The 57,671-nt window shown below is 73.7% G+C and carries 40 protein-coding genes and 1 tRNA gene (2 of these 41 only partly in view); 11 read left to right on the top strand and 30 right to left on the bottom strand.

The features are described 5' to 3' along the window. Window positions 1–684, bottom strand: partial view of a GDSL-type esterase/lipase family protein gene (locus tag OO60_RS00465; protein WP_033260590.1) — the 5' portion only. 558 nt of this gene lie to the left of the window's left edge; the window shows 684 of its 1,242 coding nt (coding positions 1–684); the start codon lies at window positions 682–684; the stop codon falls past the left edge of the window. Between the two features lie 129 nt (window positions 685–813). On the opposite strand from OO60_RS00465, the gene OO60_RS00460 reads away from it, so the two are divergent. Next, window positions 814–1,053: a hypothetical protein gene (locus OO60_RS00460; protein WP_081655973.1), complete on the top strand. Its 240-nt coding sequence runs from the start codon at window positions 814–816 to the stop codon at window positions 1,051–1,053. Here the strand turns inward: OO60_RS00460 and OO60_RS00455 are convergent. The 3 genes from OO60_RS00455 to OO60_RS00445 form a co-directional block, all read right to left on the bottom strand. After that, window positions 1,050–1,853, bottom strand: a complete 804-nt coding sequence (locus tag OO60_RS00455) for a GH25 family lysozyme (RefSeq protein ID WP_003105175.1) — start codon at window positions 1,851–1,853, stop codon at window positions 1,050–1,052. The genes OO60_RS00460 and OO60_RS00455 overlap by 4 nt on opposite strands. A gap of 93 nt (window positions 1,854–1,946) precedes the next feature. Then, window positions 1,947–3,389: a radical SAM protein gene (locus tag OO60_RS00450; protein WP_003105172.1), complete on the bottom strand. Its 1,443-nt coding sequence runs from the start codon at window positions 3,387–3,389 to the stop codon at window positions 1,947–1,949. Continuing rightward, on the bottom strand, window positions 3,389–5,962 hold the full coding sequence (locus OO60_RS00445; protein ID WP_240490800.1) for a glycosyltransferase: 2,574 nt from the start codon (window positions 5,960–5,962) through the stop codon (window positions 3,389–3,391). Before OO60_RS00445 ends, OO60_RS00450 begins: the two co-directional genes overlap by 1 nt. A gap of 250 nt (window positions 5,963–6,212) precedes the next feature. Here OO60_RS00445 and OO60_RS00440 point away from each other — a divergent pair, with 250 nt between their 5' ends. Beyond that, a complete protein-coding gene (locus OO60_RS00440; RefSeq protein ID WP_033260589.1) occupies window positions 6,213–9,860 on the top strand; it encodes a family 78 glycoside hydrolase catalytic domain in 3,648 nt (1,215 codons plus the stop codon). A 40-nt stretch (window positions 9,861–9,900) separates the two neighbouring features. On the opposite strand, the gene OO60_RS00435 is transcribed toward OO60_RS00440, so the two are convergent. Continuing rightward, window positions 9,901–11,208 (bottom strand): cytochrome P450, encoded by a 1,308-nt coding sequence (locus OO60_RS00435; RefSeq protein WP_033260588.1) that lies wholly within the window; start codon window positions 11,206–11,208, stop codon window positions 9,901–9,903. A 195-nt stretch (window positions 11,209–11,403) separates the two neighbouring features. Next, on the bottom strand, window positions 11,404–11,748 hold the full coding sequence (locus tag OO60_RS00430) for a hypothetical protein (RefSeq protein ID WP_003105162.1): 345 nt from the start codon (window positions 11,746–11,748) through the stop codon (window positions 11,404–11,406). A gap of 137 nt (window positions 11,749–11,885) precedes the next feature. Here OO60_RS00430 and OO60_RS00425 point away from each other — a divergent pair, with 137 nt between their 5' ends. Both OO60_RS00425 and OO60_RS00420 read left to right on the top strand, forming a co-directional pair. Continuing rightward, window positions 11,886–13,151 carry a cation:proton antiporter domain-containing protein gene (locus OO60_RS00425; protein ID WP_003105159.1) on the top strand — a complete coding sequence of 422 codons (1,266 nt, stop codon included), beginning with the start codon at window positions 11,886–11,888 and terminating at the stop codon, window positions 13,149–13,151. An 86-nt stretch (window positions 13,152–13,237) separates the two neighbouring features. Continuing rightward, window positions 13,238–13,420 (top strand): CsbD family protein, encoded by a 183-nt coding sequence (locus tag OO60_RS00420; protein WP_003105158.1) that lies wholly within the window; start codon window positions 13,238–13,240, stop codon window positions 13,418–13,420. A gap of 63 nt (window positions 13,421–13,483) precedes the next feature. Here the strand turns inward: OO60_RS00420 and OO60_RS00415 are convergent, their stop codons facing one another. Next, window positions 13,484–14,251, bottom strand: a complete 768-nt coding sequence (locus OO60_RS00415) for an SDR family NAD(P)-dependent oxidoreductase (protein ID WP_003105155.1) — start codon at window positions 14,249–14,251, stop codon at window positions 13,484–13,486. A gap of 118 nt (window positions 14,252–14,369) precedes the next feature. Between OO60_RS00415 and OO60_RS00410 the strand changes: the two genes are divergently transcribed. Further along, window positions 14,370–15,215, top strand: a complete 846-nt coding sequence (locus OO60_RS00410; RefSeq protein ID WP_033260587.1) for a helix-turn-helix transcriptional regulator — start codon at window positions 14,370–14,372, stop codon at window positions 15,213–15,215. On the opposite strand, the gene selB is transcribed toward OO60_RS00410, so the two are convergent. From selB to OO60_RS00395, 3 genes are all read right to left on the bottom strand, one after another. Further along, window positions 15,212–16,936: a selenocysteine-specific translation elongation factor gene (selB, locus tag OO60_RS00405; RefSeq protein ID WP_033260586.1), complete on the bottom strand. Its 1,725-nt coding sequence runs from the start codon at window positions 16,934–16,936 to the stop codon at window positions 15,212–15,214. The two genes, OO60_RS00410 and selB, sit on opposite strands and share 4 nt — an antisense overlap. Then, window positions 16,927–18,210, bottom strand: coding sequence for an L-seryl-tRNA(Sec) selenium transferase (selA, locus tag OO60_RS00400; RefSeq protein WP_033260585.1), 1,284 nt, complete (start codon window positions 18,208–18,210; stop codon window positions 16,927–16,929). Before selA ends, selB begins: the two co-directional genes overlap by 10 nt. Next, a tRNA-Sec gene (locus tag OO60_RS00395) sits at window positions 18,210–18,304 on the bottom strand. Before OO60_RS00395 ends, selA begins: the two co-directional genes overlap by 1 nt. 54 nt (window positions 18,305–18,358) lie before the next feature. Here OO60_RS00395 and selD point away from each other — a divergent pair. Genes selD through OO60_RS00380 form a run of 3 tightly spaced genes read left to right on the top strand, consistent with a single transcriptional unit; the run spans window position 18,359 to window position 20,234 of the window. Next, complete coding sequence (gene selD / locus OO60_RS00390) at window positions 18,359–19,351, top strand: selenide, water dikinase SelD (protein WP_033260584.1); 993 nt, start codon at window positions 18,359–18,361, stop codon at window positions 19,349–19,351. Window positions 19,352–19,409: 58 nt separating this feature from the next. Continuing rightward, a complete protein-coding gene (locus OO60_RS00385; protein ID WP_003058788.1) occupies window positions 19,410–19,622 on the top strand; it encodes a DUF2795 domain-containing protein in 213 nt (70 codons plus the stop codon). A gap of 45 nt (window positions 19,623–19,667) precedes the next feature. Further along, window positions 19,668–20,234 carry a cysteine hydrolase family protein gene (locus tag OO60_RS00380; protein ID WP_003058786.1) on the top strand — a complete coding sequence of 189 codons (567 nt, stop codon included), beginning with the start codon at window positions 19,668–19,670 and terminating at the stop codon, window positions 20,232–20,234. Window positions 20,235–20,374: 140 nt separating this feature from the next. On the opposite strand, the gene OO60_RS00375 is transcribed toward OO60_RS00380, so the two are convergent. The 3 genes from OO60_RS00375 to OO60_RS00365 all read right to left on the bottom strand — a co-directional run bounded on the left by OO60_RS00375 (window position 20,375) and on the right by OO60_RS00365 (window position 22,754). Continuing rightward, on the bottom strand, window positions 20,375–20,704 hold the full coding sequence (locus tag OO60_RS00375) for an antibiotic biosynthesis monooxygenase family protein (protein ID WP_003058784.1): 330 nt from the start codon (window positions 20,702–20,704) through the stop codon (window positions 20,375–20,377). Between the two features lie 44 nt (window positions 20,705–20,748). Continuing rightward, window positions 20,749–21,651 carry a serine hydrolase gene (locus OO60_RS00370; RefSeq protein WP_003058781.1) on the bottom strand — a complete coding sequence of 301 codons (903 nt, stop codon included), beginning with the start codon at window positions 21,649–21,651 and terminating at the stop codon, window positions 20,749–20,751. Window positions 21,652–21,884: 233 nt separating this feature from the next. Continuing rightward, on the bottom strand, window positions 21,885–22,754 hold the full coding sequence (locus OO60_RS00365; protein ID WP_033260861.1) for a LysR family transcriptional regulator: 870 nt from the start codon (window positions 22,752–22,754) through the stop codon (window positions 21,885–21,887). A 105-nt stretch (window positions 22,755–22,859) separates the two neighbouring features. Here OO60_RS00365 and bla point away from each other — a divergent pair, with 105 nt between their 5' ends. Continuing rightward, on the top strand, window positions 22,860–23,762 hold the full coding sequence (bla, locus tag OO60_RS00360; protein WP_003058774.1) for a class A beta-lactamase: 903 nt from the start codon (window positions 22,860–22,862) through the stop codon (window positions 23,760–23,762). Here bla and OO60_RS00355 read toward each other — a convergent pair. The 14 genes from OO60_RS00355 to OO60_RS00290 form a co-directional block, all read right to left on the bottom strand. Beyond that, window positions 23,759–24,373 (bottom strand): NAD(P)H-dependent oxidoreductase, encoded by a 615-nt coding sequence (locus OO60_RS00355; protein ID WP_003058771.1) that lies wholly within the window; start codon window positions 24,371–24,373, stop codon window positions 23,759–23,761. The genes bla and OO60_RS00355 overlap by 4 nt on opposite strands. After that, window positions 24,370–25,308 (bottom strand): TauD/TfdA family dioxygenase, encoded by a 939-nt coding sequence (locus OO60_RS00350; protein WP_003058767.1) that lies wholly within the window; start codon window positions 25,306–25,308, stop codon window positions 24,370–24,372. Before OO60_RS00350 ends, OO60_RS00355 begins: the two co-directional genes overlap by 4 nt. Further along, on the bottom strand, window positions 25,305–26,567 hold the full coding sequence (locus tag OO60_RS00345) for an ATP-grasp domain-containing protein (RefSeq protein ID WP_003058764.1): 1,263 nt from the start codon (window positions 26,565–26,567) through the stop codon (window positions 25,305–25,307). Before OO60_RS00345 ends, OO60_RS00350 begins: the two co-directional genes overlap by 4 nt. Further along, complete coding sequence (locus tag OO60_RS00340; protein WP_003058760.1) at window positions 26,564–27,811, bottom strand: ATP-grasp domain-containing protein; 1,248 nt, start codon at window positions 27,809–27,811, stop codon at window positions 26,564–26,566. Before OO60_RS00340 ends, OO60_RS00345 begins: the two co-directional genes overlap by 4 nt. Further along, the gene (locus tag OO60_RS00335) at window positions 27,808–33,207 is read right to left on the bottom strand and encodes a non-ribosomal peptide synthetase/MFS transporter (RefSeq protein ID WP_003058757.1); all 5,400 of its coding nucleotides are present in this window, start codon (window positions 33,205–33,207) and stop codon (window positions 27,808–27,810) included. The genes OO60_RS00340 and OO60_RS00335 overlap by 4 nt, the downstream gene beginning before the upstream one ends. Further along, complete coding sequence (locus OO60_RS00330; protein ID WP_003058755.1) at window positions 33,204–36,191, bottom strand: non-ribosomal peptide synthetase; 2,988 nt, start codon at window positions 36,189–36,191, stop codon at window positions 33,204–33,206. Before OO60_RS00330 ends, OO60_RS00335 begins: the two co-directional genes overlap by 4 nt. Window positions 36,192–36,201: 10 nt before the next feature. Then, on the bottom strand, window positions 36,202–41,466 hold the full coding sequence (locus tag OO60_RS00325) for a type I polyketide synthase (protein WP_033260583.1): 5,265 nt from the start codon (window positions 41,464–41,466) through the stop codon (window positions 36,202–36,204). Beyond that, window positions 41,463–44,897: a non-ribosomal peptide synthetase gene (locus OO60_RS00320; RefSeq protein ID WP_033260582.1), complete on the bottom strand. Its 3,435-nt coding sequence runs from the start codon at window positions 44,895–44,897 to the stop codon at window positions 41,463–41,465. The genes OO60_RS00325 and OO60_RS00320 overlap by 4 nt, the downstream gene beginning before the upstream one ends. A 57-nt stretch (window positions 44,898–44,954) precedes the next feature. Beyond that, a complete protein-coding gene (locus OO60_RS00315; RefSeq protein ID WP_003101239.1) occupies window positions 44,955–48,386 on the bottom strand; it encodes a beta-ketoacyl synthase N-terminal-like domain-containing protein in 3,432 nt (1,143 codons plus the stop codon). Between the two features lie 400 nt (window positions 48,387–48,786). Next, the gene (locus OO60_RS00310) at window positions 48,787–49,017 is read right to left on the bottom strand and encodes a hypothetical protein (RefSeq protein ID WP_003101240.1); all 231 of its coding nucleotides are present in this window, start codon (window positions 49,015–49,017) and stop codon (window positions 48,787–48,789) included. A gap of 103 nt (window positions 49,018–49,120) precedes the next feature. Further along, entirely contained in the window at window positions 49,121–50,386 is a 1,266-nt protein-coding gene (locus tag OO60_RS00305) for a PucR family transcriptional regulator (protein ID WP_003101243.1), read from the bottom strand. Between the two features lie 29 nt (window positions 50,387–50,415). Beyond that, window positions 50,416–51,078 carry an alpha/beta fold hydrolase gene (locus OO60_RS00300; protein ID WP_033260581.1) on the bottom strand — a complete coding sequence of 221 codons (663 nt, stop codon included), beginning with the start codon at window positions 51,076–51,078 and terminating at the stop codon, window positions 50,416–50,418. A 13-nt stretch (window positions 51,079–51,091) separates the two neighbouring features. Continuing rightward, entirely contained in the window at window positions 51,092–52,189 is a 1,098-nt protein-coding gene (locus tag OO60_RS00295; protein WP_004562226.1) for an FAD-dependent oxidoreductase, read from the bottom strand. Beyond that, window positions 52,186–52,869: a TetR/AcrR family transcriptional regulator gene (locus OO60_RS00290; protein ID WP_004562227.1), complete on the bottom strand. Its 684-nt coding sequence runs from the start codon at window positions 52,867–52,869 to the stop codon at window positions 52,186–52,188. The genes OO60_RS00295 and OO60_RS00290 overlap by 4 nt, the downstream gene beginning before the upstream one ends. Window positions 52,870–53,293: 424 nt before the next feature. On the opposite strand from OO60_RS00290, the gene OO60_RS00285 reads away from it, so the two are divergent. Continuing rightward, window positions 53,294–53,722 carry a DoxX family protein gene (locus OO60_RS00285; protein ID WP_004562228.1) on the top strand — a complete coding sequence of 143 codons (429 nt, stop codon included), beginning with the start codon at window positions 53,294–53,296 and terminating at the stop codon, window positions 53,720–53,722. Here OO60_RS00285 and OO60_RS00280 read toward each other — a convergent pair. Together OO60_RS00280 and OO60_RS45315 are read right to left on the bottom strand one after the other, a co-directional pair. Further along, on the bottom strand, window positions 53,719–54,234 hold the full coding sequence (locus OO60_RS00280; protein ID WP_004562229.1) for a VOC family protein: 516 nt from the start codon (window positions 54,232–54,234) through the stop codon (window positions 53,719–53,721). The two genes, OO60_RS00285 and OO60_RS00280, sit on opposite strands and share 4 nt — an antisense overlap. Before the next feature lie 75 nt (window positions 54,235–54,309). Then, window positions 54,310–54,945 (bottom strand): TetR/AcrR family transcriptional regulator, encoded by a 636-nt coding sequence (locus OO60_RS45315; RefSeq protein ID WP_004562230.1) that lies wholly within the window; start codon window positions 54,943–54,945, stop codon window positions 54,310–54,312. Window positions 54,946–54,995: 50 nt separating this feature from the next. Here OO60_RS45315 and OO60_RS00270 point away from each other — a divergent pair, with 50 nt between their 5' ends. Then, the gene (locus tag OO60_RS00270; protein ID WP_004562231.1) at window positions 54,996–55,448 is read left to right on the top strand and encodes a YybH family protein; all 453 of its coding nucleotides are present in this window, start codon (window positions 54,996–54,998) and stop codon (window positions 55,446–55,448) included. A 239-nt stretch (window positions 55,449–55,687) separates the two neighbouring features. Here the strand turns inward: OO60_RS00270 and OO60_RS00265 are convergent, their stop codons facing one another. Next, on the bottom strand, window positions 55,688–57,671 hold the 3' portion of the coding sequence (locus OO60_RS00265; protein ID WP_240490939.1) for an ATP-binding protein. 191 nt of this gene lie beyond the right edge of the window; the window shows 1,984 of its 2,175 coding nt (coding positions 192–2,175); its start codon lies beyond the right edge, outside the window; it ends in the stop codon at window positions 55,688–55,690.

The following is a 57,671-nucleotide window of genomic DNA, read 5'->3' as shown; positions in this document are numbered from 1 at the left end:
CCGCGCCAGGTCGTCGGTCCAGCGCCGGTCCGGGGCCGGCTCGGTGCAGCCGGGCCCGCAGTTCGTGCTGCCGACGCCGTCGACGACCGAGCTGCCGAACGGGACGACGACGCCGGTCAACGCCTTGTTGTGGACGTCGACCGCGCTGACGACGTAGGTGGCGCCGACCGTCGACGTGAAGGCGCTCCCCGAGACCTCGCCGGTGTGGTCGCCCGAGCCCGGCGGCGTGAGGTAGTTGTCCCGCAGTGCCGCGCCGTGGCGGCCGGGTACCGCCGTACCCTCGACCGACAGGCTCACCGCGAGGTCGGAATCCGGCCGCGTCGCGAGCCTGGTCTCGTCGCTCCAGACCTCGCCGCCGGCGGGGATCGTGACCGCGGGACGGCCCGCGAAGGTCAGGTCACGCGTGAAGGAGACGGCGGCGCCGCCCGCGCCCGGCCCGGCGGTGGCGTGCCCGACGGTCAGCGGCCCGGTGCCGAAGGTGTTCTGGAACCGGACGCGGACGGCGTCGCCGCCCTGGCTGAGGTGGGTGATCATCCGCAGCGACTGGCCGGTGACGGGCGTGTCGGCCCGGCCGTCCTGCGACTGCGCCCACGCCGTGAACCAGGCGTGCCCGGCCCCGGCGGCGCCGGGCGCGGAGGCGACGACGGCCACGAAAACCGCGGCGAGAAGGGCGATCCTGCGCACGGCGCCTCCCGGGTCCACAAAGGACGGATGTCGAAGACCTCGACACCGCATCGTAAGCAGCCGGTCACGGAGGCGACAAGGTTTTGTCCGATCTTGTCAGCGGCGGCGGATTCCAGTTCGATGGCGGACATGACCGAACCACGCCTCTTCGGCGATCCGTACGAAACCCCGGACGGCACCACGGTGATCCCGGTCCACCGGCCGGTCGGGGTGTTCGCGGTCCGGGACGGCCAGGCCCAGTGGGCGCCGGCGGTGGACGCCACGCGCGTCGCGCTGCTGGGCGTGGGCGTCGGGCTGGTCGCCGCCACGCTCGCCGGGATCGCCATGGTGCACCGGCCGCCGTGGCCCGACCTGCGCCGGCGGCGCTAGCCCCTCGCCAGCGCCTGGACCCGGCCGATCGGGCCGTTGTAGTAGTTCTGGTCGCCCGGCAGCCCGCCGCCGCGCGCGAACTGCCAGATGCTCTGCTTGTCCCAGCCCGCGGGCAGTTCGCCGATCACCGGGGCGTACCGCGCCAGCCACAGCGGGTTCGTGCCGCCGAACCGGCCGGTGTTGCCGGTGCACTGCTTCCACCACGCCGTGCTCGTGTAGATCAGCGCGCTGCGCTTGACCTTCGCCAGGTACGTGCGCGTGAAGTCGGTGAGCCACGCCGTCATGTCGACCGGGTTCTTGCCGTAGCAGACGTCGCCGTAGGGGTTGTACTCGATGTCCAGCGCACCGGGCAGGGTGGTGCCGTCCGCCTGCCAGCCGCCGCCGTGGGCGATGAAGTACGCCGCCTGCTCGGCGCCGCCGGAGACGTCCGGGCGGGCGAAGTGGTAGGCGCCGCGGATGAGACCCGCCGCGTGCGCGCCGTCGTACTGCTGGCCGAACTGCGGGTTGACGAACCCGGTGCCCTCGGTCGCCTTGACGTAGCTGAACTTCGCCCCGGCGCCGGCCGCCGCGGGCCAGTCGACCGGGCCCTGGTGGCCGCTGACGTCGTGCCCGAGCGTCTGCCCGGGGACGTCGGCGCGAGGTGTCCCCTGGACGCCTTCGTGCCGCGCGATCTGGGTGCCCGCGGAGTTCGCGGCCGCCAGGGAGTAGTCGGCCCGCGCCGGTGCCGTGACCACCACCGCCGCGAGCACCGCCAGCGCGGCCGCGCCCGAGAGCCGCTGTCCCGCCACGATCAGGTTCATCCGCGCTCCGCTCTCGGAAGGAACAGGTCCGAGACCCATGCTGCCTGCCACGCTCGGCTCTCGCGAGGCTTGTGTCACCCGATGCAGTGATCTTCAGAGTTCGGTGGTGATGATCGCCTCGACGAGCACTTCTCCCGCGGGCGTGAGCTCGACGACGTCGGGCCCCAACCGGACGAGGCCGCGCGAAGCCAGCGAACGGAACTTGCCCAGCCACGGCTCCGCGAACAGCGAACGTCCGGGAAAGCGCTCGCGGTGCAGGGACTCCCGCAGCGGCTGCAACGTCGTCAGCGCCATCTTGACCGCCCGGGCTTCCTGCGCTTCGGGGGTGAACCGCGTCGCCGACCCCAGCGGGATCCGGCCGGCGAGCACGGTTTCGGTGTAGCGGCGGGAGTTCACGTCGGTGATCGCCTCGGACGCGCGGCAGCTCGAACTGCCGCCGAGCCCGATCGCGACCTCGGGCTCCTGCTTGTCCTGGTCGACCATGATGGCCTTCCACTTCTCCGGCCCGCGCCCGTCGCGCGCGAAGTACATCGTCGGGTGTTCGGTGTAGCCCGCGGCCCGCAGGCCCTCGGTGAGCAGCTCCCGCATCTGGTACTGCTCGCCCAGGGTCGGCCACCGGTGGCCGTCGCCCACCAGCTTGTCGCGGTAGGACGGCAGCTGCCACGCCGCCGGCTTCTCGCCGGTGACGCCGGTGCGCGTGTCGCTGTAGGACGCCAGGTGCAGTTTCGTGCAGACCACGGCCGTGACCTCGTTCTCCAGCACGACGTCGAGATCACGCCGGACGCTGTCGAGCGTCTGGTCGAGCAGGCCGTACATCAGGTCGATGCTGACCCACTCGAAGCCCAGCGCACGAGCGTTGCGGACGAAGTCGACGCACATCGACGCGGTGTGCTCCCGGCCGCAGAGCTGCAGGACGTGGTCGTCGAACGACTGGACGCCGCTGGAGAGCTTGGTGCAGCCCAGGTCCCGCAGCAGCTCGAGCTTGGCCGGGGTGAACGTGCTGGGGTCGCCCTCGAACCGGATCGTCGTCGCGGGCGTGAACCCGAAGTTCTCCCGGTAGAACTCCAGCAGGCGGCGGATTTCGGGCTCCGGCAGCAGCGACGGCGTGCCGCCGAAGACGTTGAACTCCCCCACTTCGGCGCCGCGCAGGTTCGGCACGGCGTCGAGCCACAGCTGCGCTTCGGCGATGTTGAGGTCGACCCAGGACTTCGCCTTTTCGTACGCCACCTCGGGGTTGCCCTTCACCAGCACCACCGGGTACTGGCAGAACCGGCAGCGGTAGGCGCAGGTCGGGATGTAGGACCACAGGTGGATCGGGCCGCTGGAAGCGAGCTGCTCGTCCAGGTCGGCCAGGAACTCCGACGGCGAGCCGGGCACGTTGCCGGGGAACACGTGCGCCCCGAACGGGTCCTCCTGCACGAAATCCAGCAGGTGCCGGTTCTCCGGCGCTTCGAGGACGTCGAGCACCGCGGGCCGCGGCCACGCGGGATCGGTCGTGTGCAGCGAGCCGATCGCGGCTTCGTAGCTCAGCGTCATCAGAACACCCCTCCGTTGCCGAAGTAGTTGTGGGCCTCGCCCGATTCGCGGTCCTCGCAGTAGTAGCGGACGAACTCCGCGAACCGCTCGGCCGGGACGTCCGCCAGGCACGGCGGCAGCGGCGGCGGGTGCCCGATGTCCGCGCCGACGTGCCGCCGCAGGCAGGCGAACAGCTCGTCGGCGAACTCGAAGTACAGCCGGTACGACGGCGTCTTGTAGGCGTGGATCGGCGTGAAGTCGACGACGCGCATCTCGTGCCGGATCTCGGTGATCCGCCGCGCCAGCCGGGCGGCCAGGTCCGCGCCGAAGAACGCGATGACGGCGTCGTCCTCCAGCAGGGCGGGGGTCAGCAGCACCGGCAGGATGGTGTTCTTCGGCGTGAAGTCCTTGATGGAGAACTCCCATGCCTGCTGCGCCTCTACTTCGGTGAGGTCGGCCGGGACCGCCGGTGCCGACGGCCGGATGTCGCGCATGACGATGATGCCGTCCGAGCCGTACGCCCGGCCGGCGATGACCTCGTCGATGGCGTGGTCGACGCGGCGCGGGTTGATCTCGACGCGCGAGCGCGGCGCGTACGTGATCGCGTCGCCGCCGCTGGCGACCTTGATGCCGAAGTCCCAGTCGTCGGAGAGGTGGTTGACGAACTTCCCGTCCTGCAGCTGGTAGAAGATCTCGATGCCGCCGGCGCGCTCGTAGGCGTCGCGTTCGACGGCGAAGCCCTTGCCGTCGGGGAAGCCGCCGAAGAGCGCGAAGGTGACCGCGCGGCACCGCAGCGTCCGCTGGATCGCGTCCCACAACCGCGGCCGCCCGGTGAAGTGGTTTTCGTTGTAGTAGTAGTCGCAGACGCCGATCGCGGCTTTGCTCGACTCCATCGCGGCGAACAGCTCGCTCAGCCAGTGCGGGTCGACGCGGCAGTCCGCGTCGGCGGACACGAGGTAGAACCGCTCCCCCGGGTCGCTTTCCGGCCGGTTCCGGCTGCGGGCCGCGGCGAAGTCCATCCCCGCCCGCCGCGCGCACGAAACGCCCTGCTCCGGCTCGTGGATCACCTGCAGGGCCAGGTCCGGGTGCGCGGCCGCGAAGGCACGGGCGACGGCCACGGTGTCGTCGGTGGAGTTGTTGTCGACGAGCACGACCTCGTACCGGCCCTTGTCCAGGGGCGCGTCGCCGTCGCGCTGGTCGTGCAGGCTCCGCAGCACCTCCGGCAGGTTCGCGGCTTCGTTGTACACCGGCAGCACCACGCTCAGCCGCGTCGCCGCGCCCATCGGCGGCGGGTACAGCCGGTCGACCAGGTCGTCGGCGACCCGCGCCCCGAACCGCGCCTGCCCCAGTTCCGCATTCGCCCGCACCACTTCGGCCCGTTTCCCTTCGTCGGTGATCAGCTCGGCGACCTCGCGGGCGAACGCCGCGTCCGGCAGGTCGCGGGCCCGGATGTCCAGCACCGGGGCCAGGAAACTGCCGTAGACGACGTCGTAGAGCTCGTACCCGCTGGTCACGTAGGGCGTGCCGGACGCGATCGCCTCGCTGACCGGGTTGCCGTAGCTCTCGTAGTCGTAGGAGGTCAGGAACGACACGACGGTCGCGTGCGCGAGCAGGTCGCGCACGGAGTACCGGCCGGGGACGACCGTGTCGTACGGGGTCAGCCAGCCGCCGAACACGACCCGCCCGCGCACGCCCAAGCGCGTCGCGAGGTCGACGAGCCGGGCGTGCTCGGTGGGCGTCTCGCGGGTGTCACCGGCGACGAACAGCCAGGCGTCCGGCAGCAGCGCGAGGAGGTGCAGGTCCCGGTCGATGCGCTTCTGCGGGATGATCCGGGTGATCCGCGCCAGCAGCGGGACGTCCTCGGGAATGCCGTGGTCCCGCCGGAAAGCCGCGTTGCGCTCGTCGATCCGTGCGGGCGCGATGGCGAAGGAGTTGGGCAGGACGTCGATGTTGGCCAGCTCCGGAACCCACTCCAGCGTCCGCGACTTCGCTTCCTCGTGCAGCGCGAAGTAGTGGAGGTGCGGGGAATTGCGGGGCGCGGGGACGCCGGGGTACGGGAACGTGCCGTACTTGGCGGGTTCGCTCTGCCACATCAGGTCGTGGTCGCGCCAGAACACGAACCGGCCGAGCCGGTGCCGGGCGCCGTAGCGGGCGATCGCCCGGTACAGCGCTTCGGCGTAGGCGATGTTCTCGGGCAGGGTGCCGTTCTCCACCATGACCATCGTGACGCCGAGGCGTTCCCAGGTGGCCACGATCCGGTCCGCCAGCTCGCCGGCGACCCGGTCGATCTCCGGGCGCAGGGCCGTGTCCCCGTCCTGGACGGCTTCGCGCAGGACGCGCTCGACGAACTCCCGGTCGTAACCGCGGATTTCGCCGACGCGTTCGACGCGGTCGAGCGTGACCCACTCCGGCAGCAGCCGGGCTTCGTCGCGGTAGGGCCGGAAGAAGGCGCCCTTGTCGGCCTTGATGTCGTACCCGAGGTCCAGGTGGACGCGGTGGCCGCGGGCGGCGAAGCGGCGGGCCGTCTTGAGGAACTCGACCACGACCCCGGACAGCGGCGTGGCGTCGAAGGAGACGCCCCAGAGCACTGACATCGATGTCAAACCCCCGAATCGGCTTGGCCGTCGATCCCAGCGTAAGCGCCGCGGTGTCGAACGGCCGTGTGAGCGCTTTCGTGGTCGACCGACGGCGCCGACGACCTGAAACGATTTAGGCACGGCGAGGCCGAGCCGTCTCGCTACCAAAGGAGTATTGCCCCTGAGTGACCCGCTCATTACAGTCTCCAGGCACGCCGGGGTTGAAACGTTCTAAGCCCGGCGCCCGTCCCGCCGCAAGGGAGCCTGCATGCTGCCCTCGAAGCTTTGGCGCGCCACCACCACGACCCTCGCCGCGATCCTGGCGCTTTCGGCCGCCGCGGTTCCCCCGGCCGGGGCCGCGCCGCCACCGGCCCTCACCGGGGCGCACTGGATCTGGTACCCGGAGGGCGATGCCCGGGTCTCCGCGCCGGCCGCCACCCGCTACTTCCGCACGACGTTCACCGTCCCCGCCGGCGCGGTCACCGACGCCCGGCTCGTCCTCACCGGCGACGACACCGCCGATGTCTGGCTCAACGGCACCCCGCTCGCCTCCTCGGCCCGGATCGCGGACTCGTGGCGGACGGCGCTGCCGGTGGAGCTGCGGCCCGCGCTGGTGCCCGGCGTCAACACCCTCGCCGTCGCCGTCCGCAACGCCGGCGGCCCGGCCGGCCTGATCGGGCGGCTGCAGGTGACGACCGCGGCGGGCACCACCGACGTGACCACCGGAAGCGCCTGGAAGAGCGCGACGAGCGCCCCGGACGGCTGGGCACAGCCCGGGTTCGCGGACGGGAGCTGGGCCGCCGCCGCGGACCTCGGCGCCTACGGCACCGCGCCGTGGGGCACCGGCGTCAGCACGCCGTCCCCCGCGGCCGCGTCACCGCTGGCGGTCGCGAGCGCCACGGTCGCGAACCGGGTGAACCCGCTCGGCGTCGACCCGGCGCAGCCGCGGTTCGGCTGGAAACTCACGTCACCGGCGGCCGGGCAACGGCAGTCGGCGTACCAGCTCGTCGTGTCCGCGGGCGGGAAGGACGTCTGGGACAGCGGCCGCGTCGCTTCGGCGCAGCAGGCCGACGTCCCCTACGGCGGCCCGGCGCTCGCCTCCCTCACCGCGTACACCTGGCGCGTCCGCGTCTGGGACAGCCAGGGCCGGGCGTCGGACTGGAGTCCGGTGCAGCGCTTCGAAACCGCCGTCCGGGCGGCCGAGTGGACCGGCGCCTTCCTCGGGCGCGCCGCCGCCGGGCCGGACCTCGCCGGGGCGAGCTGGATCTGGTACCCCGAAGGCGATCCCGCCGGTGGCGTGCCGCCGTCGACCCGCTTCTTCCGCCGGACCCTGGACCTGGCCGCGGTCCCGGCGAAGGCCACGCTGGTGGTGACCGGGGACGACACCGCGACCGTGTGGGTGAACGGCACCCGCGTCAGCGACTCGCCGCGGGTCACCGACTCCTGGAAGACGGCCGCGGTCGTCGAGGTCGGCAGCCTGCTGACGGCCGGGTCGAACACCATCGCGATCAGCACGGAGAACACGACCCAGAGCCCGGCGGGGACGATCGCGAAGCTGACCGTCCAAGGTGGACCGACAGTGGTCACCGACGGGACCTGGAAGGCGAGCCAGAGCGGCCCGGACGGCTGGCAGCAGCGCACCTTCGACGACAGCTCGTGGCCCGCGGCGCGGGCGTTGACCGCGTACGGCACCGGGCCGTGGGGCGCGAACGTCGCCGTCAGCGCCCCCGCTCCCCTGCTGCGCAAGAGCTTCACCATCACGAAGCCGGTCGCGAGTGCGCGGCTGCTGACGACCGCGCTCGGGCTGCAGGAGACGCACCTCAACGGCGTCAAGGTCGGCTCCGAAGTGCTCGCGCCCGGCTGGACCGACTACACGAAACGGCTGCAGTACCGGGTTTCCGACGTCACCGGGCAGCTCCGCACCGGCGAGAACGTCCTGGGCGCGCTGGTGGGCAACGGCTGGTACTCCGGCAGCATCGGCATCGCCGGCAGCCAGAAGTACGGCACCGAGCCGTGGTACTCGGCGCAGCTGCGGCTGACGTTCACCGACGGCACGAGCACCACGATCGCCTCCGACGGCACCTGGAAGGCCGGTGACGGCCCGATCCGCGCCGACGACCTCTACCAGGGCGAAACCTACGACGCCCGGCTCGCCACCGGCTGGGACCGGCCCGGCTTCGACGACCGCGGCTGGGCCGCGCCGCGCCTGCGCACCGGCGGCGTGCCGAACCTGGTGTCCCAAGTGGACAACGGCGTCACGGTGCAGCAGGAGTTCAAGCCGGTCGCCTGGACCCAGCCGAAGCCCGGGGTGTGGGTGGCCGATCTGGGCCAGAACTTCAGCGGCTGGAACCGGCTGTCCGTCACCGGTCCCGCCGGGACGACGGTGACCATGCGGCACGCGGAGGTGCTCAACCCCGACGGCACCATCTACACCACCAACCTCCGCGCGGCGCAGGCCACCGACCGGTTCACCCTGGCCGGCACCGGCGCCGCGGAGACCTACGAGCCGCGGTTCACCGTGCACGGCTACCGGTACGTCGAGCTGACCGGCCTGCCGTCCGCGCCGGCGGCCGGGACGCTGACCGGGCGGGCGATGTGGACCTCCGGGGCGCGGACCGGCACGTTCACGACGTCGAACGCGCTGGTGAACCAGCTGCAGCACAACATACTGTGGGGCGAACGGTCCAACATGCTGTCGGTGCCGAGCGACTGCCCGCAGCGCGACGAGCGGCTCGGCTGGACCGGCGACATCGGGATCTTCGCCGGGACGTCGGCGTTCAACCTCGACGTGGCGAACTTCCTCGGCAAGTTCAGCGACGACCTGACCGACGCGCAGCACGACGACGGGTCGTTCACCGACGTCGCACCGGGCGTGCTGGGCGGTTCGGGCACGGCGGGCTGGGGCGACGCGGGCGTCATCGTGCCGTACACGCTGTGGCAGCGCTACGGCGACACCGGCGTGATCCAGGAGCACTTCGCCGCGATGGTCCGGTGGGTCGAATACCTGCGCTCGACGGCGGGCGCGGACCTGATCCGCGACCACCAGACGTACGGGGACTGGCTCAACGTCAACGACAACACGGCGCAGGACCTGATCTCGACGGCGTTCTTCGCGTGGTCGTCGCGGCTGGTGTCCCGGATGGCGGCGGCCACCGGGCATCCGACGGAAGCGGCGACGTACGGGACGCTCGCCGACCAGGTCGCGGCCGCGTTCACCCGGCGGTTCGCGGCGGCCGACGGCACGATCGGGTCGGACTCGCAGACCGGGTACGTCCTGGCCCTGGCGTTCGGCCTGCTGCCGGCGTCCCTGGTCCAGCCGGCGGCGGACAAGCTGGCGGCCCGCGTCGCCGCGGCGGGCGGGCACCTGAGCGTCGGGTTCCTCGGCGTGGAGAACCTCCTGCCGGTGCTGGCGGCGCACGGCCACGCCGACGTGGCCTACCGGGTGCTGCTGCAGCCGGACTTCCCGGGCTGGGGTTACATGATCGGCCACGGCGCGACGACGGTCTGGGAGCGCTGGGACGGCATCAAGCCGGACGGCTCGTTCAACGACCCGGGGATGAACTCGTTCAACCACTACGGCCTCGGCTCGGTCGGCGACTTCCTGTACCGCTCGGTGGGCGGCCTCGGCCCGGCCGCTCCGGGCTACGCGGCGCTGCGGATCGCGCCGGTGCCGGGCGGGGGCTTGACATCGGCGAAGTCGGCGTACGAAACCCCGTACGGCGGCGCGGTCAGCGACTGGTCGACGGCGAACGGGGTGGTGACGCTGCGGGTGACGATCCCGGCGGGGGCGTCGGCGACGGTCGTGGTGCCGACGTCCCGGCCCGCGGGGGTCGTGGCGCCGCCCGAGGCCGTGCCGTCGGCGCCGGGGACGTACTTCCTGCCTGCGGGTTCGTACGTGTTCACGGCCCCGGTGTGACGGGGTGGGCCGGTGCCGCGGCGCGTCCCGCGGCACCGGCTCAGCCGACCAGGCCGAGCTTCAGGTGGAAGTTGTCCAGCGTCGCCGGCAGGGGCCGCTCCGGGGACAGGACCGGGCCCGCCACCGGCTCGAACCGGTGCCCGCGCAGCAGGTTCGCCAGCATCGTGCTCGCGCAGAACTGGACCAGGTCACGGCCCGGGCAGATCGCCGGGCCCGCGCTGAACGGGACCAGCGCCGGGTTCTCGGCCGCCCGGCCGTCGAGCCAGAGGTCCGGCTCGAACCGGTCCGCGTAGGGCAGCTCCGGGTCGCGGTGGAAGAACGGGGTGAAGATCAGCACCGTCGTGCCGGCCGGGCCCCACGACGTCTCTTCCGTCGTTTCCCGGAGGAGCATCGGCGTCGTCGGCCACAGCCGGACCGACTCGAGCACGCACGCGCGCAGGAAGCTCAGCTGCGCCGGTCCGGTGCCGTCGATTTCCTCGCGGGCGCGTTCCTGCTCCGCCGGGTGGCTCGCGAGCACGGCCAGCGTCCGGAACGTCGCCATGCCCGCCGCGTCGAACGCGAACAGCCAGTGCGCCACCTGGTCGGGGGCGCTGGCGGTGTTCTCGGTGTCTTCGGCGGCGATCACGGCGGCCAGGCTGCCGGGCTCGGCGCGGTCCAGGTGCTCGGTCAGGCGGCGCTTGAACTCCTCGCGCAGCCGCTTGCGTTTCGGGTGCAGGTACGCCCAGTTCGCGTCGAGCCGCAGCCGTCCGAGCTGGTCGGTGAGCGTGGCGTCGTCGCGGGCGGCCGAACCGAGCACGACCCGGCGGACCACGCGCCACCAGGTGACGGTGAACGTGTCCCAGTCGAGCGTCGTCTCGCGCCGCAGAGCGGCCGCTTCCTCGGCGATGGCCTGGGCAAAAGGCGCGGCGAGCTCGTGCAGCGGACGGCCGGGCTGCAGGACGGCCTCCGTGAAGGCCCGGCGGGCCGGGCGGTCGGCCGGGCCGGAGATCAGGACGCCGTGCGGCTGGAAGTGCCCCAGCGCGGCCCGTTTCTCCACTGTGGACGGACTGAACGGCGTCGGCGCCCCGGCCAGCACGCGCTTGACGTCCGCGCCGGACAGCGCCAGCTCCACCGACCGGCCGGGCACACGCAGCCGCAGCGGCCGCCCGTAGTGGCGCTCGCGCAACCGGCGCAGCAGCCGCACGGCCGGCCGGTCGAGCTGCAGCTTCCCGGCCACCCCCAGCACCGCCGGACGCCGTTTGATCACCCCACCGGCCAAGCTGGGCAGCGCCACCTCAACGGCAACACGCAGAGTCTCGGCCACCGAAGCGGTCTCCGGTCGCGCACGTCGCTCCTGAGTGGACGTCATACCGCCCGGCTACCCGCCCACCACCACCGGGAAACGCGTGTCGTCCCGCCAGGTACGCGTGTCGTCCGCCTGGGTACGCGTGTCGTCCCTCCAGGTACGCGAGATGCCCCTCCAATCACGCGAGTCCCGCGTACCGGAACGGACGACACGCGTACTCAGATGGACGACACGCGTGCCTGGACGGACGACACGGCGTCAGCGGCGGAGGGCGACGTTCAGGACGTCGCCCGCGTGGTCCAGGCAGTCCACGCAGATCACCGCGTCGCGGGCGGCGCAGTCCACGCGCAGCAGGGGACGGCGGAGGCCGAGGAACGTCCGGCGCTCGCGGCGGCCGCAGTAGTCGCAGACCGCGGCCAGGGGCGACGTCACCGCCGCCAGCACGTCACCCACCGGGGTTTCGCGGTCCGCGCCGTCGCGGACCACCCGCAGGCCGGCCCGGACGCAGTCCACGCAGATCGGCCCGTTGCGGCCGGGCACCCGGGGGTCGCGCCGCCTGCCGCAGAACCGGCACGGCCCGCTCGCCCCGTTCGTCGCCGTCACCGCGGCCTCCTCGCCGGTTTCGCCGCTCGCACGCCGGGAATCCGGGCCGCAGCGCGCCTCTCCCCGGCCACGCTACCCGGCTCCCGGGCAGCCGGCCGATCTCGGTGCGGCGGAGATGAGCGGGCAGGAGGAGCGATTTGTCGTCGTTGACGGTGTTGTTCGGGGTGGCGGGCCTGCTCGCGCTGGCCGCGGCGATCGTGCCGAAGCTGGTCGCCGACCGGCCGTTCTCGGTGCCGCTGGTGATGCTCGTCGCCGGGATCGTGCTCGGGTTGCTGCCGCTGCCCGCCCCCTACGGCAACGGCTGGAGCGATCCGGCCGCCCACCTGCACGGCGTGGAGTCGTTCGCGCAGCTGGGCATCCTGGTCGCGCTGGCCGGGGCGGGCCTGTCCGTCGACCGCCCGTTCGGCCTGCGGCGGTGGGGGTCGACGTGGCGGCTGCTGGCCCTGACCATGCCGCTGTCGATCCTGGCGATCGCCGTGCTCGGGTACTGGTGGCTCGCCCTCGCGCCCGGGGTGGCGCTGCTGCTGGCCGCCGCGCTCGCGCCGACGGATCCGGTGCTGGCCGGCGACATCGGCGTCCCGCACCCCGATGTCGAGCCGGAACTGGCCAGGGACAACGAGATCCGCTTCACCCTCACCACCGAGGCCGGCCTCAACGACGGCCTGACCATGCCGTTCGTGCTGCTCGGCCTGGCCCTGGTGGGCCACGAACCGCGCCTGGACGTTTCCTGGGTGCTGGTCGAGCTGCTGCTGCCGCTGGTCGTCGGCGTCGTGGCCGGTCTGGTCACCGGCCGGGTGCTGGGCTGGGCGATCTTCCGGACGCCGTCGGACCGGCTGCGGCTGGCCGAGTACGCCGACGGGCTGGTGCTGCTCGCGCTCGCCTTCGTTCCCTACGCGCTCGCGGAAGCGGGTCACGGCAACGGGTTCGTCGCCGTCTTCGTCGCGGCGGTCTCGGTGCGCACGCAGGAACGCGAGCACGACTACCACGGCGTCCTGCACGCGTTCGGCCACCAGCTGGAACGGCTGTTCGTCCCGCTCGCGCTGCTGGGGCTGGGCCTGGCGCTCGGCGACGGCCTGCTGCGCGGCCTGCGTCCGCTGGAGGTGGTGCTCGCGGTCGTCGCGGTGCTGGTGGTCCGGCCGGTGGCCGGCTGGCTGTCGCTGCTCGGCGCGCCGTCGCCGGGACGGCCGGCGACGGCGGCGATCGCGTTCTTCGGCGTCCGCGGCATCGGCACGCTGTTCTACCTGGCCTACGCCCTCGACCGGGCGCCGGTCCCGCAGCAGGACGTGCTGTGGCGGGTCGGGGCGCTGGCCATCGCGGTTTCGGTGATCGTGCACGGCGTCCTGGCGGAGCCGGCGATCCAGCGGATCGAGCGGACGGGCGGTCATCTGCCGGCCGATGTGTAGCTTCCGAACCAGTGGGTAACCCGGAGTCAAGGCCCTTTTGGCGACTGGCCGATCCGGAAATGTCGCCGCGACGGAAGGTGCACCCGATGAACGACAAGCTGGAAAACAAGGGCGAAGAGCTCAAGGGCCGGGCCAAGGAAGCCGTCGGCGACGCCACGGGCAACGAGCAGTGGCAGGCCGAGGGCAAGGCGGACCAGGCCAAGGGTTCGCTGAAGCAGGCCGGTGAGAAGATCAAGGACGCCGTGAAGGGCGTCACGGACAAGGACTGACACAGGTTCCCGCTGCCGCACCCCGGATCCCCGGGGTGCGGCAGTGTTTCGTGTCCGGGGCCCTCAGCGATAGCGCGAGGCGAGTTCCGGGCGCTGTCCCCCGAAAGCGGCGAGGTCGGCCCGGAAAACCGCGTCCAGCAGGCTCGTGTCCTCGACGCCGGGCGCCGTGACGACCTCGCCGAGGGCGAAGCCGCGCAGGCTCGCCGTGACCACGTCGGCGGCGGACATGCGGGGCACGGCGCTCAGGTCGAGCCCTTGCCGCTCGTGGAACTCGGTGGCGACGACACCCGGGCACAGCACCTGCACCCGGACGCCGGACCCTTCGAGTTCCGCGTTCAGCGTCTGCGACAGCGCGACGAGGTACGCCAGCGATCCGGCGTAGACCGCCCGGCGGGGCATGACGGACGCGTCCGCGGGGCCGCTGAACGCGATCATCCCGGCCACGTTGACGATCCGTCCCTCGCCGCGTTCCCGCATGCCCGCGACCGCCGCGCGGGTCAGCATCGTCGGCGCGGCGACCTTGACGTGGACGAGTTCGCGGGCCTTGTCCGCGGGCAGCTCGGCCAGCGGCATGTAGTGGGCGACACCGGCGTTGTTGACGAGCATCGTCAGCGGCTCGGTGGCGCAGAGTTCCGCGACGACGCCGGCGCCGTCGTCGGTGGACAGGTCGGCGGTCACCGTGCGGACACCCGGGTGGGCCGCGGCGAACTCGGCGAGGCGGTCCTCGCGGCGGCCGGTGACGATCAGGTCGTAACCGGCGGCGGCGAGCCGTCCGGCGAAGGCCCGGCCGATGCCGGAGGTGGCGCCGGTGACGAGGGCGAGCTGGTTCATGGGGTTCCTTTCGGTCCCTTCCCACGATCGGCGCGCCCGGCGCGGGCCGGGAGTGTCCGGTTTTCCTGGGAACGGCGGTACCAGGACAACCGGCCGTCCGGCTTGCACAATCGAAGGCATGGCGTCCACCGGACTCGGCATGGCCCTGCGGCACTGGCGTGAGCACGTCTCCCCGCAGTCGGTCGGCCTGCCCGCGGGCGGACGGCGGCGCGCGCCCGGGCTGCGGCGCGAGGAGCTGGCGCAGCTGGCCGGCATCTCCGCCGACTACGTCGTCCGGCTCGAACAGGGCCGCGCCACCTCGCCCTCGGCCCAGGTTGTCGAGGCACTGTCCCGCGCCCTGCGCCTCCCGCAGGAGGAACAGGCCCACCTGTTCCGGCTGGCCGGCCTCGCCCCACCGGGTCCCGGGACGGTGCCCCGGCACATCACGCCCAGCGTCCACCGCCTGCTGGACCGGCTGGCGGGCACCGCCGTCGCCGTCTTCGACGCTGCCTGGAACCAGCTGCTCGCCAACCCCCTCTACACAGCCCTGATGGGGGAACGCCACGGCGAGGACCTCAACGGCGTCCGGCGGAACTTCCTCGGCGCGGACGGCCGCGTGCGCTTCACGCCCGAGTCGCGCCGCGCCCTGGAGACGGCGCTGGTCGCCGACCTCCGCCGCACGGCCGGCCAGTACCCGGCCGACCTGGACCTGCGCTCGCTCATCGCCGACCTCCGGCGGCGCAGCGCCCGCTTCGCCGAGCTGTGGGAGTCGGGGGCCGTCGGGCGGCACGAAGCGGCCCGCAAGACCGTCGACCACCCGGACGTCGGCGCGCTGAGCCTGGACTGCGACGTCCTCAGCGTGGCCGGCAGCGACCTGCGCATCATGGTCTACACCGCCGAACCCGGCACCGAGGACGCCGACCGGCTGGCGCTGCTGGGTGTCATCGGGACGCAGTCGCTCGGGGTCGAGGAGCGCCGCGGCTAGCCGGGCGTGCGGCGGGTGCCGTCGCCGAGCGGCTCGGTGCGGCCCGCCGCGTCGAGGCGTTCCAGCAGGGGGATCATCACCCGCCGGGTGCTGTCGAGGGCCCGGCGCGCTTCCGAGACCGTGAACGGCTGCGGCAGCAGGCGCAGCTGCGCCACCGCCCGCTCGTCCGCGTCCGGGCCGAGCACGACCCCTTCGGCGACCGCGGTCAGCCGGCCCAGCCGGACGGCCGCGGCCAGTTCCCGCCTGCCGAGGCCCAGCGCCCGCAGCTCGTCGGCTTCCGGCGCGCGGAAGGGGTGCTCGGCGAGCCGTTCCACGACCACCTCGACGGCCTTCTCCACGGCCGGCGCGAGTCCGGCGCCGGGACGGCGGACCAGCCCGCCCGCGACCTCGAACCCGGTGCCCCGCAGCACCGGCACGACCAGCTCCGGGGCGGGTAGCCCGAGCCGCTGCCGCAGCGCCTCCACCGGCACGCCCGCGGCCGTGCTGTCCCACGCGCCCACGATTTCGGCCGCCTGCGCGCGCAACGCGGCGAACCGCCCGGGATCGGCGCACCACTCGCCCAGCCGCTCCCCCGTCTCCGGCAGCCCCATCGCCGTGAAGTCCGCCGCGCGCACGAAACCGGTGCGGTGCAGGTAGGTCCGGGCCAGGTCGGGTCCGGCCAGTTCCCGCCCCCTGGCCCGGGCCGCGCCGCGGCGGGACAGCGCGGGCGGGTCGACGTCGAGGACGTCGAACCCGGCGGCGATCCGGTGCTCGCCGGGGTCGCGGACCAGGCCGCGGTCGCCGACGCGCAGCGGCAGCGCGGCGGCCGTGACCAGGCGCGCGGTGTCCGTCCCGAGTGGACGGACCCGGACCGGCACCGCGGCCGTGCCCAGGTGCAGGACGAGCTCGCGGTGCAGGTCCGCGGCGGCCGCGCCGCGCAGCCGGACGTCGAACTCGGCCGTGGTGCGCCACCGGCCGGGTGTGAGCAGGACGTCGCCGCGCCGGACGTCACCTCGCGCGGTCCCGCGCAGGTTCACCGCCACCCTGGCCACCGCGCCGGCCCGCTCGCGCGGTTCGCCCAGCGACTGCAGGCCGCGGACCTTCACCCGGGACGGCCCCAGGCGCAGCTCGTCCCCCACGGCGATCGTGCCGGCGGCGAGCGTGCCGGTGACGACCGTGCCCGCGCCCGAAACCGTGAAGGCGCGGTCGATCCACAGCCGGACGTCGGCGTCCGGATCGGGCACGGGCAAGCCGGCCGTGAGTTCACCGATGGCCGTGCGCAGGCCGCCGAGGCCGGCCCCGGTGGTGCCGCTGACGGCGACGACCGGCACAGTCCCCAGCGACGTCTTCGCGATCTCCGCCAGCGCCGACGCCGTCGCGGCGGCCGGGTCGGCCCGGTCGGCCTTGGTGACGACCAGCAGGCCACGGCGGACGCCGAACGCGTCCAGGGCCGCGAGGTGCTCGGCCGACTGCGGCATCCAGCCTTCGTCGGCGGCGACGACGAACAGCACCGCGGGGGCCGGCCCGGCGCCGGCGAGCATGTTGGGCACGAACCGCTCGTGCCCGGGGACGTCGACGAACGCGATGTCCTCGTCGCCGATCCGGGTCCACGCGAACCCGAGGTCGATCGTGAGGCCGCGGCGGCGTTCCTCGGCCCACCGGTCCGGCTCCATCCCGGTCAGCCGCCGCACGAGCGTGGACTTCCCGTGGTCGACGTGCCCGGCGGTGACGATCACCCGCATCGGCGGACGGCTTCCAGCAGCCTGGCGTCCTCTTCCGGCCGTACGGTCCGCAGGTCCAGCAGGCAGCGGTCCTGCACGACCCGGCCGGCCACCGCGTGCCCGCCCGTCCGCAGCGCGGCGGCGTACCGGGCGGGCAGGCTCAGCGCGACGCTGGGCAGCTCGACGCCGGGCGCGCCGCCGCCGCCGACCGCGGCCACCGACTCGACCACCCGGACATCGGCGTCCCCCAGGGCCTTGACCAGCGACTCCGCGCGAGCCCGGAGGTCTTCGACCGCCGCGGCGAGGGCCTCGCGCACGGGGGGTTCGGGTCCGGTCAGCGTGGCTTCGAGGGCGGCGAGAGTGAGCTTGTCGACGCGCAGGGCCCGCGCGGCGGGGTGCCGCCGCAGCCGTTCGACGACGTCGGCGTCGCCGAGCAGCAGGCCCGCCTGCGGGCCGCCGAGCAGCTTGTCACCGCTGGCGGTGACAATCGTGGCGCCCGCCCGCAGCGCGCTCGCCGCGTCCGGCTCGTCGGGCAGCAGCGGGTGCGGGGCGAGCAGGCCGGAGCCGATGTCGGCGACCAGCGGCACGCCGAGCGTGGCCAGCTCACCGAGCGTGGCCTCCGAGGTGAACCCGGTGACGCGGTAGTTCGACGGGTGGACCTTGAGCACGAACCCGGTGTCCGGGCCGATCGCGGCGGCGTAGTCCCGGATCGACGTCCGGTTCGTGGTGCCGACCTCGCGCAGCCGCGCGCCCGCCGATTCCAGCAGGTCCGGCAGCCGGAACCCGTCGCCGATCTCGACCAGTTCGCCGCGGCTGACGACGATCTCGCGGCCCGGGGCCAGCGTGAGCGCGCAGAGCAGCAGCGCGGCCGCGTTGTTGTTGACCACGTGCACCCCGCCGGCGTCCGGCACGGCCGCGGCGAGGGCGGCGAGGGCGCCCCGGCCGCGGCGGGCGCGGGTGCCGGTCGTCAGGTCGAACTCGACGTCGGTGGCGCCGCCGGCCGCGACGAGGGCGCCCAGCGCGGCCGGCGAGAGCGGCGCCCGGCCGAGGTTGGTGTGCACGAGGACGCCGGTCGCGTTGATCACCGGCCGCAGCGAGGACGCGGTCGCCGGGAGCCGGGCCAGCACGGTGTCGACGACGTCGGCCGGGGCGATCTCCCCGGCCCGCGCCGCCTGCTGGACGGTGTTGACCACGGCCTTGACCAGGTCCCGGCCGAGCGACCCGGCGGCCTTGGCGATCCGGGGCTCGGCCAGGACCGCGTCGGTCCGCGGGATCGCGCGGCGCGGGTCAGGCATGGCGGAGGCGGACGGGAATCGAACCCGCCAGCGGCAGAACCTGCCGTTCGACGGTTTTGAAGACCGCGCCGGTCACCAGGCCGGAAACGCCTCCCTGCACCATGCCCGCCATCCTGCCAAGTCCGCGGCCGGTGGGCAGGATGAGGGGGTGGGTTACCGACTGACGCAGTACGCGCACGGCGGCGGCTGCGCGTGCAAGATCCCGCCCGGTGAGCTCGAAGCGGCCGTGGCCGGCCTGACCGGAGCCGCGCCGGTTTCGCCGCCGGGCGAGCTGCTCGTGGGCCTCGAAACCGGCGACGACGCGGCCGCGGTCCGGATCGCCGGGGACACCGCGCTGATCGCCACCACGGACTTCTTCACCCCGGTCGTCGACGACGCTTACGACTGGGGCCGGATCGCCGCGGCCAACGCGCTGTCCGACGTCTACGCCATGGGCGGGACGCCGGTGGTGGCGGTCAACCTGCTCGGCTGGCCGCGGGAGACGCTGCCGTTCGAGCTGGCCGCCGAGGTGCTGCGCGGCGGCCTCGACGTCTGCGGCGCGGCCGGGTGCCACCTGGCCGGCGGGCACAGCATCGACGACCCGGAACCGAAGTACGGCCTGGCCGTCACCGGCGTCGCCGACCCCGCGCGGCTGCTGCGCAACGACGCCGGCCGCGCCGGCCTGCCGCTGACCCTGACGAAGCCGCTCGGGATCGGCGTGCTCAACTCGCGGCACAAGGCGACCGGCGAACGGTTCGAGCAGGCGATCGACGCGATGACGACGTCGAACGGGCCGGCGTCCCGGGCCGCGCTGGCCGCCGGGGTTTCCTGCGCCACCGACGTCACCGGGTTCGGCTTGCTGGGGCACCTGCACAAGCTGGCCCGCGCGAGCGGCGTGACGGCGAGGGTGGACCCGGCGGCGGTGCCGTACCTGGAGGGCGCGCGAGAGGCGCTGCGCGACGGGTACGTCAGCGGCGGTACGCGGCGCAACCTCGACTGGGTGAGCCCGCACGCGGACCTGTCCCGGATCTCCCCGGACGAGGCACTGCTGCTGGCGGACGCGCAGACGTCCGGAGGGCTGCTGGTCGCCGGCGAGCTGCCGGGGCACCCGGTGATCGGGTCGCTGGAGCCGCGGTCGGAGCACACGATCGTCGTGGGCTGAGTTTCCCGCCCGGCCGGGCCGGGTACGCGCCGGGGACGCAACGATCAGGAGGTGTGCGATGCCTGCGCCGGACCGGAACAGCCTCGAGCAGCACCTGTCCGAGACCGAGTACCCCTGCGGCCGCGACGAGCTCCTGCGCCGCGCGGCGGCGGCGGGCGGCGGCGACTCGGTGCTCGGCTCCCTGGGCGGCCTCCCTGGTGGCGACCGGTACGAGAACTTCGACGCGGTGTGGGCGGCGGTGTCGGCCAAGCACATCGGCGGAGCCCCCTGAGGCTCGCGGCCCGGAATTGTCGGTGCCGGTGGTTAGGGTGGCGCCATGACCACACTGACCGGCCGGCCGAACACCGCACTGCTCGTCGTCGACGTGCAGAACGGCGTGATGGAGACGGCCCACGACCGCTCGAACGTCCTCGCCAATCTCGTCACCTTGGTGGACCGCGCCCGCGCGGCGGGCACCGAGGTGGTGTGGGTCCAGCACACCAGCGACGAGCTGCCCCGCGGCAGTTCGACGTGGGAGTACGTGCCGGAGCTGGTGCGCCGCGAGGAGGAACCGCTGGTGCACAAGCTGTACGGGGATTCGTTCGAGGACACGGATCTCGAGGAGGTGCTGTCGGCCCGGGGCATCGGCGGGCTGGTGGTGGCCGGGGCGCAGACGGACGCGTGCATCCGGTCGACGCTGCACGGTGCGCTGACGCGGGGTTACGACGTGACGCTGGTGGAGGATGCGCACACGACGGAGGACCTGTCGGCGTATGGGGCGCCGCCGCCTGGGCAGGTCATCGCGCACACGAACCTGTACTGGAAGTACCAGACTGCGCCGGGACGGACGGCGGGGACGGTGCCGACCGCTGAGGTGGAGTTCGGGGTGAAGGCGCCGGCCTGAGGTTGTTCGGGCGGGTGGGGCGGCCTCTGGGGAGCCCGAGGGTCGGGCCTTTCCCGGAGGCGCCTGCGTCGGTGGGGCGCGCCTTTCCGATGGTGGGCCTGTCCCCCGTGGCGCCTCCGCCGGGCACGCCTTGCCCGCTGCTACCCCCGGTCGAAGCCGTACGTGCGCTCCACCTTTGCCACCTCGATGTGGTAGTTCGCGTACCACTGCTCGCGGCCCCGGCGCTGGGCCTCCAGGTGCTCCGGGTGCTGTTTCCACGCCGTGATCGACTCTGCGTCGCGGTAGTACAGCACCGTCAGGTCGCGGCCTTCGGCGTCCGTCCGGGATTCGCGGCCGAGGTAGCCCGGCTGGGCGCGGCCGAGCTCGGTCATGCGGTCGTCCATGGCCGCGTAGCCGTCGAGGTTGGCCGCGTCGAGCTTGCTGGTGATGATGACCGCGTAGTACGGGGGTTCGGGTCTGGTGAACGACACCGCCGGAGCCTAGGTCGCCCGCCCCGGGCCCCCAACCGGTTTTCTCACCTGCCGCGCAAGTGGTCGCGCAGGGTGCGGGCGACCCGGGCCGCCAGGACTTCCGCCTCCGGCTGGATGACCGCCGGGACGCGGGACTCCGTCAGGGCCACCACCGCGAACACGCCGCCGTCGGCGTGCTCGACCACGCCTGCCTCGTGGCGCAGGTTCAGCAACGTCCCGGTCTTCGACGACCAGCGGGCCGCGTCGGAGGCGAAGTCCGGGGTCAGCCGGTGGCGGAGCACGTTGTTCGCCATCAGGTCGCGCACCCCCGCGGCCACCGCCGGGTCGATTTCCGACGGCGTCCAGAGCGCCTGCAGCAGCTCCAGCAACGCCCGCGCCGACGCCGAGTTCGCGCGCGTGACGTCGAGCTGCGGGAGCCGGTGGCCGTGGCCGGCCGTCGCCGCGCCGATGGCGAGGGAATGGGCCAGGTCGGCTTCGCCCGCGTCGAACCGCTCGGCCGGGGTCTCGACGAGGTCCTGCATCAGGTGACGCACGGCGATCCCGCCGAGGCCCCATTCGCCGAGCATCCGCGTGACGTCGGCCGGCGGGGTGAGGCCGAACAGGACGTCGGCGGCGGTGCCATCGCTCAGGGATGTGCTCAGGTACAGCAGGTCCTCGACGGCAACGCGCGCCGGGTGCCGGAACCGGGTCAGCCCGATCGGGCCGGGCGTGGTGACGCCACCGGGAGCGACCTCGAGCGGCGTGGCGCGGTCGAGTTCTCCGCGGCGGATGCGCTCCAGCGTGGCGGCGGCCAGCGGGACTTTGACCAGGGAGGCGATCGGGTACTCGCGGTCGGGGTCGATCCCGAGTTCGGCGCCGGAGCGCAGGTCGCGGACCAGGAAGGAGCCACGCAGGCCCCCGTCGGCCAGCTCGGCGCGGAGATCCCGGATCAGCGCGGCCGCGGTCATCGCCGAGCCGCCCGGGCTCCGAACCGCACGGCACTCGCCGCCCAGCCGCCGGATCCGCGCCCGAGGCCAAGCCCCTCGCCGAGCAACCCGAGACGTTCGCCGATCACCGCCCAGCCCTCAAACCCACGCCCGACTCCCTTGCCCGACAGCCGCAATCCCACGCCTTCACCGCCCAGCCGCCAGAGCTGAGCCCGTCGCCGTCCCGCGGCCGCCGAGCACCGAAACCTCCGCGCTCACCCTTCCGCCCCCAAGCAGCGGCCGACCGCCTGCCTCAAGGTCGTCCGCAGCCGGTCCGTGTTCTCCCCCGGAACCGCCGCCACCCCGTATCCCCGGGCCAGGGCGAGCTCGCCGATCCCGCGCCACGCCAACCCCAGCTGCTCGGCCTGCGCCGCCGAACACAGCAGCAAGTCCGCCGAGGCGAACACCTCCGCCACCGCCGCCGTCAGGGAAGCCGCCACCTGGACCTGGGCCGGGGACAAACCCACCGCGTCGCGGATCCGCAGCACCCGGTCGCGCACGTGCGGTACGTCGTCCTCCGGCTGGATCCACACCCGGCGCCGCCCCGTCGCCGCGCGGCCCGTTCGCAGCGTCTCCAGGAACACCACCCGGCCCGGTGGGGGCGTCACCCCGGCCAGGCCCAGCGGTACCGGCCACACGCCCTCCTCCGCCGGGACCGCCGTGAGCGCCACCCGCGCCTCGCCCGTGCGGACCAGCTCCGCCCGCTCCCCCGGCTCCGCCGCGCGGAACTCCAGGTGGACCTCCAGCGCGCGGGCCTGCGCCGCCAGTTCGGCGAGCTCGCGCACCCCGCACGTCGACGGCACCGCCACCCGGATCGGGTGCAGCCGGGCGCGCTTCGCGTCGTGCTCCAGCGTCTCGGCCTGCTGGACCAGGCGGCGGGCCGCCGGGAGCAGCTCGCGGCCGAACGGGGTCAGGCGGGCGCGGCGGGTCGAGCGGTCGAACAGGCGCTCGCCGAAGTGCCGCTCGAGGGCCGCGATGCGGCGGCTCGCCACCGGCTGCGGGATGTGCGCGAGTGCCGCGCCCGCCGTGAAACTGCCCGTCTCGCTCACGCTCACGAACGCCCTGCAGCCGCCGACCAGGTCCACCACCGCACTCTATGCCGGTTCTGCATCGAACCGCACGTTTCCGTCTTGGACAGCATGACCGCGACCGGGCAACACTGCGGAAGATCACGACGAAAGGAAGGTTCAGTGCCGTTCCCCCACGCCCGGTGGGCCGCGCTCGCCGCGCTGGTCCTCGTGCCGCTCACCGCCTGCACCGCCGAAGCACCGACACCGACGACGGCCCCGGCGACAAGCGCAGTCACCGCGCCGCAGCCGGACTTCGCCCCGCTCGAACGGGACTTCGACGCCCGCCTCGGCGTGTACGCCGTCGACACCGGGTCCGGCCGAGAGCTCGCCCACCGCGCCGACGAGCGCTTCGGCTACGCCTCGACGCACAAGGCGTTCTCCGCCGCCGCCGTACTCCAGCGGACCGGCCTCGACGGGCTCGCGAAAACCCTCACCTACACCCGCGCCGACCTGCAGCCGAACTCGCCGGTCACGGAAAAGCGCGTCGGCACCGGCATCTCGCTGCGCGACGCGATGGACGCCGCCCTGCGCTACAGCGACAACACCGCCGCGAACCTGCTGTTCCGGGAGCTCGGTGGCCCGGCGGGCCTCGCCGGTGCCCTGCGCGCGGTCGGCGACACGACCACCCACGTCGACCGGATCGAACCCGGCCTCAACGACCTCGCCCCCGGCGACGTCCGCGACACGAGCACGCCGCGGGCGATGGCCGGCAGCCTGCGGGCCTTCACCCTCGGATCCGCGCTGCCACCGGACAAGCGGGCCGTGCTCACGGACATGATGCGCGCCAACACGACCGGCGCCGCGCTGATCCGGGCGGGTGCGCCGGCGGGCTGGGCCGTCGCCGACAAGACCGGCACCGGCAGCTACGCCACGCGCAACGACATCGCCGTCGTCTGGCCGCCGGGGCGGGCGCCGATCGTGCTGGTGGTCATGTCCAGCCGCCAGGGCAAGGACGCCGGCCACGACGACCGGCTGCTCGCCCAGGCGGCGAAACTGGCCCTCGACGCCTTCCGGCAGAGCTAACCGAAGAGCCGCCGCACCGCAGCGGAGACGTCGTCGAGCCACGCGGTCCGCTGGGCCGCGTCCGCGTCGGCCACCACCCGCAGGACCAGGCGGGTCACCTCCGGCTCGCCGAGGTAGGGGGCGAGGCAACGCCGCCAGATCGCGTCCAGGGGGTCGCCGAACAGGGTCCGTTCGCGCTCCTCCGTCGTGTCCGAGGTGTTCACCACCAGCAGCCGCCGCAGGGACAGCAGTGACTCCGGGGCACCGCCGGCGTCGTCGAGGCGGTAGGCGACGCCGGGGACGAGGATCCGGTCGAGCCAGCCGCTGAGGATCGCCGGCGGCTTGCCCCACCAGTTCGGGTGAATCGCGACGAGCCCGCCGGCCTCGCGCAGCTCGCTGCGGTGGCGCCGCACCAGCGGGTCCGGTTCGGCGGCGAGGAACTCCTCCGCCCTCGCCCCGCTGGTGTACGCCTCCTCCGCGGTCAGGACCGGGTCGAAGCCTTCGGCGTACAGGTCGTGGAACCGCACCGGCACCCCGGCCCGGTCCAGCGCGTCCACCACCCGCGAGGCGAGCGCGTGGTTGAAGCTGCCGGGCCGCGGGTGGGCGAGCAGCACCACGACCGGGGCGGTCATCCCGTCATCGCCACCAGGATGCGCCGCTTGCCGGTGAACGGCTCGCGGCCGTGCGCCATCAGCATGTTGTTGATCACCATGATGTCGCCGGTCTGCCACGGGAACGCGTAGCTGACTTCGTCGTAGACCGCGCGGATCTTTTCGAGGTCCGCGACCGGGATCGGGCTGCCGTCGGCGAAGTAGGCGTTGCGCGGCAGGTCCTCCTCCGGGTACAGCTCCAGCAGCGCCTCGCTGACCTCTTCGCCGAGGCTGGAGACGTGGAAGAGGTTGGCCTGGTTGAACCACACGGTGTCGCCGGTGTGCGGTTCGGTCGCGAAGGACGGCCGGACGTGCCGGGTGCGCAGCCCCTCTTCGGTCCATTGGTGCGTCTGGCCGTGGCTCGCGCAGTAGTCCTCGACGGCCGCGCGGTCGTCGGTCTGGAACGCCTCCTGCCAGGTCAGTCCGAGCCCTTCGCGGAACGCGCGGGTGTAGGTGACGCCGCCCGCGAACCGCTCGCGCAGGTCTTCCGGCAGCAGCCGGTACACCGCCCGGCTGTCCGCGATCGGCGTCGCGCCGCCGGTTTCCGCGGCGGTGTCACAGAGGAAGAACAGCCGCGCGGGCCAGCTCGCCGAGTAGGAGTTCTCGTTGTGCATCGGGATCGACTCGGCCGGCGGGTACTCGGTCGAGGTGTAGATGTTGCCCGCCACGGCCGAGCGCGGCGTCGAGCGCTCGGTGTAGGTGAGCAGCGCGCCGCCGATCGTCTCGGTGACCGCGTTGAACAGGTCGAGGTCGGTGGGCAGGCCGCGCAGCAGGATCGCGCCGTGGTCGCGCAGGTGCGCCTGCAGCTGCGGCAATTGGGCCTCCACCGCCGCGAAGTCCGCGGCGCCGAAGACGGCGATTTTCGTGTGCTCGTTGCCCTGCAGCTGCCCCGAGGGCGCCGCGAGATCGGCGGTCATGCTTCCTCCAGTTCGAAGTGGATCAGCTTGGTGGCCTCGGCGTGCAGCGCGGCCAGGTCGTCGAGGTCGGCGAAGCCCGCGACGAGGACGTTCACGGCGTAGATCTCCTGGTCGTCGGTGAGCACCTGGCCAGGGGAAACGATGGTGACCACGTCGAGGACTTCGGGCAGGTCCGCGACCTCCCCGGTGCCGTCGACGCGCACCAGCCGCCCCGAGCCCTCGGCGTAGACGATCAGGTACCCGACCGGCACCGGCAGCCCGGTGCCCCGCGCGGGCGGTGGGGTGCCGAGGGCGAGCGAAACAGCCTCGGCGGTGACGTCGATGCCGGTGGCGAGCTTCAGCAGCGCGGGCTGCGCTCCCCCGGCGGGGCGGCCGGCGTTGACCTCGACGACCACCGGCCCGAGCCCCGCGTCGTCGATCACTTCGACGTGCGCGACCGCCTGGTCGAGACCCAGCGCGAGGACCGCGTCGGCCGCGGCCGCCCGGATCGCCGCCGCGCGCTCCCCGGACAGCCCGAACGGCGGGCAGACCATGCCCAGCTCGAACTTCCGCTCGTCGATCAGCGGCTTGCCGACCACGGTGACGGTCTCCGCGGCCCCGTCGCGGACCAGGACGTCCACCGCGTACTCCGGTCCGTCGAGGAGGCCCTCGACGAGGAACACCCGCAGCGGATCGATGCCCCCGGGCAGCAGACGGTGGTAGCGCGCGTCCGCGTTCTCCGGCAGCCGGGCGGCCAGCAGGTGATACGCGGCCACCAATTCATCCACAGTGGACACTGTGCGGACGAGGGTGCTGGCGGCGCCGTTGACCGGCTTGACGATCGCCGGCAGCCCGACCCGCTCGGCGATCGCCGCGGCCTCAGAAGGGTCGGCGAACAACGCGGCCCGCGGCCCCGGCAGGCCCGCCTCCGCCAGCTTCTCCCGGACGGCGAACTTGTTGTGCGCGCACGTGAACACCGACGCCGGGCAGCGCGCGACGCCGAGCAGCTCGGCCACCTGGGCGGTGCTCGCGATGATCCCCTCCGCCCCGGTCAGCACGGCCGCGGGCCCCCGGTCCCGCAGCGCGCCGGTGACAGCGAGCACGTCCCGGACGTCCTCGACGACGACGAACCCGTCCACGAGCGGGTCCAGCGCGGCCCGCTCGGCGTCGTCCAGTGGCTCGGTGACGAGCTCGGCCCGCCACCCGGCCCCGCGGACGGCGGCCGCGAAATCCGCGATCCAGTGCCCGCGCGTCTCGCGCACGATGAACGCGGTCTTCACACGACCTCCAGGCGGATCAGCTTGCTCGCTTCGGCGTGCAGGGCCGCGAGGTCCTCGTGGTCGGCGAACCCGGCCACGACGAGGTTGACCGCGTACGTCTCCTGCTCGTCGCTGAGCACCTGGCCGGGCGAGACGGTCGTGACGACGTCGATCACCTCCGGCAGCGCGGCGACTTCGTCGAGGCCGCCGATCCCGGTCAGGGTGCCGGACCCGGCCGCGTAGAGGATCAGCATGGCGAGGGGAATCGGCAGTTTCGCGGGCTCGCGCGCGGGCGGCGGCGCGCCCAGCGCGAGGGCGGTCAGCTCGGCGAACACGTCGATGCCGGTGCGCAGCTTGGCCAGCAGCGGCATGATCGAACCCGCCGGGCGGCCCGCGTTGACCTCGACGATCGTCGGGCCGCGCTGCTTGTCGTCGATGACCTCGACGTGCGCGACCGTGTTGTCCAGCCCCAGCGCGAGCACGGCCGAGGACGCCGCGGCGGTGACCAGCGCCGCCCGTTCGTCCGAGAGCCCGGCCGGCGGGCAGGACAGCACCAGCTCGAACTTGCGCTCGTCGATCAGCGGCTTGTCGAGGATCTCGACCGGTTCGGCGACGCCGTCGCGGATGAGCACGTCCACCGCGTACTCGGGCCCGTCGAGGAACCCTTCGACGAGGAACGTCTTCGCCGGGTCGAGTGTCCCCAGTGGACGGCGGTACCGCAGGTCCGCGGACTCGGGCAGCCGCGCGGCCAGCAGCTCGTACGCCGCCGCCAGCTCGTCCACAGTGGACACCGTCCGCACGAGGTTGCTCCCGGCCCCGTTGACCGGCTTGACGATCGCCGGCAGCCCGACCCGCGCCGCCACCTCCGCGGCCTCCGCTGCCGAGGAGATCAACGCGAACGCGGGTCCGCCCAGCACTTCCCGGACCGCGAACTTGTTCGCGCACCGGGCGAACACCGACGCCGGGCACCGCGCCACGCCGAGCAGCTCGGCGACCCGGGCGGTGCTCGCGATGGCCCCGTCGGAGCCGGTCAGCACGGCGGCAGGTGTCCCGTAGGCCGAGCGAATCGCCGCGGCGACGGCTTCGGCGTCGTAGACGTCGTCGACCGCGACCACCTCGTCCACGAGCGTGGCGAGGGAGACACGTTCGGCCGCGTCGACCGGCGGCGCCAGCAGCACCGCCCGGTGGCCCGCCGCGTGCACCGCCGCGGCGACCTCGCCGACCCAGTGCCCGCGGGCTTCCCTGATCAGCACCACGGTGCTCACGCGGCCTCCTTCCCGGCGAGCTTGCGCTCCCGTTCCTGCGCGCCGACGAGGTCGTCCGGCAGCGAATCGGGCACTTCGGTGTCGAACCGGCGCAGCAGCCGGATGCCGAACCCGCCGACGTTGATCAGCAGCAGGATGAGCGCGTAGACGACGTAAGCGAGCCCGACACCGCGGCCTTCGCCGGTGCCGATAACCGTGCCGACCGACCCGGACAGCGCGCCGCCGGGTGCGAGCAGCGGCGAAAACCAGCCGACGGCCAGGGGCGCCAGCACCGCGAACCCGATCGGCAGGGTGGACCAGGTGATCGTCTGGTTGATGGCGAACACCCGGCCGTGGTAGCGCTGCGGCACCTTGACCTGCACCAGCGTCGCGTAGATGCCCTGGGACACCGCCATCGCGGCGGCCAGCAGGAACACCCCGGCCGCGACGACGGCCAGCGACGGCCGCAGGCCCATCACCAGGCTGCCCAACGCGATGCCGACGTTGCCGGCCAGGACGCCGACCATCCGCCGCTTGCGCGGGCCGCCCCACAGGGCCATGCCGATGCCGCCGGCCACCGCGCCGACGGCTTCGGCGAGGGCGACCTGGGCGACCTCGGTGACCGTGCCGAAGGACAGCACCAGCGGGGAGACGAGCACCAGCGCGGGCGCCAGGAAGACGTTCGCCAGCGCGAAGTACAGCAGCATCGTGCGGAAGCCGCGGTGGTTCCAGGAGTACTTGAGCCCGCCCGCGATCGCCGTCAGCAGCGGTTCGCGCGGACGCCAGCCGAGCAGGTCGGGGAACCGGACGAACAGCAGGCTGACGATGGCGAAGACGTAGCTGGCCATGTCGAGGACCAGGATCCCGGACAGCTGGATCGCGGCCAGGAGCCCGGCCGCGATCACCGGCATGAGCAGCTGCGCGAAGCCGTTGGACAGCTGGGCCAGCCCCATCGCGTGGCCGAGGTACTGCTTGGGCACCAGCTGCGCCACCGACGACTGGTAGGCGATCCGCTGGATCGACCCGGCGACCGACCCGAGCGGGATCAGCACGTACAGGAACCACAGCTGCAGGTTCCCGGCCGTCAGCAGCAAGGCCAGCGCAAGCTGGATGACCCCGGCGATCGCGCTGGCCGCGATCATGATGCGACGCCGGTCGCCGCGGTCGACCAGGGCACCCGCCACCGGCAGGACCAGCACCCCGCACAACAGCGCCAGCGCCCAGAGCAGGCCGAGGTCGGTGACCGAACCGGTCTTCGTGTACAGCCAGATCGGCACCGCGAACGAAGTCAGCGCCGAGCCCGTCGAGGAGACCAGCTGGCCGACGGTGACCGTGACGAACCGGGCCATGCTCGGCTGCACCGCGGGCTTCTCGTCCACTGTGGACGTGTGCGTGTCGTGCACCGCCCAGCCCGCGTCTTCGCCCCGGGCCGAGACGTGCAGGTCACCGGGCTCGTCGAGCGCCGGGTACACGCGAGTGAGGATCTCCGCCAGTTCCTCCGCGCGGTAGCGGAGGAAGAAGTGCCCGGCCTGGTCCAGCACGACCAGGGCGGTCCGGTCGGTGAGGAACTCCCACTCGCGGTAGCGCTCGGCGTAGTAGTCGGTGACCGGGTCCTCCGAGCCGACGACCGAGACGATCGGCGCGCGCAGCTTGGCGACGCGGGCGTCGAGCAGTCCGCTGAAGTACTCCTCGGCGGCGCGGCTGTCGGCCCGCATGTTGCTGATGATCCGGTCGGCCTGTGCCGGGTCGAGGTCGTCGGTGTCGACGCCCATGCCCTTGAGCCAGTTCGCGTAGTACCGGTTGCTGCGCAGCTTCTCCAGCCGCGTGCGCAGCGTCCCGACCGCGCCCTTGATCCGCGCGAACGGGAAGATCGCCCCGATGTGGACGACCTCCAGCTCGCGGCCACGCTCCTCCAAGCGCCGGGCGACGCCGACCGCGAGGGCGTTGCCGACGCCGCAGTGGCCGTAGATGGCCAGGGGGCCGTCGATGCGCTCGAGGACCTCCTCCGCCAGCCGCTCGACCAGTTCGTCGAACGGCACCGCTTCTTCGGACAGGCCGACGTCGTGGCCGGGGATCGCCACCGAGAACAGCGAATACCCGCCGGGCAGGGCGTCGGCGAGGGGCTGGTAGACGATCGCGCTGCCGCCGCCGTACGGGAAGCAGACGTAGGTGAGCGTCGGCTTCGCGACCGGCTTGGTCAGCTCGTAGAGCAGGTGTCCGGAGTCGTCGCGGTCGCCGTCGAGGAAGACCGCCAGCTCGCGGATCGTGCGGTGCTGGAACAGGTCCATCACGCCCGCCTGGTGCCCGGCCTTCGCGATCCGGGCGACGACCTGGGTGGCGAGCATCGAGTGGCCGCCGAGGTCGAAGAAGTCGTCGCCGACGCCGAGTTCGTCGACCTTGAGCACGTCCCGCCAGATGTCGGCGAGCAGGACTTCCAGGGGCGTCGACGGCTCGACCAGGGCCGTGCTCGCGTCGCGGGCCGCGACCGGCGCGGGCAGCGCCTTGCGGTCGAGCTTGCCGTTCGGGGTCAGCGGCAGGGCATCGAGGGTGACGAACGACGGCGGGACCATGTAGTCCGGCAGCGTCTCCTTCAACGCGGTCCGCAGCGCGCCGGGGTCGGCATCGCCGACGACGTACCCGACCAGGCGCTTGTCCCTCGGCGTGTCCTCCCGGACGAGCACGACCGCGTCGGCCACCCCGGGCTGCTCCCGCAGCCGGGCCTCGATCTCGCCCAGCTCGATACGCAGCCCGCGCAGCTTGACCTGGTGATCCAGGCGGCCGAGGAACGCGATCGTGCCGTCGGCGCGCCAGTGCGCGAGGTCGCCGGTGCGGTACATCCGGCCGCCGTGGAACGGGTCCGTGACGAACCGTTCGGCCGTCAGCTTTGGCCGGTTGTGGTAGCCCAGCGCCAGGCCGGCGCCGGCGATGTGGAGCTCGCCGGGCACACCCACCGGGCACGGGTTGCCGCGCTCGTCGAGGAGGTAGATCCGCAGGTTGCGGATCGGCGCCCCGATCGGCACGGACGCGACCTCGGCGAGGGCCTCGGGTGTGCAGTGCCAGGCGGTGACGTCGATCGCGGCCTCGGTCGGCCCGTACAGGTTGTGCAGCTCGCAGTGCGGCAGCCGCCGGACGAACTCGCGCGCGGTGTCCAGCGGCAGTTCCTCGCCACTGCACACGACCCGCCGCAACGCCGGGATCGCCTCGCTGCCCGGTTCGGCGAGGAACAACGTCAGCATCGACGGCACGAAGTGCGCGGTCGTGATCCCCTCGCCGATGAGGAGTTCCCGCAGGTAGGCGGCATCCTTGTGGCCGCCGGGCTCGGCGAGCACCAGCCGGGCGCCGGTCATCAGGGGCCAGAAGAACTCCCACACCGAGACGTCGAAGCTCGCCGGGGTCTTCTGCAGCACCGCGTCCGAGCCGTCGAGGCCGTATTCGCGCTGCATCCAGTCGAGGCGGTTGACGATGCCGCGGTGGCCGTTCGGGACGCCCTTCGGCCGTCCGGTCGAGCCCGAGGTGTAGATGACGTACGCGGGGTCGTCCGCGCTCGCCACGGGCTCCACGGGCGTGACCGGCCCGGTCAGGTCGTCGAGGACGACGACCGTGGCGTCGCCCGGCGGGAGCGTCCCGCGCAGCGCCGCCTGCGTGAGCACGACCGGCGCGGCCGCGTCTTCGAGCATGAACGCGAGCCGGTCGGCCGGGTACTCCGGGTCGAGCGGCACGTACGCGCCCCCGGCCTTGAGCACGCCGAGCAGCGCGACGACGAGTTCGAACGACCGCTGCGCGAAGACGCCGACGAGGGTGCCCGGGCCGACGCCGAGCTCGCGCAGGCGGTGGGCGAGCCGGTTGGCGCGCCCGTCCAGGTCCCGATAGGACAGGGACTCGCCCCGGAACGTGAGCGCGGGTGCCTCGGGCGTCCGGGCGGCCTGGGCCTCGACCAGCGAGTGCAGCGTGCCGGGCGGGATCTCGCCCGCGGTGGCGTTCCAGCGGTTCACGACCAGGTCGCGCTGGTCGCCCAGGATGTCCAGTTCGGACACCGGCCGGGTGGCGTCGGCGACGATCGACCGCAGCAGCGTCACCAGGCGCCCGGCCATGCCCGCGACGGTCTCCGCGCCGAACAACGCGGTGTTGTGCACGAACTTGCCGATCAACCCGGACTCGATCTCGATCGCGTGGAACTCGAAGTCGAACCGGGTCGAGGGCAGGTCCATCGGCAGCCAGCGGAAGTCCACTTCGGACGTTCCGGCCGCCCCCATCCGGCCCATCTCGTAGTTCTGCAGCACGAACATCGCCTGGAACACCGGTGAGCGGCTCACGTCCCGCGGCACGCCGAGGGCGTTGACCAGCCGCTCGAACGGGACCTCGGCGTGCTCGAACGCGTCGAGCACGTGCCGGCGGGTCCGGGCCAGCAGCTCGGCGAAGGTCGGGTCGCCCGCCAGCTGGGCGCGCAGCGGGAGCATGTTGATGAACATGCCGACCACGCCTTCGAGCTCGGGCAGCCCGCGCCCGGCCGACGACGACCCGACGGCGAAGTCGTCCTGTCCCGAGTACCGGGCGAGGAGGACCTGGTAGGCGGCCAGCAGCGTCATGAACAGCGTGACGCCGTGCTCGCGGCTCAGGGCACCCAGGGCGCGGACGATGTCCTGCTCCACGAAGAACTCGTGGATGGCGCCGTCGAACGTCTGGGTCGCCGGCCGCGGGTGGTCGGCGGGCAGCTCCAGGGGCTCGACGCCGTCGAGCGCGGCCCGCCAGTGGTCGAGCTGCCGGTCCAGTTCGGTGCCGGTCAGCGTCCGGCGCTGCCAGTGCGCGAAGTCGCCGTAGCCGATGGGCAGCGCGGGCAGGGCAGCCGCCGTGCCGTGGTAGTGCGCCGCGAGGTCGCGCAGGAGCAGGTCGACCGACCAGCCGTCGCCGACGATGTGGTGCGTGCACACCGTGAGGAGGTGCTCGTCGTCGGAGATCCGGGCCAGGGTGGCGCGCAGCAGCGGCCCGGCGGCCAGGTCGAACGGTTCGGCCGCGGCGGCGTCGACCGCCGCCCGGGCCGCGTCCTCACTACCCGCGTCCACAATGGACAAGGGCACAGTGGCGACCGGTTCGATGTGGACGGACGGCTGCCCGTCGTCCCCGGCCGGGAACCGCATCCGCAGGGCCTCGTGCCGCGCCGGGAGCGCGTCGAGGGCGGCCTGCAGCACGGCGGTGTCGAGGCGGCCGGTGAGCCGGATCGGCACCGGGATGTGGTACGACGTGGTCCCGGGCGCGAACTGCTCCATGAACCAGACGCGTTCCTGCTGGTAGGACAGCGGGACCGGGTCATCGGCCGGGCGCGCGGTGATGGTGGCGGCGGGCGCCGCGCGCCGCCGCAGCCGCTGTTCCAGCAACGCGCGGCGGGCGGCCGCGCTGCTCGTTTCGTCGATCGTCGTCACGCCGGGCCGCCTTCGGCCAGCTGGGCCCGGACCTCTTCGTCGCTGAGCCGGTCGAGGTCGTCGGCCAGCCGCCGTTCGACCTCCGCGGCCAGCTCGGCCACCGTGGTGAACGAGAACAGCCCGCGCACCGGCAGGTCGACGCCGACCTGCTTGCGGATGCGGACCATCGCGCGGATCGCCAGCAGCGAGTTCCCGCCGTGGGCGAAGAAGTCGTCGTGCACACCGAGCTTCTCCACGCCCAGGAGCTCGCCGAGGACCTCGGCGACCAGCTCTTCGGCCGCGGTGCCCGGCGCCACGTACTCCGTGCCCCCGCCGAGCTGCGGGTCCGGCAGGGCGGCCCGGTCGAGCTTGCCGCTGGCCGCGACCGGCAGCGCGTCGAGGGTGACGAACACCGTGGGCACCAGGTACTCCGGCAGGGTGACGCGCAACGCGTCGGCCGCGCCGTCCGCGGTGCCGACGACGTATCCGACCAGCGTTCCTTCGCGGACCGCGACCGCCGCGTCCCGGATCTCCGGCAGCTCCTTCAGGGCGGCTTCCACCTCGCCCGGCTCGATCCGGAACCCGCGCAGCTTGACCTGGTCGTCGGTCCGGCCGAGGTATTCGAGGGTGCCGTCACGACGCCAGCGCGCGAGGTCGCCGGTGGCGTACATCCGCCCGAAGGGACCGTCGGGGAACCGTTCCGCGGTCAGTTCGGGCAGCCCGAGGTAGCCGTCGGCGAGCTGCGCGCCGGCGAGGTGGAGCTGCCCGGCCACGCCCGGCGGGACCGGCCGCAGCCGGTCGTCGAGGACGTAGGCGCGGGTGCCGGGGGCCGGGCGCCCGATCGGGACGGGCCCGTCGACCGGTCCCGCCAGGCGGTGGGCGATGCAGCCGACCGTCGCCTCGGTCGGGCCGTATTCGTTGGTGACGGCGATCCCGGCGAACGGCCGGACGGCTTCGCCCAGCAGCGCCTCACCGCCGACGACCAGGTCTCCGGTGGGGTAGGACTCCTCCGGCAGCACAGCGAGGTGCGTCGGGGTGGCCTTGACGAAGTCCGGCCGTCCGGCATCCACAATGGACCCACCGGCGGTGAGCGGGCCGAGCAGCGTCGTGACGGTGAGGTCGAACGACGCCGACGTGTGCAGCAGCGCGCGGCCCGTCAAGCTCGGGTACGCCTCGCGCGCCCAGCCCAGGTAGGTGGCCAGGGCCCGGTGCCCGATCCGGACGCCCTTCGGCCGCCCGGTCGAGCCGGAGGTGTAGATGACGTAGGCGATGTCGTCCGGGCCCGGCCGCGCGGGGTTCTCGTCGGACGACCCGGACCACACCGCCGGGTCGTCGAGCGCGAGGGTTTCCCCGTCGAGCGGCACGTCCCCGGCGGTGAGCACGAGCCGCGCCCCGGCGTCGGCCAGGACGAGGGCCTGCCGGGCAGCCGGGCTGGCCGGATCCAAGGGGACGTAGGCCGCGCCGCTCTTGAGCGCTCCGAGGATGCCCACGACCAGGTCCGCGGAGTTCGGGGCGCACACGCCGACCACGCCGCCGGCACCGAGGCGGTGCGCGACCCGGTTGGCCCGCGCGTTCAGCTCGGCGTAGGTGAGCCGGACCCCGCCGAGGTCGAGGGCGACGGCGTCCGGCGTCGCCCGCACCTGCTCTTCGAAGCACGCGACGACCAGTGGGGCGTCTTCGGCGGCCGAACCGCTCCACTCGTCCAGGACCTGGACGCGCTCGGCGTCCGACAGCAGCGGCAGGTCCGCCACCGCGACGGCCGGGTCCGCGACGGCGGCCGTCAGCAGCCGCAGGAACCGGTCCACCACGGACTCCGCGGTCGCCCGGTCGAACAGGTCGGTGCGGTAGAGCAGGCGGCCGTTCACCGCGGTCAGGTCGATGGCGACGTCGTCCTTGGCCGTGGCGTAGCGGACCGGCTCGATGCCCGAGTCGGGGATGAAGTTGAAGCCGAGCTGGTAGACCGCCTGCACGGCCGGGTCGCGCTCGGGCCGGACCGCCTCGGCGACCAGCTGGAACGGCACCCGGCCGTGCTCGATCGCGTCCAGCACCGCGGTGCGGACCCGGCCCACCAGGCCGGCGAACGACGGCTCGCCCCCGAGGTCGACGCGGATGGCGAGCTGGTTGACGAACATGCCGATCAGCGGCGCCAGCTCCGGCAGGTCCCGGCCCGCGACCGGCACGCCGACCACGACGTCGGTGGCCGCGGACAGCCGGGACAGCACCGCGGTGTAGGCGGCGAGCAGCACCATGAACGGCGACGCCGACAGCGTGCGGCCCACCTCGCCGACGCGGTCGAGCAGGCCGTCGGGCAGGGCGAAGTCGACCTGGTCGCCGTCGAACCCGAACTCCGCGGGCCGCGGCCGGTCGGTGGGCAGGCTGTGCACCGGCGGGAGTCCGGCGAGCCGCTCGCGCCAGTAGTCCAGCTGCGCCTGGACCGCCGGGAGCTGGCCGCGCTGCCATGCCGAGTAGTCGGGGTACTGGATGGCCAGGTCCGGCAGCTTCGGCAGCCGTCCCTCGGCGGCCGCGTTGCACGCTTCGTCGAGCTCCGCGGCCAGGACGACGGCCGAGCCGGCGTCGAACACCGTGTGGTGCACGACGAAGGTCAGCAGCCACTCGGTGTCGGCGAGCCGGCACAGCTGCGCCCGCCACGGCGGGGCCGTGTCCAGCGGGATCGGGCGGCGGGCGATCGCCTCCGACAGCTCGGTCGCGCGCGCCTCCCGGTCCGGGAGGCCGCGCAGGTCGTGCACCTCGAACCCGATCGGGACGTCGGCGTGCACCACCTGGACGAGGTCGGCGCCGTCCATCCGGAAGGTGGTCCGCAGGGCTTCGTGGCGCCCGACGACCACGCCGAGCGCGGCCCGCCACTGCCCTTCGGTGAGGGGGAGGTCCTGCCGCACCTGGCAGGGGAGGTTGTACACCGGGGACGCCGGGTCGAGCTGGTTGGACAGCCAGATCCGCTCCTGCCCGAACGAGGCCGGGAACGTCCATTCCTTCGTGTCGGTCATGTCTCCTGCTTCAGCGCTCGAGCTTGGGGATGGTGGTGGCGGCGGGTTCGGCGGCGGCGGGCGCGGGCCCGCTGCGCAGTTCCTCGATCCGCTCGGCCAGCGCGGCCACCGTGGAGGATTCGAACAGCGTCTTCATCGCCAGCCGGGCGCCGGTGGTCTTGCGGACCTGGGCGATGAGCTGGATGGCGACCAGCGAGTTGCCGCCGAGGGCGAAGAAGTCGTCGTGGACGCCGACGCGCTCGACGCCGAGCACCTCGGCCCACTGCCGGGCGATCTCCGCTTCGAGGTCGGTGCGCGGGGCGAGGTAGTCGTCCTGCGTCTGCGGCGAAACCGGCTCCGCTTCGGTCTCTTCGAGTGCTTCGGCGGTGACCCGGCGGGCGAACAGGTCGGCCACCGGGCGGGTGCTGATCACCACCTGGCCACCGAGGCCGGGTGTCAGCGCCCGCAGGAACGCCTCGGCGCCGTCGACCGGCCGGATGCCCGTCGAGTCCACAGTGGACTTGGGGGCCACCGCGGCGAGCCCGCCGCTGACCGCGTTCTCGTCCACCTGCCGCAGCACGAAGTCCTCGATTTCGACCAGCACGCGGCCGGTGTCGTCGCAGAGCGTCAGGTCGGCGGCGATCACCTGGTCGCCGCCGGAGTCGCGGTAGCGCAGGTGGCTGTGGAAGCTCGCCGGGAGCGGGGCGTGCACGACCACCCGCCCGTAGCTCATCGGCAGGTACGTGCCGCTCCCCCGGCCGCGGCCGAACGCGGTGGCCACGTCGAGCAGCGCCGGGTGCAGCCCCCAGCCGGTGTCGGGCACCGGGGCGACGATCGACGCCAGCTCCTCGTGCTCGCCGACGTGGTGGGTGCGCAGCGCGGCCCAGCGCGGGCCGAAGGTGACCATGCTGGTGCGGCCGGTGCCGAAGGCGTTGCCGTCGTCGAGCACGCTGGTGCGGGCCCGGACCGCGTCGAGGTCCACCGTGGACGTCGACGGCGCCGGGACCCAGCCCGCGGAGCCGCGGACGTGCACCTTCGTCACCCCGGCCGCGCGGCTGGTCACCGTGAAGCCGTCGCCCTCGAAGGCGACCCGGTATTCCGCGACGGTGCCTTCCGGCACGGAGAACGGCTCCAGGAAGGCCACGTCCTGCAGTTCGACGACGTGCCCGTCGCCGGGGCGCGGCAGCGCGGCCTCGACGGCGGCCCGCACGGTTTCCAGGTGGCCGGTGCCCGGGACGACCGGCACGCCGGCGATCCGGTGTTCGGCGAGCAGCCAGTGCCCGGCCGCCGAGACCAGGCCGTGGCAGCTGTCGCCGGTGCGGGTGGTGAGCACCGGGTGCTCGACCGGGCCGTCCGCCTTGGTGCGGGTGCTCCGGATCGTCGTCGGCGCCGCCACTTCGGCGGCCATGCCGACCTCGTCCCAGCCGCCCCAGTCGTGGGCGACGACGCGGGCCTGCCAGCCGTGGTCGCCGCGGGCGTAGGCGTCGAGGAAGTTGTTGGCCGCGCAGTAGTCGACCTGCCCGAAGTCACCGGAGACCGCGGTGACCGACGAGCACAGCGCGACGAAGTCCATCGGCAGGTCGCCGAACGCTTCGGCGAGGGCCAGGGTGCCGCCGATCTTCGGGGCCAGGACGGCCTCCGCGGCCGCCCGCTCCTTGACTTCGGCGACGCCGCCGCCGGGCAGCCCGGCCGCGTGCACGATCCCGTCGAGGCCGCCGAACTCGCGTTCGGCCAGCTCGCGGACCTCCCGCAGCCGCGCCGGGTCGGTGACGTCGGCGGCGAGCACGTGCACCACGGCTCCGGCCGCTTCCATCCGCCGGATCGCGCGGATCGCCCGGCCCACCCGGTCGTCGCCGGGGTAGGCGGCCCAGTCCTCGCGGGGCGGCAGGCCGGACCGGGTCAGCAGGATGAGCTTGGCCCGCACGCGCAGCGCGAAGTCCTCGGCGAGGGTGATGCCGATGCCACCGGTGCCCCCGGTGATCAGGTACCGGCCGCCCGCACGCAGGACCGGCGCCGATTCGGGCACCGTGACCTGGGTGTGCCCGAGCGTCCAGCGGCGGCCGCGGCGCAGCGCGACCTCGGTCGTGTCCGCCGGTCCGAACAGTTCGGCCACGACCTCGGCGGACACGCTCTCGACGTCGATCCGCCGCACGACCGTGCCCGGGACCTCCAGCGGGACGACGCGCGCGACACCCGCGAGGGTCGCGTGCTCGGGCCGGGTCAGGTCGGTGCCGGTGACGTCGGCGGTGCCGCCGGCGAGGACGTCGATCCGCACCGGTCCGCCCCACGCCTGGACCAGGTGCAGGACGCTGAAGAACCCGCGGTCCTGGGCGGCCATCCCGGTCTCGGTCCCGCCGAGCGCCCACGCGTGGACGACCCGCTCCGGGCGCGTGCCGAGGGCGGCAACGAGTTCGTCGTAGTCCTCACGAGCGCCCGGCCGGACGGTGAAACCGCCGTCGACGGCGGCGAACTGCGCGCCGGGGCGGACTTCGGTGACCGTGACCCCGGCGTCCCGCAGCAGCCCGGGCAGCACGTCGTCGTCGACGAACGCGAGGCAGTCCGCGAAGGGTTCGCGGCGCAGCAGCGGCCTGGCCTGACGCCACGAGGGCACGGCGAACCACTCGTCGAGTGGCAGCGGCCCGCTCGGGCGCACCGGCTCGGCGGCCGTGCCCGCCGGGTCGGGGTCGACCCAGTAGCGCTTGCGCGCGTAGGGGTAGCCCGGCAGCGGGACGCGATACCCGGGCGCCGTGGGCGCCACCGCGACCCCGTGTGTCCACAAGAGACCGGCGGCGGCGTGCAGCGTTTCGACGTCGCCTTCGCGGTCCGTGCGGCCCGGCAGGCTCGGCTGCGGTGCCGGCAGGCCCTTCGGCACCCGGCCGCGGGCGAGCCCGGCCAGCTGGTGCCCCGGCCCGCACTCGACGAGCGCCCAGCGGTCGCCCCCGGCGAACAGCGTCCGCACGCAGTCGCCGAACCGGACCGCCCGGCGCAGGTGCGCGGCCCAGTACCCCGGGTCGGTCGCCTGCGCGCCGGTGATCCAGCCGCCGGTCAGGTTCGACAGGAACGGCAGCGACGGGACCGACCGCGGCACCGCGGCGACGGCCTCGGTGAACTCGGCCAGGATCGGGTCCATCATCGGCGAGTGGAAGGCGTGCGAGGTCACCAGCTCGCGGCACTGCACGTCACTGGCCTTGAGCAGCGCGGCGAAGCTCGCGACGGCCTCGGACGGCCCGGCGACGACGCAGGTGCCCGGGCCGTTGACGCCCGCGATCGCGAGCCCCTCGGGCAGCCGGTCCGCCACTGCCTCTTCGTCGAGCTGGACGGCGAGCATCGCCCCGGCGGGCATCGCCTGCATCAGCTCGCCGCGCCGGACGACCAGCCGCAGGGCGTCGGCCAGGGTGAACACCCCGGCGACGGTGGCGGCGACGTACTCGCCGACGGAGTGGCCGATCATCGCCCCCGGCCGCACGCCCCAGCTGCGCCACAGCATCGCGAGCGCGTATTCGACGACGAACAGCGCAGGCTGGGTGAAGCGGGTCTCGCGCAGTTGCGCGTCCCCGCCGCGGTCGAAGATCAGCTCCTTGAGGCCCGGGACGCCGGCCAGCTCGCAGCACTCGTCGACGGCCGCGGCGAACACGGGCTCGCTGCGGTACAGCTCGGCCCCCATCCCGGCGTACTGGGAACCCTGGCCGGAGAACAGGAACGCCACCTTGAGCTCGTCCGCCTGCGCGGTCAGCAGGCGCCGCGGGTCGCGCAGGCCGTCGACCGCGTCCTCGGAGTCGCGGGCGACGACGACCGCGCGGTGCCGGTACTCGGTGCGCCCGGCCGCGAGGGTGTGCGCGACGTCGGCGAGGTCGAGGTCGACGTCCCCGGCCAGCCGGTCGGCGAGGCGCTCGACCGCCGCCGCGAGGGTTTCCGGCGTCTTCGCCGACACCCGCAGCAGGTGCGCCGGGTGCGGGCGGCGGTGCCGCTGCGGCGCCGGGGCCTCCTCCAGCACGAGGTGGGCGTTGGTGCCGCCGACGCCGAACGAGCTCACGCCCGCCCGGCGCGGGGTGTCGGCCGCCTCCCACTTGGTCACGGTCCGCGCCGGGTAGAACGGGCTGCGCGGGAAGTCGATGCCCGGGTTGGGCTCCTCGTAGTTGATGGTCGGCGGGATCAGCCCGTGCTCCATGGCGAGAACGGTCTTGATCAGCGCCACCACCCCGGCCGCCTGGGACAGGTGGCCGATGTTCGACTTGACCGAGCCGATGGCGCACCAGGCCGTGTCCGGCACCCCGTGGCCGTACACAGTGGACAGTGAGGTGATCTCGATCGGGTCGCCCAGCGCGGTTCCGGTGCCGTGCGCCTCGACGTACCCGATGGTGCGCGGGTCCACCCCGGCCATGCCGACCGCCTGCGCGATGGCTTCGGTCTGGCCCGCGACGCTGGGTGCGGAGAAACCGACCTTCGTGGCGCCGTCGTTGTTGATCGCGTTGCCGAGCACGACCGCCCGGATGTGGTCGCCGTCCTCCAGAGCCTGGGAGAGCCGCTTGACCAGGACGACGCCGACGCCGCTGCTCCACACCGTGCCGTTGGCGCCGGCGTCGAACGCGCGGACGTGCCCGTCCGGCGAAGTGAAGCCTTCGACACCCATGTACCCGATGCCGTGCGGCATCTCCAGGTTCACACCGCCCGCCAGCGCCATGTCGCATTCGCCGTTGCGCAGGGCCTCGCAGGCCAGGTGCACCGCGACCAGCGACGTCGAGCACGCCGTGTGGATGGCGAGGCTCGGGCCGCGCAGGTTCAGCTTGTAGGACACCGACGTGGTCAGGTAGCTCGGCTGGTTGCCGGTCGACATCCCGATGCCGCCGTGCTGTGACGCCAGCACGCGTTCGTTGCGCAGCAGGTTCTCGATCAGGTAGCCGGTCCGGCCGGTGCCGCCGTAGACCCCGATCGCCCCGCGGTAGCGGGCCGGGTCGTAGCCGCCGTCGGTCAGCGCCGAGTGGCAGGCTTCGAGGAACACGCGGTGCTGCGGGTCGGTGATTTCGGCTTCGCGGCTGGTCATGCCGAACAGGTCGGCGTCGAACTCGTCGAAGCCGTCGACCACGGTGGTGGCGTTGACCCAGCTGGGATCGGCCAAAGTGGCCGGATCCGCGCCGCGGGCGAGCAGCTCCTCGCAGGTGGCCGGCTTGACGGACTCGACGCCGTCGACGAGGTTGCGCCAGAACTGGCGCAGGTCGCCGGCGCCCGGGACGCGGGCGGCCATCCCGACGATGGCGATCGGGTCGGCGATCGCGTCGGGTTCGAGGTCGTGGGTCACTGCGGTCGCTCCTGTTCCTGGCCGGTCGTGCCGGCACTGCGGCGGGGTCTTCTGGACGGGGTGCGTCCCCGGCGGGCGGCGACCCGCTCGGCGGCGCGGGCGAGCTCCGGGCCGGGTGCGGCCCCCGCGTGCAGGTGGGCGGCGAGGGCGCGGACGGTGGGGTGGGTGAACAGGTCCACCATCGGGATGCGGCGGCCGAGCCGGGTGGTGACCTCGGCGTGGACGCGGGCCAGTGCGAGCGAATGCCCGCCGATGTCGAAGAAGTTGTCGGTCACGCCCACGGTGTCGAGCCCGAGCACCGCCCGCCAGGTCGCGGCGATGACCGCCTCGGTGGCGGCCAGCGCGGCGGGGTCGGCGACGGGCACGGGCACCGGCCTCGATGGTGCGGCTGCCGCCGGGGCGGCGGTCCGGACGGCGGCCCGCGGGAGTTCCGGCGCGCACGCCGCGGCCGGGCGGTCCGGCTCGGCGACGAGCGCGGCGAGCAGGGCCGTGAAGTCCTCGGCCAGCGCGGTCATCCGGCTCGCGTCGAACAGATCCGGGTTGTAGAGCAGTTCGATCCCGTGCTCGAGGACGTAGACGGTGAGGTCGAACGGCGAGCCGGGCTTGGCGACCGGCAGCCATTCCCCGGGCACGCCGGGCAGGTCCAGGCGGGGTTCGGTGAAGTTCAGGACGTTGACCATCACCTGGACCAGTGGCGCCCGCGACGGGTCGCGGGGCACGCCGAGCGCGCCGACGAGCCGGTCGATCGGCGCCGCCGGGTGGGCGGTGGCGGCCAGCAGCTCGTCGCCGCTGCCCCGCACCTGTGCGGTGAAGTCCGCGTTCGCCGCGCGCAGCCGTACCGGGACGATGTCCACGAAGAACCCGGCGACGTCCTGGGTTTCGGCCAGCTGCCGGTCGGCGACGACCGTGGCGACCAGGTGGTCGGCCCCGCCGGTGAGCCGGCGCAGCAGCTCTCCGAACGCCGCCAGCACCACCCCGGCCCGGGTGGTGCCGGTGCGCCGGGCCAGGTCCCCGGCCGCCTCGGCGACGCCTGCGGGGAACGCCTGGTGGTGGCTCGCGCCGCGGTAGGTCTGCACGGCCGGGCGCGGCCGGTCCCGCGGCAGGTCCACAGTGGAGGGTGCGCCGGTCAGGTGGTCCGTCCACCAGGCCAGGTCAATGGCTTCCCGGCGGCGGTCCCGGTCGGCGCGCCAGACCGCGTAGTCCGCATAGGACGCTTCGAGCGGCGGCAGCGGCTCGCCGCGGTAGGCCGCGCCGAGGTCGGCGCAGAGGAGTTCCTGCGACCAGCCGTCGAACACCGCGTGGTGCAGCGTGAACCCGAGGACGTGCTCGCCGGGTCCGACCCGGTAGAGCCGTACCCGCCACGGCGGTTCGCGGTCGAGCCGCACCGGCGTCGCCGCGTCGGCGGCCAGCCGGGCGGCCACCGCGTCCGCGGCCACCGCAACGACCGGCAACGGCACGTCGCCGGCGGGCAGGCACTCGGCCCGCGGGACGCCGTCGACCGGGCGGATGCGCCAGCGCAGGACGTCGTGCCGCTCGGCCACCGCCCGCAGCGCGGTGCGCAGCGCCTCGACGTCGAGGGGTCCGGTCAGGCGGAACGCCATCGCGATGTTGTACGGCGCCGCGTCCGGCGCTAGCTGGTCGAGGAACCACAGCCGCCGCTGCGGCGGGGACAGCGCGGGCGCGTGCCCGGTCGTCAGGCCGGGCCCGGTGAGCGCGGCGGCGGCCACCCGCTGCGTGAGCGCGTCCAGGGTCCGCCCGGCGAAGACGTCTTCGACGGAGACGTCCGCGGCGTGGTCCCGGCGCAGCGCCGCGACCAGCCGCATCGCGGAGATCGAATCGCCGCCGGACAGCAGGAAGTCGGGTCCGGCCCCCGGGCCGAGCACCTTCCGCCACACCGCTTCCACCGGCGAGCCGGGTTCGGGGACGTCGGCGGCCTCGGTCCCGGCGAGGGCGCGCAGGGCGGGCCGGTCGATCTTGCCGGTGACCGGGTTGACGGGCAGGACGTCCAGGCGGCGGACGGCGGCCGGGCGCATCGCCTCGGTCAGCCGGTCCCCCGCGTACGCGTGGATGTCCGCATCGGACGGCGCCGACGCCGGGGTCAGGAACGCAACCAGCCGGGTGCCGCCCGGGCCGGGCACGGCCTCGACCGCGACGGCGTCGACGTCCGGGTGCGCCCCGAGCGCGGCTTCGACCTCGCCGAGCTCGATCCGCTGGCCGCGCACCTTCACCTGGCGGTCGGCGCGGCCGGCGAACTCGAGCCTGCCGTCGGGGCGCAGGCGGGCCAGATCACCGGTGCGGTAGAGCCGCTCCCCCGGGGTGAACGGGTCGGCGACGAACTTCCGGGTGGTCAGCTCCGGGCTGTTCAGGTAGCCCGCGGCGACCCCGGGTCCGCCGATCACCAGCTCGCCCACCTCGCCCGGCGGAACGGGCCGCAGTTCGCCGTCGACGACGCGGGCGTGGTGGTTCGGCGTCGGCGTGCCCAGCGGCAGCGGGTCGGCCGGGATGCCGGTCACCTCGTCGGTGACCACGACGACGGTCGTCTCGGTCGGGCCGTAGACGTGGAAGAACCGGCGGCCGGGCAGCCAGCGGGCGGCCAGCTCGGCGGGCACGGGCTCGCCGCCGCAGGCCACGGTCCGCCAGCCGGGCACGTCCGCGGGGTCGAGCAGGGCCAGCAGCGTCGGCGTGATGAAGCCGAAGTTCACCTCGTGCTCGACGACGAACCGGCGCAGCCGTTCCGGGTCGGCGCGGTCGGCCGAGCCGGCGAGCTGCACCGAGCCGCCGACGGCCAGCGGCACGAAGACGTCCATGGTGAAGGCGTCGAACCCCAGCGAGGAAATGCCGAGCGTCCGGGTGCCGGGGCCGGCGCCGAGCCGCGCGGCGAACCCGCCGACGAAGGCGACGATGTTGCGGTGCCGGGTGAGCACGCCCTTCGGCCGCCCGGTCGAGCCGGACGTGTAGAGCACGTGCGCGGTGTTCTCCGGCTTCGCGGGACAGGTGCCGGCGGCGGCGGGCGGCGGGACGTCGATCCCCGTTCCGGGACCGAATTCCGCGACGGCGGCGTCGCCGACGATCAGGGTCACCCCCGCGTCGGCGGCGATCGCGCTCAGCCGGGCCCGCGGGCCGCCGGGTTCGAGCGGGACGTAACAGGCGCCGGACAGCAGGACCCCGAGCACGGTGCTCACGAGGGCCGGCGTCCGGTGCGCGCACACCCCGACCCGGGTCTCCGGGCCGGCGCCGCGCTCACGCAGCGCGGCGGCCACGCCCCAGGCCGCGGCGACGAGCTCAGCGTAGGTGAGCTCGGTGGTGCCCTGCCGCACGGCGGGCGCGTCCGGCGTCCGCTGTGCCTGCGCGAGGACCAGCGCGGCGACCGTGGTGTCCGGATAGGACAGTGGCGGGCCGTCGATGCCCGTGCCGGGCAACGTGTCGGTCACGGTGAACTCCCCAGTTCGCTACGGCCGCGGTGGCGGCCGGGTGGTGGTGCGTGCCGGTCACGGGTGGTGTCCCGGGACCGGCGGGTCGATCCAGCAGCGGGTGCGCTGGAACGGGTAGCCGGGCAGCGGTACCCGGCCGGGGCGGGCGCCGTCGTGGCGGGCGGCCCAGTCGACGACGGCACCGCCCACCCAGCGAGCCGCCAGTTCGCGGGCCGCGCCCGGTGCTCCGGCCACGCCGGATCCCTGTGCCAGCACCGTGTCCAGGGCTTCGACCGCTTCCGCCGCCGTCGAAGCGACCACGGCCGCGCGGACCGCGCACTCCCGGCGTCCGACGGCCAGGGTGTATGCGACATCCGCCAGATCCGGCGGATCGGCCGCGAGCCGGTCCCGCAAGGCCGAAAGGCTCTCGCGCAGGGCGTTCCCGTCCTGGGCGGACACCGGCAGGACGTACGGGCCGTCGGCCGTCACCCGCGGTCCGGGCGCCGGTGCCTCCTCGACGATCACGTGGACGTTGGTCCCGCCCATGCCGAACGCGCTCACCCCGGCCACCCGCCGCGGCACCTCCGGCCAGTCGGCCGCCTTGACGGGCACGTACCACGGGCCGCCGGCCAGGTCGACCTCCGGGTGCGGCGCCGTGAAGTGCAGGTTCGGCGGGAGCACGCCGTGGCGCACCGCCAGCACGGCCTTGATCAGCCCGGCCACCCCGGCGGCCGCGTCGAGGTGGCCGATGTTCGTCTTGACCGAGCCGAGCGCGCAGGTGCCCGGCGGGACATCCCGGAACACCCGGTTGAGCGCCGCCACTTCGATCGCGTCGCCCAGCGGGGTGCCGCTGCCGTGCGCCTCGATCAGCCCGACCTCGGCCGGGTCGACCTCGGCCACCGCGAGGGCCTCGGCGACCGCGGCCGCCTGGCCGGCCGGGCTCGGCACGGCGTACCCGGCGCGGTCGCCGCCGTCGTTCGTCATCGCCCAGCCGGACAGCACGGCGTGGATGTGGTCGCGGTCGGCAAGGGCGTCGGACAGCCGCCGCAGCACCACGACCCCGGCGCCCGAGCCGAACCCCGCGCCGTCGGCGGCCACGTCGAACGACCGGCAGCGGCCGTCCGGCGACGCCAGGCCGCCGGCCCGGTACCGCGGCCACGTCACGCTCACGCCCCCGGCGATCGCGAGGTCGCAGCGGTACTCGGCGAGGCTCTGCGCGGCCAGCCCGACCGCGGCCAGCGAGCTGGAGCAGGCACTTTGGACGGCCACCGCGGGCCCGGTCAGGCCGAACCGGTAGGCCACCTGACCGGGCAGGTGGTCGGTGAGCTGGCGGCCGAGCAGCCTGCCCTCCCAGTCGTCCGGGTCGACCTCGCCGGTCACGGCCGGGTTCCCGAACAGGTGGAACAGGAAGTACCGGTTCACCCCGGCCGAGGTGAACACCCCGACCGGGCCGGCTTCCCGCGCCGGGTCGCGGCCCGCGTCTTCCAGGGCCCGCCACGCCGTCTCCAGGAAGAGCCGGTGCTGCGGGTCCGTGCGCGTCGCTTCCTCGGCGGTGAACCCGAAGAACCCGGTGTCGAAGTCCTCGACGCCGTCGAGCCGGCCGCCGGCCCGCACGTGCGCGGGGTCGGCGCGCAGGCCGGGGCCGATGCCGAGGGCGGCCAGCTCGTCGTCGGTGTGGTCGTGGATCGAGTCCGTGCCGGCGCAGAGGTTCCACCAGAACGCGTCCGCGTCCGGGGCGCCGGGGAACCGGCAGGCGAGCCCGACGACGGCGATCAGGTCGCTGCCGTCCTCAGTGGACTGGCCGGCCGCGGCCGGCCGGTCGTCCGCAGTGGACTGTTCGAGGTGGGCGGCCTGCGCCGCGACCGTCGGGTGCGCCAGCAGGTCCAGGAGCGGGACCTCGGCCCCGAACTCGGCGGCCAGCCGCTGCTGGACCCGGCCCAGCAGCAGGGAATGGCCGCCGACGTCGAAGAACGCGTCCGTCGTGCCGATCCGGTCGTGCCCGAGCACCGCGCACCAGATCGCGTGCACCCGGCGCTCCGCCGGGGTCATCGGCCCGGCCGGGACGGGCGTGGGCGGCCGCGGATCCGGAAGCGCTTCCTCGTCGAGCTTGCCGCTGACGGTGAGCGGGAAGGCCGCGACCGCGGTCACGGCGGCGGGCACCGCGTGCCCGGGCAGCACCTCGGCCAGTGCGGCCCGCAGCGCCGTCCCGTCCGGCCTGGAACCCGCCGCCGGGACGACGTAGGCGAGCAGTTCGCCGTCGCGGACGATGACGCGCGCTTCGGCCACGCCGGGCCGTTCGCCGAGCCGGGCCTCGATCTCGGTCAGCTCGATCCGGAACCCGCGCACCTTGACCTGCCGGTCGAGGCGGCCGAGGCAGACGAGGTTCCCGTCGGGCCGGACCCGGCCGAGGTCGCCGGTGCGGTAGCTGCGGACGCCGCCCGCGGTGGTGCCGAACGCCGGGCCCGGCTGGCCGAAGTAGCCGTCGACCAGGTACTCGCCGCTGACTTCGAGCTCACCGCCGTCGAGCACGGTGAGCGTGTAGCCCGGGAGCGCGGTCCCGATGGGCAGCGGGCCGGTGTCCTCCGTGCCGACGTCCGCGGCGGTCAGCCGGTACTGCGCGGCGAAGGTCACCTCGGTGGCGCCGTAGCCGTTGACGTACACGCAGTCCGGCGCGAACCGGCCACGGCGGACGTCGGCGTAGGTGGCCTGTTCCCCGCCGAGCAGGACGGTCCGCACCGAGGGCAGGGCGCCGTCGAGGGCGTCGAGCAGGTAGCGGTAGACCGTGGGCGTCGAGTGGTAGACGGTCACCTCGTGCCGCGCGAGCTCGCGGGCCGCGTGGGCGACGCCGTGGGCGCGGACGTCGACCGGCACCACGGCGGCGCCGGTGAGCAGCGCCGGGTAGAGGTCGGGGATCGCCGCGTCGAACCCGAAGGAGGCCAGCAGGCTGACCCGGTCGGCGGCGGTGATGCCGAGCGTCGCGATCTGGTTGTCCACCACGTGCAGCAGGTTGCGGTGGGTCTGCGCGATCGCCTTGGGCGCACCGGTGGAGCCGGAGGTGAACAGCACGTAGGCCGGCGCGCCCGGCTCCGGGTCGGGCACCGGCAGCGGCGCGGTGTCCGTTCCGGACCGGACCACGCGCGCGGACCCGTTGCGGCACAGTGCTTCGGCCAGCTCGACGTGTTCCGGATCGGCGAGCACGGCCGACACCCGGGCCGCCGCGACCTGGTGGGCGAGCCGGTCCCGCGGGAAGGTCGGGTCCAGCGGGACGTAGGCGCACCCCGCGGCCAGGGTGCCGAGGATCGCGGCGATGGCGGCCGTGCCGTGCCCGGTGACCAGGCCGACGAACTCGCCCGGCCGGACCCCGGCGTCGAGCAGCCGCGCGGCGTGCCCGCCGGCCAGCGCGGCCAGCCGGGCGTAGCTCACCGCCGAACCCGGCCCGAGGACCGCGATCCGGTCCGGCGACCGCCGGGCGACTTCCGCGAAACGTCTGAGACAACCGGGGTGCGTCATCGCCCGGAGTCGGCTCCCGACGGCGAATGGGCGCGCGGAAACCAAGGCGGTGACGTGGACTTCATCTCACTCCCCAGTGCGATATGACGAAGAATCACGCAAGGTTAAGGGGCAGGACAGCATCGGGGGATACGTATTCCGCAGAGTTCAGCCGAATGACCTATCGATCCTGGACCAGTCGCAGCAGGTTCCCACGTCATCCACACCGTCTCGGCGGCCACCCGCCACTGTGGACACTCGATCCGCTACCCATCGTCACCGCGCCGGAATGCGGTCGAACCGGTCGGATATTCACCGACCACCGATTCGGCCGCACGGTTTCCGGGGCCACGCGGTGGCCATTTCACGAAATCGATTCAGCCGCGAACGCGGTGCCACCCGGCCACTGCGGACCCGGGGTTCAGCCCGCGTTGGCGAGCCGGCCCTGCCCCGAGGGCGCGCTCCGCAACAGGCACGGGTGACACGGCATGCCGCGCAGCCCGTCGAGCACCTCGGCGTCGGCGGGGAAGATCGGTTCGCCGCACAGGGCCGTCAGGTGCTCCGGCACCGGGCCGGCGGGCACGGGGATCAGGTGGCAGACGCGTCTGCTCTCGCCGACGACACCTCGGCGTAGCCGCACCAGCGCGAGCATTCCACCGTTCTCACCCATGACAGCAAGGTAGGCGAAGATCGCCGCGCGGACTTCGTGTCCGGGACCCAACGATCTTCGGGACCGGTGGTCCGGGACACCAAAGTCACGCCGGGGAGAGCACCGCTCCGCCCAGCCGGCGGCACAGGGTCAGCGCGAGCTCGACGTCCAGCCGCCCCTCGCCGAGCCCGCGCGGCAGCAGGTCCTCCGCCTTGCGGACGCGGTACTGCACGGAGTTCTTGTGCATCGTCAGCTCGGCGGCCGCGGCGGTGTAGCTGCCGCCGGAGGCCAGGAAGACCCGCAGCGTCTCGCGCAGCCGTCCGCAGTTCTCGTCGTCGGCGGCCAGCGGCCCCAGCGTGCTCGTCACCCACAGCCGGGCCGCGTTCAGGTCGCTGCTCAGCAGCGCCGCCGTGCCGACCTCGCGGAAGGTCAGCACACGGTCGCAGTGCTCCCCGGCGGCCAGCGCCAGCGCGTGCACCCGCCGGGCCTGCTGGTGGGTGTCGCGGAAGCCGCCGACCCCGGTCCCGGGCTCGCCGACGGTCACCCGCACCCCGGGTGCACCCTCCGCCAGCGCCGCGTCGAGGTGCTCGCGCCCGACCACCGCGCCCGGCGTGAGCGGCAGCCACACCCAGGCGCTGGCCTCGTCGCGGGGCACGAACAGCGGCCGTCCCTGCCCGCGGACGCGCTCGAACACCGACCCCGCGACCGACTCGAGCAACGACAGCGCGTCGTCGACGAAGGCTTCGGAGGTGTGCCAGACGATCATCCCCACGTGCGTCCCGCGCAGGCGGTAGCCGATCACCGCCTCGGCCGCGTCGACGTCGGGTGGGCCGCCGTTCCCGTCGAGCAGGTCGGCCACCTTCGCCGCCCGCGCGGCGCTGCGGTTGAGCAGCCAGCGGTCGCGTTCGTCCTGGTAGACGCCGACGAGCTGGCGGACGACCCGGGTGATGAACTCGTAGGCGACCCGCAGCAGCCGGCGCATCATGGCCCCGAGCAGGGCCGCGTCGCCGACCGCCCGGATGCACTCCTGGAACCCGAAGTCGAGCATCGCGGCCTGGCCGAGGTCGTACGCGCGGATCAGGTCGAACACCGGCGTGCCGCGCTGGGCCAGCCGGCGCGCGTACTCCACCGCCGCGGCGGGCGGCTCGACGGTCGCCGGGTCGATGCCGTGCCGGAAGATCTGCAGCGCGGTCTCGATGTTCTGGTAGACGCTCGCCGACAGCAGGCTCACCATGCGCTCGTCGTCGTTGACCAGCTGCGGCAGGTCGGCGGCGTACAGCTGGACCAGTTCCCCGGTGAGTTCGCCCGCGCGGTCCGCGAGGGTGGCGGCGATCTGCCGGATGCGCTCCGAGACGACTTCTTCGTCCACCATGGAGCCACCTTAGGGGGTACTGCCTCAAGCTAGCCGAGGAACTCGTCGATCAAGTCGAATGTCGCACCGGGAGCCTGCAGGACCGGCATGTGCCCGGCACCGGGGACCACCTCGAACCGCGCGTCGGCGAACGCGGCCGCGTACGCCTTGCCGAACGCGGGCGGGACGACGGCGTCGTCCTCGCCCCAGATCAGCAGCGCCGGGTTCCGCACCCGGGCCAGCCGGCGCAGCAGCTTGGGGTCGGCCACGCGGTCCCCGGCGTACCCGCGCAGCGCGGCCAGGTCGGCCGGGTCCGGCCCCGGGGCGCCGGGCGGCGGCTGCGGCAGCCGCACCGGGTGGCCCTCGATCTCCGGGCCGATGGCGTCGAGCAGCACGAGCCTGCCCAGCCGCCGCCCGCGGTCGCGGACGGCCAGTTCGGCCGCGACCCAGCCGCCGAACGAGCTGGCCACCACGGCGACGTCCGCGAGGTCTTCGTCGTCGAGCAGGTCGAGGTAGGCCAGGGCCAGGTCGTCGACGCCGGTGCACCAGTCCGGCCGCGGCGTGCCGGACCAGCCCGGGTGCGTCGGCGCGAGCACGCGGGCGCGCGGGGCGAAGTGGTCGACGACCGGGGCGACGCCGCGCGGGCCGGCGCCGCCGTGGAGGACCAGGACGGCGCGGTCGCCGCCGCCGGTGTCGAGGAGGTCGAACGTCATCGGTTTCCTTTCGTCAGTGCCGGTCAGCGAACCGCGCCATCTGCTCGACCATCGCGGCGGGCGCGCCGGGGGCGAAACAGGCTTCGAGGTTGTCCGCGGAACCGCGGGCGGCTTCTTCCGCGCGGGGGAACATCGCCGCCTCGTAGGCCGCGAGAGCGCTTTCGACGTCGTCGTGGCCGGCCAGCGCGAGCGCGAGCTCGGCGGCGTCGAGCATGGCGAGGTTCGCGCCCTCGCCGGCGAAGGGCGACATGACGTGGGCGGCGTCGCCCAGGAGTGTCACCCCCGGGACCCGCGGCCAGCGGTGACCGACCGGCAGGGCGTGGATCGGCCGCGGGATCAGGGCGCCCTCGCTGTCCGCGACGAGCGCCCGCAGTTCGGGGGCGAAGTCCGCGAAGACCTCGAGCAGCCGGTCCCGGTCCGCGAGGCCGGTGACCGCGGCCGGGTCCGGGGTGCCGACGGCGGCGTACACCCGGATCCACCCGCCGCCGGTGCGCTGGGCGATCAGCCCCCGGCCCTCGGCGAGCGCGAACATCGACCCGGCCCCGACCAGCGCCGCGTGCCGGTCGTCCCCCTCGGGCAGCCGGGCCTCCACGAAGGACATCCCGGAATAGCCCGGCACCGCAGCGGAAACCAGCGGCCGGACCTTCGACCAGGCGCCGTCCGCGCCGACCACCAGGTCCGCCTCGACGACGTCGCCGCCGTCCAGGGTGAGCCTCCCCGGCGCCACCGCGGTCACCTTGGCACCCCAGCGGACGACGCCGTCGGGCAGGGACTCCACGAGGATCCGCTTGAGGGCACCGCGGTCGACCTCGGGCCGGGTGCCGCCGCTCGCGCCGGCCGCCTCCTCGAACCGGACGGCACCGTGGCGGTCGAGGATGCGCAGGGCTTCCCCCTCTTCGCGGGCGGCCGCGCGGAACTCGCCGAGCAGCCCAGCTTCGGCGAGCGCGCGCTGACCGGACTCCTCGTGCAGGTCCAGCGTGCCGCCCTGGTCGCGGGCGGACGGCGACGCGTCGAGCTCGTACACGGCCGACGGGATGCCGCGGGTGTGCAGGACCCGCGCCAGCGTCAAGCCGCCGAGGCCGCCGCCGACGATCGCGACGGCGGGCGTCATCGGGCCGCTCCGGGACGCGGGGTGGCGAGCGCGCCGTTCAGCAGCGCGTCGAAGGCCCACCGGGCGCGGGCGGGGCCGGGACCGGACACCAGGTCGGCGGCCAGCGCGGCGATGTGCGGGTGGGTCCGCGGCGACACCGTCGCCACCGACTCTTCCATGACCTCGTGCTCGCGGGCGGCCCCGGGCTTCTCCCGGCGGGTGCCGTGCTCGACGGCGGTCGCGGTGGCGGTCAGCAGCAGCACGTCGACCGCCCACGCGGCCCGCCCCGGCGCCATGCCGCCCTCGTCGAGCAGGGCCAGCACCGCCTCGACGAGCGCGAGGTAGTGCGGGCCGCTCAACCGGGTCACCAGCGCGACCCTGGCCAAGCTGGGGTGCGCGAACAGCACCGCGCGGTAGGAGTCCAGCACCGCCCAGAGCCGTTCGCGCCAGTCGCCCCCGCCGGCCAGGTCCACCTCGGCGAGCAGCTCGTCGAGGACCGCGGCGTGCAGCTCCTCGGCGTCCTTGACGTAGACGTAGAGCGACGCCGCGCCGGTGTCGAGCTCCTTGGCGAGCCGTCGCATGGTGACGCGCTCGACGCCTTCGGCCCGCATCACCGCGACGGCGGCCGCCACGATCCCCTCGCGCGTCAACGCCGGTTTCGCCGGGCGCTCCCGGCGGTTGTACGTGCTTCCCGCAGCCATGGCCCCAGTGTAGCGAACATGTTCGTGACGAGCACGTTCGACCCGAACATGTTCGCAGTAGCCGCATCACGGCCGGATAACACATCATTCGGACGCAGCGAATACGGCAATCGGATCCACGATTTTGTTCAGTGGGCCGTTAAGTTGCGACATCGAAAGACTCGAAAATTTCACGAAACAGCGGACCGGTTTCCACACTGGTCTGGACCACGCAGTGAAGATCACCCGGACGGCGGCTTTCCCTTGCACGGCAACGTCACTGGGTGATCAGCCGGGACGGCTCGCAATTTTCGAAAGCGCCTTACCCGACTTCGGGGTCTTGTGACAACTCCCCACGAGCGGTATATCTGGAGCACCGAATTCGCAGCGGCCGGTCGCGCCCCCGGCCGGTTCGATGCCGCCCGCTCCCGCCAACGGAGGCACCATGCACCGCCTTGAACCGGCCCGCGAACACGTCATCGGGCTCTACCGCATCGTCATCGGCTTCCTCTTCACCTGCCACGGCCTCAAGACGATCTTCGGCCTCTTCGGCGCGAAGAGCACCACCGCCGTCACCGCCTGGCCCGCCGGGTGGGCCGCACTGATCCAGCTGGTCTGCGGCACGCTGATCTGCCTCGGCCTCGCCTCCCGGGCCGCCGCCGTGCTCGGCTCCGGCTCGATGGCCTTCGCCTACTTCACCGTGCACCTGCCGCTGGGGCTCTTCCCGATCCAGAACGGCGGCGAAGCGGCCACCCTGTTCTGCTGGGGACTGCTCCTGATCGCGTTCGTCGGCCCCGGCCGCTTCGCGCTCGGCAACCTCCCGGTCCTGCAGCGCTCGTCGGAGCCGGCCCGGGCCCGCGTCACCGCCGGCTAGGTACGCGAGATCCCGACGCCGCTGCGCGCGTCGGGACCGTACTTCGCCAGCTCCGCCGCGAGGTCCAGCCGTCCGATCGACGCGCTCTTCGCCCGGTCCTCTTCGGTCAGCAGGTCGCGGGGGATGATCCAGACGACTTCGAACTCGATCCCGCTGGGATCCTTGGCGTACAACGACTTCGTGGTGCCGTGGTCGGACGAGCCGACCAGGGCGCCCGCCTCGGTGAGCCGGGCGGCGAGCCGCTCGAGGTCGCCGAGGGTGTCGACCTCCCACGCGAGGTGGTACAGCCCGACCGACGTCCGCCCGGCGCCGGAATCCGCGGCGTCCGGGCCGACCTCGAACAGGCCGAGGTCGTGGTCGTTGGCCGAGCCGGGAGCGCGCAGGAACGCCGCGCCGCGGTGGCGGTCGCCGTCCTGGATGTAGCCGAAGCCCAGGACGTCCCGGTAGAAAGCGACGCTCTCGGCCAGGTTCCGGACGTACAGCACGGCGTGGTTCAGGCGGAAGATCGACATCGGTGCTCCACGGTCCCGGCGGCGCGCAAATAGGTTGAAGTTTCAACTTCAGGCTAGGCGCGAACCCGGGACCGGTCAAGCCACCAGCGACGTCACCCAGAGCCGGCCGAGCCAGGCCGCGTACCGCTCGCCGGACCACGCGCGCTGCTCGACGAGCCGGTGCCACAGCGTCCCGTCCGTCGTCGACCACAGCACGTCTCGGCACTCCTCCTCGGAGACCCCCAGCTGCCCGGTGGCCGCGGCCGCGCGGGCGTGCTCCCCCATGCTCTCCAGCCGCTGCCGGTCGATCTCGGCGAGCATCGCCGCGGCGGCCGGCTCGCTCGCCGCCGCGCCGCGCACGGCGAGGTGCAGCCGCGCGGTCCGGAGCATGACCGAGGCGTTGACGACGGCGAAGGCGGTGAACCGGGTCCGCAGGTCGGGCTCGGCGAACAGGGCCCGCAGCTCCGGGCGCTCCAGCAGCGGCACGTCCCGGTCGTCCCCGCCCACGGCGACGTCCCAGGCGCGGTGCAGCAGCGCGGGCTTGTTCTTGAACGCCGCATAGACGGTCTCGGGCGCAACCCCGGCTTCGGCGGCGACGTCCGCGATGGTCGTCCGGCCGTAACCGCGCGTGACGAACAACTCCTGCGCCGCACGCAGGATCCGCCGCCGGTTCTCGTCCGCCTGCTCCCGGCGCCGGCTCGAGTCGTACTGGCGCTTGACGGGCCCACTCATCGGATACATCCTCACTGTATTGAAACCAGCACGACTGTATTGGAGTCATCATGCCATCACCCACCGACGCGTTCCTGGCCGACATGCTGCCGCGGCAGACCGCCGCCGAGCAGGCCATCCACGACGGCGACCCGGAGCCGCGCACCGCACTGTGGTCGCAGGCCGACCCGGTGAGCCTGTTCGGCGCCTGGCTGCCGGTCCGGACGGGCTGGGCGGACGTCAGCGCCGCGTTTCGCCGCGTTGCCGCCCAGTTCGCCGACCGCCGCGACTACCGCTTCGAGGTCATCGCCGCCGGCGCCGGCGGCGACCTGGCCTACACGATCGGCTTCGAGCACAACACGGTGTCGGTGAACGGCCACGAGACGACCTACACCCTGCGCGCGACGCACGTGTACCGCCGCGAAGGCGGCGAATGGAAGATCGTCCACCGCCACGCCGACCGGCCCCCGGACGAACCCGCACCCGAAGAGGACATGACGGAGACCCACTCTCGGTACGCATGACGACCGACCGGGCGACAAACCTTCGACACCGCATCGAGGCCCTGGTCAGGCCCGCCGGCGGTTCGTAGGGTGGGTCCACCGCAGGACATCCCGTCAGCCGTCCCGCGGGCGGTGGTGCCCCGGATCCGACCTTTCCCCGAAGCCACGTCCGGGGCACCACCGCATCATCCGGCCCCCGCCCGGACACGGACGGAGATCGAGCAGGTGCCGGCCGGGTGGCTCGGGAGCCTGCTGCGGACCTAGCCCGGGGCGGTTCCCGCCGTGGCTTCGAGGGCGCGGATCCGCGCACGGAGGTTCGCGCTCTCCGTGGAGCGGCAGTCGTCGTAGATACGCAGGGCTTCGCGCCAGCAGTCAAGTGCTCGTGCCGTGTCGCCGGTGTCGCGAAGCACGTCGCCGAGCGTGTCCAAGGTGTCGGCGAAGAAGGTGGGGAAGAACTCAGAGGAAACGATGCGCAGGGCCTGCTCGCACAGCTCGATCGCTCTCTGGTGGTTCCCCGCGCTGTGGTGAATCGTCGCCATGGCGCGCAGATTGCCGACCTGTCCTTCACAGTCGCCGGCCTGCTCGCTGAGCACGAACCCCCGGTGGGCGCGGTCGAGAGCCACCGCAGTCTCGCCCTGGCGGAAAGCGATGGCCGCCAGGACTGACTCGATCTGGGCTTCGATGCGTCCGTGCTGCGCCCCCGGGGCGAACGGCAGCGCCGCCAGCAAGTAGTCCTTCGCCTCGGCGTACCGCCCCTGCATCCAGCTCCCATCACCGAGTTGCATGAGTGCCGTCGCTTCGTACCACGGCTTCCCGAACTCACGGGCCATCACCAAGGCGGTGCGAAGCACGCCGTCGGCGTCCTGCCACCGGCCGAGCACCTGGTACGTCTCCCCCAGCGCGATCACTGCGTGGATCTCCGCGGAAGCGTCGCCCGTGCGGCGAGCGGCCACCAATGCCCGCGAGCGCAGGTCGCACAGGTCGTCCCAGCGTCCCCGCCGGTGCAGGATCATCGCGGTCGTTTCCCCGAGCAGAAGCGTCAAGGACGTCTCCTCGTGGAGGTCGGCATCGCGGGTCGCGGCGACCAGGTTGTCGACCTCGAGCACGGTCCACGCCCACGTCTCCTCCGGTTCGGCGAGCCGGATCTCCGGGCGGGTGCGGGTGGCCGGCCGCACCGCGGGAGCCCAGTCGCGGTGCGCGGGGAACAGGATCCCCAAAGCCGCCCTGGCGTGGTGGGCGTACCACGTCAGCAGGGCACGCCGCGCCTGTTCCACTTTCGACGGCGGATCGTCCCGCTCGGCCCGGTCGACGGCGAAGGCGCGCAGCAGATCGTGGAATCGGTACCGCTGCCGGCCGGCCGCCGACTCGATCACGTGCGCTCGCGCCAATGCCGCGAGCACCCGCTTCGCTTCGGGAAGGTCGAGCCCGGTGACCGCCGCCGCGGCTTCCACCCCGAATTCCTCGCCGGGATGCAGTCCCAGGCGGCGGAACGCCCGCGCGTGCCCGGCCGGCAACCGCCGGTAGGACCAGCCGAACACCGCCCGCACCGCCGCCCGGTCGTCCCCGTCCCGGCTCAGCGCGTCCAGGCGAAGGTGGTCGTCGGCGAGTTCGGCGACCACATCCCCCACCGTGACGTGCGGGGGCGTCACCTGGCTGGCGGCGATCCGCAACGCCAGCGGCAGCCGGCCGCAACACCGCACCAGCGCCCGGACCGCGTCCGGTTCGGCGGCGGCCGTGGCCGGGCCGAGGATGCCGGTCACCAGCTCCACGGCTTCGTCCTGGGGCAGCAGGTCCAAGGTCAGGCGGGTCGCCGCCTCGGTGACCACCAGCCCGGTCAGGCTGTCCCGGCTGGTCACCACCACGACGCACCCGGGTGTTCCCGGCAGCAGCGGACGGACCTGACCGGCGTCGTTGGCGTTGTCCAGCACGATCAGCATCCGCCGCCCCGCCACCAGCGACCGGAACAACCCCGCCTGGGCCTCCACCCCCACCGGAATCTGCTCGGCGCGCATGCCCAGCGCCCGCAGGAAGCCCTCCAGCACCTCACCGGGGGTGGCCGGGTCCCCCGTTCCGTAGCCACGCAGGTTCACGTGCAACGTGCCGTCCGGGAACCGGTCCTGCACCCGGTGCGCCCACCACACGGCCAACGTGGTCTTCCCGATGCCCGCAGTTCCCTCCACCGCCGAGATCACGACCGCGCCCGGAGCGCTTCCGTCTTCGGCGGGCAAAAGGGCGTCCAAGGCC

Source organism: Amycolatopsis vancoresmycina, from assembly GCF_000716785.1.
Taxonomy (GTDB): domain Bacteria; phylum Actinomycetota; class Actinomycetes; order Mycobacteriales; family Pseudonocardiaceae; genus Amycolatopsis; species Amycolatopsis vancoresmycina.
This window is presented reverse-complemented; position numbering and strand designations above follow the sequence as displayed.

Bases quoted from the DNA above. Each gene is read 5' to 3' on its own strand.
- OO60_RS00460 (WP_081655973.1), top strand. From the start codon at position 814: ATGACCGAACCACGCCTCTTCGGCGATCCGTACGAAACCCCGGACGGC.
- OO60_RS00455 (WP_003105175.1), bottom strand. From the start codon at position 1,853: ATGAACCTGATCGTGGCGGGACAGCGGCTCTCGGGCGCGGCCGCGCTG.
- OO60_RS00450 (WP_003105172.1), bottom strand. From the start codon at position 3,389: ATGACGCTGAGCTACGAAGCCGCGATCGGCTCGCTGCACACGACCGAT.
- OO60_RS00445 (WP_240490800.1), bottom strand. From the start codon at position 5,962: ATGTCAGTGCTCTGGGGCGTCTCCTTCGACGCCACGCCGCTGTCCGGG.
- OO60_RS00440 (WP_033260589.1), top strand. From the start codon at position 6,213: ATGCTGCCCTCGAAGCTTTGGCGCGCCACCACCACGACCCTCGCCGCG.
- OO60_RS00435 (WP_033260588.1), bottom strand. From the start codon at position 11,208: ATGACGTCCACTCAGGAGCGACGTGCGCGACCGGAGACCGCTTCGGTG.
- OO60_RS00420 (WP_003105158.1), top strand. From the start codon at position 13,238: ATGAACGACAAGCTGGAAAACAAGGGCGAAGAGCTCAAGGGCCGGGCC.
- OO60_RS00415 (WP_003105155.1), bottom strand. From the start codon at position 14,251: ATGAACCAGCTCGCCCTCGTCACCGGCGCCACCTCCGGCATCGGCCGG.
- OO60_RS00410 (WP_033260587.1), top strand. From the start codon at position 14,370: ATGGCGTCCACCGGACTCGGCATGGCCCTGCGGCACTGGCGTGAGCAC.
- selB (WP_033260586.1), bottom strand. From the start codon at position 16,936: ATGCGGGTGATCGTCACCGCCGGGCACGTCGACCACGGGAAGTCCACG.
- selA (WP_033260585.1), bottom strand. From the start codon at position 18,210: ATGCCTGACCCGCGCCGCGCGATCCCGCGGACCGACGCGGTCCTGGCC.
- OO60_RS00385 (WP_003058788.1), top strand. From the start codon at position 19,410: ATGCCTGCGCCGGACCGGAACAGCCTCGAGCAGCACCTGTCCGAGACC.
- OO60_RS00380 (WP_003058786.1), top strand. From the start codon at position 19,668: ATGACCACACTGACCGGCCGGCCGAACACCGCACTGCTCGTCGTCGAC.
- OO60_RS00370 (WP_003058781.1), bottom strand. From the start codon at position 21,651: ATGACCGCGGCCGCGCTGATCCGGGATCTCCGCGCCGAGCTGGCCGAC.
- OO60_RS00355 (WP_003058771.1), bottom strand. From the start codon at position 24,373: ATGACCGCCCCGGTCGTGGTGCTGCTCGCCCACCCGCGGCCCGGCAGC.
- OO60_RS00350 (WP_003058767.1), bottom strand. From the start codon at position 25,308: ATGACCGCCGATCTCGCGGCGCCCTCGGGGCAGCTGCAGGGCAACGAG.
- OO60_RS00330 (WP_003058755.1), bottom strand. From the start codon at position 36,191: ATGACCGACACGAAGGAATGGACGTTCCCGGCCTCGTTCGGGCAGGAG.
- OO60_RS00315 (WP_003101239.1), bottom strand. From the start codon at position 48,386: ATGACGCACCCCGGTTGTCTCAGACGTTTCGCGGAAGTCGCCCGGCGG.
- OO60_RS00310 (WP_003101240.1), bottom strand. From the start codon at position 49,017: ATGCTCGCGCTGGTGCGGCTACGCCGAGGTGTCGTCGGCGAGAGCAGA.
- OO60_RS00305 (WP_003101243.1), bottom strand. From the start codon at position 50,386: ATGGTGGACGAAGAAGTCGTCTCGGAGCGCATCCGGCAGATCGCCGCC.
- OO60_RS00300 (WP_033260581.1), bottom strand. From the start codon at position 51,078: ATGACGTTCGACCTCCTCGACACCGGCGGCGGCGACCGCGCCGTCCTG.
- OO60_RS00295 (WP_004562226.1), bottom strand. From the start codon at position 52,189: ATGACGCCCGCCGTCGCGATCGTCGGCGGCGGCCTCGGCGGCTTGACG.
- OO60_RS00290 (WP_004562227.1), bottom strand. From the start codon at position 52,869: ATGGCTGCGGGAAGCACGTACAACCGCCGGGAGCGCCCGGCGAAACCG.
- OO60_RS00285 (WP_004562228.1), top strand. From the start codon at position 53,294: ATGCACCGCCTTGAACCGGCCCGCGAACACGTCATCGGGCTCTACCGC.
- OO60_RS00280 (WP_004562229.1), bottom strand. From the start codon at position 54,234: ATGTCGATCTTCCGCCTGAACCACGCCGTGCTGTACGTCCGGAACCTG.
- OO60_RS45315 (WP_004562230.1), bottom strand. From the start codon at position 54,945: ATGAGTGGGCCCGTCAAGCGCCAGTACGACTCGAGCCGGCGCCGGGAG.
- OO60_RS00270 (WP_004562231.1), top strand. From the start codon at position 54,996: ATGCCATCACCCACCGACGCGTTCCTGGCCGACATGCTGCCGCGGCAG.